Annotated in this window: 48 protein-coding genes (1 of these 48 running past the window's edge); 34 read left to right on the forward strand and 14 right to left on the reverse strand. The window is 73.6% G+C overall.

What is annotated here, in order from left to right:
* The 7 genes from IEZ19_RS36075 to IEZ19_RS36105 form a co-directional block, all read left to right on the forward strand.
* Positions 1-883 (forward strand): acyl-CoA carboxylase subunit beta (locus IEZ19_RS36075; RefSeq protein WP_308429045.1); only part of this gene is annotated, 883 nt, incomplete at its 5' end.
* 246 nt (positions 884-1,129) lie between these two features.
* Positions 1,130-1,957 carry an AfsR/SARP family transcriptional regulator gene (locus tag IEZ19_RS36080; protein ID WP_189315610.1) on the forward strand — a complete coding sequence of 276 codons (828 nt, stop codon included), beginning with the start codon at positions 1,130-1,132 and terminating at the stop codon, positions 1,955-1,957.
* Between the two features lie 287 nt (positions 1,958-2,244).
* Complete coding sequence (locus tag IEZ19_RS36085) at positions 2,245-2,979, forward strand: acyl carrier protein (RefSeq protein ID WP_189315611.1); 735 nt, start codon at positions 2,245-2,247, stop codon at positions 2,977-2,979.
* A gap of 21 nt (positions 2,980-3,000) precedes the next feature.
* Entirely contained in the window at positions 3,001-4,710 is a 1,710-nt protein-coding gene (locus IEZ19_RS36090; protein WP_189315612.1) for a beta-ketoacyl synthase N-terminal-like domain-containing protein, read from the forward strand.
* Positions 4,707-5,534, forward strand: coding sequence for a 4'-phosphopantetheinyl transferase family protein (locus tag IEZ19_RS36095; RefSeq protein ID WP_189315613.1), 828 nt, complete (start codon positions 4,707-4,709; stop codon positions 5,532-5,534). Before IEZ19_RS36090 ends, IEZ19_RS36095 begins: the two co-directional genes overlap by 4 nt.
* A 435-nt stretch (positions 5,535-5,969) precedes the next feature.
* Positions 5,970-6,791 carry an AfsR/SARP family transcriptional regulator gene (locus tag IEZ19_RS36100; RefSeq protein ID WP_189315614.1) on the forward strand — a complete coding sequence of 274 codons (822 nt, stop codon included), beginning with the start codon at positions 5,970-5,972 and terminating at the stop codon, positions 6,789-6,791.
* Between the two features lie 118 nt (positions 6,792-6,909).
* The gene (locus IEZ19_RS36105; protein ID WP_189315615.1) at positions 6,910-8,448 is read left to right on the forward strand and encodes a class I adenylate-forming enzyme family protein; all 1,539 of its coding nucleotides are present in this window, start codon (positions 6,910-6,912) and stop codon (positions 8,446-8,448) included.
* Positions 8,449-9,325: 877 nt separating this feature from the next.
* On the opposite strand, the gene IEZ19_RS36110 is transcribed toward IEZ19_RS36105, so the two are convergent.
* Entirely contained in the window at positions 9,326-9,799 is a 474-nt protein-coding gene (locus tag IEZ19_RS36110; protein WP_189315616.1) for a DUF1772 domain-containing protein, read from the reverse strand.
* A gap of 157 nt (positions 9,800-9,956) precedes the next feature.
* On the opposite strand from IEZ19_RS36110, the gene IEZ19_RS36115 reads away from it, so the two are divergent.
* Positions 9,957-11,168: an FAD-dependent monooxygenase gene (locus IEZ19_RS36115; RefSeq protein ID WP_189315617.1), complete on the forward strand. Its 1,212-nt coding sequence runs from the start codon at positions 9,957-9,959 to the stop codon at positions 11,166-11,168.
* 42 nt (positions 11,169-11,210) lie between these two features.
* On the opposite strand, the gene IEZ19_RS36120 is transcribed toward IEZ19_RS36115, so the two are convergent.
* Positions 11,211-11,789 (reverse strand): TetR/AcrR family transcriptional regulator, encoded by a 579-nt coding sequence (locus IEZ19_RS36120; protein WP_189315618.1) that lies wholly within the window; start codon positions 11,787-11,789, stop codon positions 11,211-11,213.
* 189 nt (positions 11,790-11,978) lie between these two features.
* Between IEZ19_RS36120 and fabD the strand changes: the two genes are divergently transcribed.
* The 20 genes from fabD to IEZ19_RS36220 all read left to right on the forward strand — a co-directional run bounded on the left by fabD (position 11,979) and on the right by IEZ19_RS36220 (position 33,377).
* Positions 11,979-12,950, forward strand: a complete 972-nt coding sequence (gene fabD / locus IEZ19_RS36125; protein WP_189315619.1) for an ACP S-malonyltransferase — start codon at positions 11,979-11,981, stop codon at positions 12,948-12,950.
* A 164-nt stretch (positions 12,951-13,114) separates the two neighbouring features.
* Positions 13,115-13,537 (forward strand): acyl carrier protein, encoded by a 423-nt coding sequence (locus tag IEZ19_RS36130; RefSeq protein ID WP_229841224.1) that lies wholly within the window; start codon positions 13,115-13,117, stop codon positions 13,535-13,537.
* Between the two features lie 148 nt (positions 13,538-13,685).
* On the forward strand, positions 13,686-14,453 hold the full coding sequence (locus tag IEZ19_RS36135; protein WP_189315620.1) for an SDR family NAD(P)-dependent oxidoreductase: 768 nt from the start codon (positions 13,686-13,688) through the stop codon (positions 14,451-14,453).
* A gap of 26 nt (positions 14,454-14,479) precedes the next feature.
* The gene (locus tag IEZ19_RS36140) at positions 14,480-14,932 is read left to right on the forward strand and encodes a 3-hydroxyacyl-ACP dehydratase FabZ family protein (protein ID WP_189315621.1); all 453 of its coding nucleotides are present in this window, start codon (positions 14,480-14,482) and stop codon (positions 14,930-14,932) included.
* Positions 14,929-16,206, forward strand: a complete 1,278-nt coding sequence (locus IEZ19_RS36145) for a beta-ketoacyl-[acyl-carrier-protein] synthase family protein (RefSeq protein ID WP_189315622.1) — start codon at positions 14,929-14,931, stop codon at positions 16,204-16,206. Before IEZ19_RS36140 ends, IEZ19_RS36145 begins: the two co-directional genes overlap by 4 nt.
* Positions 16,203-16,622, forward strand: a complete 420-nt coding sequence (locus IEZ19_RS36150; RefSeq protein WP_189315623.1) for a 3-hydroxyacyl-ACP dehydratase FabZ family protein — start codon at positions 16,203-16,205, stop codon at positions 16,620-16,622. Before IEZ19_RS36145 ends, IEZ19_RS36150 begins: the two co-directional genes overlap by 4 nt.
* Positions 16,619-17,908 carry a beta-ketoacyl-[acyl-carrier-protein] synthase family protein gene (locus tag IEZ19_RS36155; RefSeq protein ID WP_189315624.1) on the forward strand — a complete coding sequence of 430 codons (1,290 nt, stop codon included), beginning with the start codon at positions 16,619-16,621 and terminating at the stop codon, positions 17,906-17,908. Before IEZ19_RS36150 ends, IEZ19_RS36155 begins: the two co-directional genes overlap by 4 nt.
* Before the next feature lie 38 nt (positions 17,909-17,946).
* Positions 17,947-20,292: a beta-ketoacyl-[acyl-carrier-protein] synthase family protein gene (locus IEZ19_RS36160; protein WP_189315625.1), complete on the forward strand. Its 2,346-nt coding sequence runs from the start codon at positions 17,947-17,949 to the stop codon at positions 20,290-20,292.
* Between the two features lies 1 nt (position 20,293).
* Positions 20,294-21,403, forward strand: coding sequence for a 3-oxoacyl-ACP synthase III family protein (locus IEZ19_RS36165; protein WP_189315626.1), 1,110 nt, complete (start codon positions 20,294-20,296; stop codon positions 21,401-21,403).
* A 46-nt stretch (positions 21,404-21,449) separates the two neighbouring features.
* A complete protein-coding gene (locus IEZ19_RS36170) occupies positions 21,450-22,316 on the forward strand; it encodes an ester cyclase (protein ID WP_189315627.1) in 867 nt (288 codons plus the stop codon).
* Between the two features lie 163 nt (positions 22,317-22,479).
* Complete coding sequence (locus IEZ19_RS36175) at positions 22,480-23,472, forward strand: aldo/keto reductase (RefSeq protein ID WP_189315628.1); 993 nt, start codon at positions 22,480-22,482, stop codon at positions 23,470-23,472.
* 37 nt (positions 23,473-23,509) lie between these two features.
* Positions 23,510-24,697, forward strand: coding sequence for an FAD-dependent oxidoreductase (locus tag IEZ19_RS36180; RefSeq protein ID WP_189315629.1), 1,188 nt, complete (start codon positions 23,510-23,512; stop codon positions 24,695-24,697).
* A gap of 64 nt (positions 24,698-24,761) precedes the next feature.
* A complete protein-coding gene (locus IEZ19_RS36185; RefSeq protein ID WP_189315630.1) occupies positions 24,762-25,415 on the forward strand; it encodes a thermostable hemolysin in 654 nt (217 codons plus the stop codon).
* On the forward strand, positions 25,405-27,033 hold the full coding sequence (locus IEZ19_RS36190) for an AMP-binding protein (protein ID WP_189315631.1): 1,629 nt from the start codon (positions 25,405-25,407) through the stop codon (positions 27,031-27,033). The genes IEZ19_RS36185 and IEZ19_RS36190 overlap by 11 nt, the downstream gene beginning before the upstream one ends.
* A complete protein-coding gene (locus IEZ19_RS36195; protein ID WP_189315632.1) occupies positions 27,030-27,944 on the forward strand; it encodes a TauD/TfdA family dioxygenase in 915 nt (304 codons plus the stop codon). The genes IEZ19_RS36190 and IEZ19_RS36195 overlap by 4 nt, the downstream gene beginning before the upstream one ends.
* A 79-nt stretch (positions 27,945-28,023) precedes the next feature.
* Positions 28,024-29,541 (forward strand): MFS transporter, encoded by a 1,518-nt coding sequence (locus IEZ19_RS36200; RefSeq protein ID WP_189315633.1) that lies wholly within the window; start codon positions 28,024-28,026, stop codon positions 29,539-29,541.
* 31 nt (positions 29,542-29,572) lie between these two features.
* A complete protein-coding gene (locus IEZ19_RS36205) occupies positions 29,573-30,139 on the forward strand; it encodes a cupin domain-containing protein (RefSeq protein ID WP_189315634.1) in 567 nt (188 codons plus the stop codon).
* 258 nt (positions 30,140-30,397) lie between these two features.
* On the forward strand, positions 30,398-30,865 hold the full coding sequence (locus tag IEZ19_RS36210; RefSeq protein ID WP_189315635.1) for an ester cyclase: 468 nt from the start codon (positions 30,398-30,400) through the stop codon (positions 30,863-30,865).
* 222 nt (positions 30,866-31,087) lie between these two features.
* A complete protein-coding gene (locus IEZ19_RS36215) occupies positions 31,088-32,551 on the forward strand; it encodes a DHA2 family efflux MFS transporter permease subunit (RefSeq protein ID WP_189315636.1) in 1,464 nt (487 codons plus the stop codon).
* Positions 32,552-32,774: 223 nt separating this feature from the next.
* On the forward strand, positions 32,775-33,377 hold the full coding sequence (locus IEZ19_RS36220; RefSeq protein WP_189315637.1) for a dTDP-4-dehydrorhamnose 3,5-epimerase family protein: 603 nt from the start codon (positions 32,775-32,777) through the stop codon (positions 33,375-33,377).
* 192 nt (positions 33,378-33,569) lie between these two features.
* On the opposite strand, the gene IEZ19_RS36225 is transcribed toward IEZ19_RS36220, so the two are convergent.
* Positions 33,570-34,781 carry an acyltransferase family protein gene (locus IEZ19_RS36225; RefSeq protein ID WP_189315638.1) on the reverse strand — a complete coding sequence of 404 codons (1,212 nt, stop codon included), beginning with the start codon at positions 34,779-34,781 and terminating at the stop codon, positions 33,570-33,572.
* A 199-nt stretch (positions 34,782-34,980) separates the two neighbouring features.
* Positions 34,981-35,973 (reverse strand): dTDP-glucose 4,6-dehydratase, encoded by a 993-nt coding sequence (gene rfbB, locus IEZ19_RS36230; protein ID WP_189315639.1) that lies wholly within the window; start codon positions 35,971-35,973, stop codon positions 34,981-34,983.
* 155 nt (positions 35,974-36,128) lie between these two features.
* On the opposite strand from rfbB, the gene IEZ19_RS36235 reads away from it, so the two are divergent.
* Complete coding sequence (locus tag IEZ19_RS36235; protein WP_189315640.1) at positions 36,129-37,325, forward strand: RNA-guided endonuclease InsQ/TnpB family protein; 1,197 nt, start codon at positions 36,129-36,131, stop codon at positions 37,323-37,325.
* Positions 37,326-37,357: 32 nt separating this feature from the next.
* On the opposite strand, the gene IEZ19_RS36240 is transcribed toward IEZ19_RS36235, so the two are convergent.
* Positions 37,358-38,425 carry a glucose-1-phosphate thymidylyltransferase gene (locus IEZ19_RS36240; protein ID WP_189315641.1) on the reverse strand — a complete coding sequence of 356 codons (1,068 nt, stop codon included), beginning with the start codon at positions 38,423-38,425 and terminating at the stop codon, positions 37,358-37,360.
* A 183-nt stretch (positions 38,426-38,608) separates the two neighbouring features.
* On the opposite strand from IEZ19_RS36240, the gene IEZ19_RS36245 reads away from it, so the two are divergent.
* Positions 38,609-39,034 (forward strand): ester cyclase, encoded by a 426-nt coding sequence (locus IEZ19_RS36245; protein WP_189315642.1) that lies wholly within the window; start codon positions 38,609-38,611, stop codon positions 39,032-39,034.
* A 153-nt stretch (positions 39,035-39,187) separates the two neighbouring features.
* Here IEZ19_RS36245 and IEZ19_RS36250 read toward each other — a convergent pair whose 3' ends face one another.
* Positions 39,188-40,162: a Gfo/Idh/MocA family protein gene (locus IEZ19_RS36250; RefSeq protein ID WP_229841229.1), complete on the reverse strand. Its 975-nt coding sequence runs from the start codon at positions 40,160-40,162 to the stop codon at positions 39,188-39,190.
* Complete coding sequence (locus tag IEZ19_RS36255; RefSeq protein ID WP_189315643.1) at positions 40,159-41,562, reverse strand: NDP-hexose 2,3-dehydratase family protein; 1,404 nt, start codon at positions 41,560-41,562, stop codon at positions 40,159-40,161. Before IEZ19_RS36255 ends, IEZ19_RS36250 begins: the two co-directional genes overlap by 4 nt.
* A 233-nt stretch (positions 41,563-41,795) precedes the next feature.
* On the opposite strand from IEZ19_RS36255, the gene IEZ19_RS36260 reads away from it, so the two are divergent.
* Complete coding sequence (locus tag IEZ19_RS36260; protein ID WP_189315644.1) at positions 41,796-42,971, forward strand: glycosyltransferase; 1,176 nt, start codon at positions 41,796-41,798, stop codon at positions 42,969-42,971.
* Between the two features lie 830 nt (positions 42,972-43,801).
* On the opposite strand, the gene IEZ19_RS36265 is transcribed toward IEZ19_RS36260, so the two are convergent.
* The gene (locus tag IEZ19_RS36265) at positions 43,802-45,388 is read right to left on the reverse strand and encodes a condensation domain-containing protein (protein ID WP_189315645.1); all 1,587 of its coding nucleotides are present in this window, start codon (positions 45,386-45,388) and stop codon (positions 43,802-43,804) included.
* Between the two features lie 162 nt (positions 45,389-45,550).
* Here IEZ19_RS36265 and IEZ19_RS36270 point away from each other — a divergent pair, with 162 nt between their 5' ends.
* Positions 45,551-46,174 (forward strand): TetR/AcrR family transcriptional regulator, encoded by a 624-nt coding sequence (locus IEZ19_RS36270; protein WP_189315646.1) that lies wholly within the window; start codon positions 45,551-45,553, stop codon positions 46,172-46,174.
* Positions 46,175-46,216: 42 nt separating this feature from the next.
* On the opposite strand, the gene IEZ19_RS36275 is transcribed toward IEZ19_RS36270, so the two are convergent.
* A complete protein-coding gene (locus IEZ19_RS36275; protein WP_229841233.1) occupies positions 46,217-46,717 on the reverse strand; it encodes a DUF2871 domain-containing protein in 501 nt (166 codons plus the stop codon).
* A gap of 210 nt (positions 46,718-46,927) precedes the next feature.
* Here IEZ19_RS36275 and IEZ19_RS36280 point away from each other — a divergent pair, with 210 nt between their 5' ends.
* Together IEZ19_RS36280 and IEZ19_RS36285 are read left to right on the forward strand one after the other, a co-directional pair.
* Entirely contained in the window at positions 46,928-47,740 is an 813-nt protein-coding gene (locus IEZ19_RS36280; protein WP_189315647.1) for a response regulator transcription factor, read from the forward strand.
* A 328-nt stretch (positions 47,741-48,068) separates the two neighbouring features.
* Positions 48,069-49,346: a helix-turn-helix domain-containing protein gene (locus tag IEZ19_RS36285; protein WP_189315648.1), complete on the forward strand. Its 1,278-nt coding sequence runs from the start codon at positions 48,069-48,071 to the stop codon at positions 49,344-49,346.
* Positions 49,347-49,484: 138 nt separating this feature from the next.
* On the opposite strand, the gene IEZ19_RS36290 is transcribed toward IEZ19_RS36285, so the two are convergent.
* The 5 genes in view from IEZ19_RS36290 to IEZ19_RS36310 are tightly spaced (at most 53 nt apart) and all read right to left on the reverse strand, a layout consistent with a single transcriptional unit that may run on beyond the window.
* Positions 49,485-50,792: an MFS transporter gene (locus tag IEZ19_RS36290; RefSeq protein WP_189315649.1), complete on the reverse strand. Its 1,308-nt coding sequence runs from the start codon at positions 50,790-50,792 to the stop codon at positions 49,485-49,487.
* Positions 50,789-52,606, reverse strand: a complete 1,818-nt coding sequence (locus tag IEZ19_RS36295; RefSeq protein WP_189315650.1) for a hypothetical protein — start codon at positions 52,604-52,606, stop codon at positions 50,789-50,791. Before IEZ19_RS36295 ends, IEZ19_RS36290 begins: the two co-directional genes overlap by 4 nt.
* Positions 52,603-53,832 carry an ATP-grasp domain-containing protein gene (locus IEZ19_RS36300; protein WP_189315651.1) on the reverse strand — a complete coding sequence of 410 codons (1,230 nt, stop codon included), beginning with the start codon at positions 53,830-53,832 and terminating at the stop codon, positions 52,603-52,605. Before IEZ19_RS36300 ends, IEZ19_RS36295 begins: the two co-directional genes overlap by 4 nt.
* A 35-nt stretch (positions 53,833-53,867) precedes the next feature.
* A complete protein-coding gene (locus tag IEZ19_RS36305) occupies positions 53,868-54,833 on the reverse strand; it encodes a TauD/TfdA family dioxygenase (RefSeq protein WP_189315652.1) in 966 nt (321 codons plus the stop codon).
* A gap of 53 nt (positions 54,834-54,886) precedes the next feature.
* Positions 54,887-57,671 carry the 3' portion of a non-ribosomal peptide synthetase gene (locus tag IEZ19_RS36310; RefSeq protein ID WP_189315653.1) on the reverse strand. Its footprint extends 2,531 nt past the window's final position, so the window shows 2,785 of its 5,316 coding nt (coding positions 2,532-5,316); its start codon lies beyond the right edge, outside the window; its stop codon occupies positions 54,887-54,889.

The following is a 57,671-nucleotide window of genomic DNA, read 5'->3' on the forward strand; positions in this document are numbered from 1 at the left end:
CGGTGTCTGCCACTTCGCCTACGACGACGAGGAGACCTGCATCCACGAGGTGCGCTACCTGCTGTCGCTGCTGCCGCAGAACAACCGGGAGAACCCGCCGCACGGCGCGAGCGCCGACCCGGCGGACCGGCGCTGCGAGGCGCTGCTCGACCTGGTCCCGGCGGACGGCAACCGGCCCTACGACATGGCGAAGGTCATCGAGGAGATCGTCGACGACGGCGAGTACCTCGAGGTCCACGAGCGCTGGGCACGCAATGTGATCTGCGCGCTGGCCCGGCTCGACGGCCAGGCCGTGGGCGTCGTGGCCAACCAGCCGCAGAGCCTGGCCGGGGTGCTGGACATCGAGGCGTCGGAGAAGGCGGCCCGGTTCGTGACGATGTGCGACGCCTTCAACATCCCGATCGTGACCCTGGTGGACGTGCCCGGCTTCCTGCCCGGCGTCGGCCAGGAGCACGGCGGGATCATCCGCCGCGGCGCGAAGCTGCTGTACGCCTACTGCAACGCGAGCGTGCCGAGGATCTCGCTGATCCTGCGCAAGGCGTACGGCGGCGCCTACATCGTGATGGACTCCCAGTCCATCGGCGCCGACCTCACGTTCGCCTGGCCCACCAACGAGATCGCCGTGATGGGCGCCGAAGGCGCGGCGGGCGTCATCTTCCGGCGGCAGATCGCCGCCGCCGAGGACCCCGAGGCCACGCGCCGGCAGATGGTCGAGGAGTACAAGGCCGAGCTGATGCACCCCTACTACGCGGCCGAGCGCGGCCTGGTCGACGACGTCATCGACCCCGCCGAGACCCGCGAGGTCCTCGTCAGGTCCCTCGCGATGCTGCACACCAAGCACGCCGACCTGCCCTCCCGCAAGCACGGCAACCCCCCGCAGTGACCCGCCCGCACAGACTCACCGCCCGGTTCCCCGTCAAAAAAGGAACCGGGCGGTACTTTTTTGGGCACACGATGTGGCGGGGTGGGGGGTCTCTTCGGGGGCGATGCGGGGGCCGCGACGAGATTGCGCGTCCCGCTCCCGGCCTTGCGCTGATGTAAAGCAGCACGGCCGGTATGATATTGGCCGACTGCTTGTGCTGTTCTTGGGGTGGCCGGGGCGAGCCCGGGGGATCGTAGGGAGACGGCGTTGGACATCAACGTACTGGGGGCCCTGGCGGTGCGTGTGGGCACAGTGCCTCTCGCACCCACCGCCCCGAAGCAGCGTCAGATGCTGGCCCTGCTGGCGTTCAACGCCGACCGTGCCGTGTCCGTCGCGGAGCTGGTCGAGGAGCTGTGGGACGAGCAGCCGCCGCGCAGTGCGCGCACCACCCTGCAGACGTACGTGCTCCATCTGCGCGAGCACATCGCGCGCGCCCTCCTGAACGGCCCCACCGCGCCGCCGGACCGGGACGCGGCCGGGCGCGCCGCCAAGGACGTCCTGGTGACCCTGCCCGGCGGCTATCTGCTCGCCTCCGCCGGCGGCGACAGCGACGTGCGCCGGTTCGAGGCCCTCGCGGGGGAGGGCTACCGGGCCATGGACGCCGGCTCCTACACCGAGGCCTCCGACCGGCTGACCGAGGCGCTCGGCCTGTGGACGGGCCCGGTGCTCGCGGACGTCCAGCAGGGAGCGCTGCTGGCGCGGGAGGCCAAGCGGCTCGAGGAGAGCCGGCTGTGCGCGCTCGACCAGCGCATCGAAGCCCATCTCAACCTGGGCCGGCACCGCGAACTGCTCGCCGAACTCACCGTTCTGACCAGCCGTTACCCCACCCACGAGAACCTGCACGCCCAGTTCATGGTGGCCCTGGCCCGCTCCGGGCGGCGCAGCGAGTCCCTGCACGTCTACCGGCAGCTGCGCGCCACCCTCGTGAGGGAGCTGGGACTGGAGCCCTCGCCCCGGCTGCAGCGGCTGCAGCACTCCGTCCAGTCCTGGGCCGCCGACTCGCCCGGGGAGGAACCCGTGCTGGCCGTCGGCTGACCCGCCGCCCGCCGCCCGCCGCCCGCCGTCCGCCGCCCGCCGTCCGCCGTCCGCCGTCCGCCGTCCGCCGTCCGCCGTCCGCCGTCCGCCGTCCGCCGCCGTCCGCCGTCCGCCGGCGTTCGGTGCGGTGCCGTCTTCTCGTCCTGTCCGGTGACCTGACCGGCCCGGGCTCCCTCGCGGGAGCGAGGCCGGTGCTGCGTGGATCACCCCGGACGGCGATGTGGCCGTGGGACAGCCGCCTGCACAATGCGCAGACGCCCCCGGGAACGACCCTTGGAGACGCCACCATGACTGCTGCCGCGCCCTCACCGGGGCACCCCTTCCCGCAGGTGCCGGCCGCCGAGGTGCTCACCGGACTCACCGCGCTGCTGGCGGGCTTCGTGGCCGCCGGGGCCCCGGCCGCCGACGCCGGGCAGAGCTTCGCGCGGCTCGGTCTGGACGCCGTGCGCAGCGCCGGGTTCGTCGACGCGCTCAACACCCGCTTCGGTACGTCCGTTTCACCGGACGCCCTGGACCGGTACCCGACGCCGAAGGCGCTGGCCGGGCATCTGGCCGCCGAACTCGCCGCGGCAGCACCCGAGCCGGCGCCCGGCGCCGCGCCGGGCGACGAGCGGGCCGTCCTCGAGCGGCTGCGCGGTCAGCTGGCGCGGATCGTGGGATGCGCACCGCACGAGATCGACACCGAGGCGCCCTTCGTGCTGCTCGGCCTCGACTCCATCCTTTCCGCGCAGTTCGTGGAGGGCGTCAACCGCACATGGAAACTGCGCGAACCCGCCGGACTGCTCTACGACCACCCCGATCTCGCCTCCCTCGCCGCGTTCATCGCCGCCGGCATCGGTGCGGCCGGGGCCGCACCGGCCGGACCCGTCACACGGCCCGCACCGGCTGCCGGGGCCGGGCCCGTGACGCGGTCCGCGCCGGCCGGCGACGTCGATCTGGAGGCGCTGCTGGACGCCGTCCGCGACGACCTGCTCAGCGTCGACGAAGCGGCCGCCCTGCTCGGCACCCCCCGGCCGGCCTGAGACACGGAGCGCTCCGGGCCCATGGACAACCGGGAGATCCTCACACGGTTCAAGGACGGCACCCTGGAACGCCGCCACGCGCTGGCCCTTCTCGCCGGCACGCGCGGCATCCTGGCACCGCCCGCGACGCCATCGACGCTATCGGCACCAGCGACGCCAGCGGCACCAGCGGCACCAGCGACGCCAGCGGCACTGTCGGCGCCGGCGGGGCCCGCTCGGGCCGTCGGGCGCGGGGTGGACGCGGGGGAGCACGCCTCCGGCCCTGTGCCGCAGGCCGGGGAGTGTGCCGTCATCGGGCTGCAGGTGAGCCGGCCCGGTGCCGACGGCCCCGATGCCTTCTGGGAGGCCTGCCTGCGCGGGCACGGCAGGTACGCCGTCGCGTCCGCGCCCGCCGTGCCGGGTCCCGGCACGGCGGGCGCGGACGGCCCGGGCGAGGTGCTGTCGGCCGGCGCCCGGCAGGTCCTGGAGAGCGCCGGGTACGCCGGGGCCCGCCTCGACGCGCTGAGCGGGCCGGACGGCGCAGGCCGCAGCGTCGGCGTGTTCGCGGCCGCCGGTGCCGCCCGGCTGTCGTACCTGCTGGATCTGCGCGGGCCCAGCCAGGACGCCGGCACCGGGCCCTCCTCGTTCCTGAGCGCCGTGCATCTGGCGGTCGGTGCGCTGCGGGCCGGCGAGTGCGCGGCGGCCCTCGTCGCGGGCACCGGGCCCGGTGGCGGGCAGGGCGCGGGCGGCACGACCGCCGTCCTGCTGAGGCCGTTGGCCGCCGCGCGCGCCGCCGGTGACGTCGTGCACGCCGTCGTGGCGGGCAGCGCGGCGGGGCATCCCGGGCGCGGCACGCACCCCGGGCTGCCCGGGCGGCTGCGGCACCGGGTCCTGCACACCGCCGCGATCCCCGGGGCGCGGGCGGCCGAGGCGGAGGCGTCGTACGGCGCGGCGGGCTGGGCGGGGGCGACCGCGCTGGCCCGTGCCGTACTGGAACTGCGCCGCGGCACCCTCCTGCCCGGGCCGGACCGGCCGCGGCCCGCCGTCGGGGAGACCGCGCGCGGCTTCGCGAGCGGGCTATCGCCGCGCGCGGTCGTCGTGGGGGTGCACGAGGAGGACGCCCAGCACGTCGTCGTGGCGCTGCGGGAGGCGGAACCGGGCCCGGCGCCGCAGCCCCCCGGGCCCGGACCGGACGGCGGACGGCACCTGGTGCTGCTGTCGGCAGACACCCCGCAGCACCTGGCCGCCACCGCCGGACGGCTCGCGGCCTGGCTCGCCGCCCGCGAACGCAGCACCCCGCCCGCTGGCCCCGCCCTGGCCGCCGTCTCCCGTGAACTGAGACTGGGCCGCGCCCCGGCCGACTGCCGGCTGGCCCTGGTGGCGGACGACACCGCCCAACTCGCGCTCACACTCGAGGCGTTCGCGACCCGCACCCCGCCACCGGGCCCGCCGGACGCACTGGGCCCGCCGGATGCACTGGGCCTGGCGGGCCCCTTCGTCCCGGCGGGGCTCCCGCCGGTTCACACCGCGGATCTGCGGGGCTCGGCCGGTGAGCCGTTGCTGGCCGGGGCGCTGCCCGAGACCCGGGCCTATGTCGACGCCCTGTGGGAGGGGCGCCGCTTCGCGCAGCTGGTCCGGCTGTGGCTGGCCGGTGTCGACGTGCTGGTGGCGGGGCGGGCGCACCTCGGGCCGGTGACGGAGCTGCCCGCGGGCGCGCACGGGCCCGCGGCCGAGCGGGGAGCCGGGACGTGACGGCCGCCGGGCAGGAGCTGGACGCCCTGCGGGTCACCCTGTGGCTGTGTCCCAACGACGGGCTCAGTCCCGACAACGCCCGGCTGCTGGCCGAGCACTGGCTGGACGAGCGGGAGCGGCGCACGGCGAGGCGGTTCCTGTTCGAACGCGACCGTCTGCAGTACCTGATCGCCCACACACTGGTACGGCGCGCCCTGGCGCTGGAGGCGGGCCTGGCCGAGGCGGAGCTGGTCATCTGGCGCTCCGCACGCGGCCGGCCCTTCCTGCGGCCCACGGCCGACCTCGCCGCGCGCGGCGGGCGGGTGCTGGACTTCAACCTCTCGCACGCGGGCGGCTACAACCTCCTCGGCATCGTGCGCCAGGCCCGTATCGGCGTGGACGTCGAGCGGATCGGGGAGCGCGACGAGAACGCGATCGCCACCATCGTGCACGCGATCTCGCCCGCGGAACGGGCCTGGGTGACGCGGGCCGAGCCGGGCCCCGCGCGCGACCGGCGCGCCCTGCGGGTGTGGGTGCTGAAGGAGGCGTACTCCAAGGCGCGCGGGCTGGGCCTGGGCATCCCCTTCGACAGTTTCGTCTTCACCCTGGACGACGCGTGCGGAGTGCGGGCCTTCACGCCCCCGGCCGACGATACGGGCCGGCGCTGGCGGTTTCTGGAGCTGGAGCCGGTGGCGGGGGTGCTGGTCGCCGTGGCGGTGCCCGCCGGCGACGCCGCGGGCGCGCTCGTCCACCTCAACCACGGCTTCCCCTGGAGCCGGTCGGCGCCCGAGCGGCTCGCGCTGCCCGGGCCCGTGGGAGGAGAGGCGTACGCCGCCGTCGCGTAACGGGAATGTTTCCGCCGCGGAAAAGACGGGTGCTGTTTTCCCCCCGCTTCCGCCGGCCTTCACCGTGCCGTCTTCCGTGCGGCCCGCCACCCGGCTGCCCGTTGAATTCCGGCCGGTTGTCCAATGAGCTTGTGCGGAATTTCTCAAGGGGTCGCACGGGTATTGATCGTCATCCGGAATCTCTTCGCGAACAGTGTGCGGAGCGGTGAATTCCGCCTGGTGCGGCCGGTCTGACGAGCGGGTTCACGGTCGTCGCACGGGTGCTCTTGAACGGCTTGGATCGATGGCGCAACACCGTTCATGGGACTGTGCTCGAGAACCGCTGGAGAAATTGACTGGAGGGGGGAGAACACCGCTAGCTTGCCTTCCAGTGGAGGCACAATTTTGGCCACGTGAAGGAAAGAGACGAGGAACTCGACGAGTACGGAGGAGACCGTGAGGATTCAGGTTCTGGGTCCGTTGAGTGCCGAGGTCGACGGGGGATCCATCGTTCCGTCCGCGAGCAAGCCGAGGCAGATCCTGGCCCTGCTCGCCCTTTATCCGGGCCGTGTGATGCCCGTGCCCACCCTCATGGAGGAGATCTGGTCGACCCGGCCGCCGCAGAGCGCGCTGACCACCCTGCAGACCTACATTCTTCAGCTGCGCCGGCGCCTGGGCACCGCGATGGGGCCCGGCACGCCCGGCCGGGCGAAGGACGTCCTGGCCACCCGGCACGGCGGCTATCTGCTGCAGATCCCCGAGGACTCGGTGGACGTGCACGACTACGAGCGTCTGATCCGCGAGGGGCAGGCGGCCTTCGACGTGGGCGACAGCGAGGTCTCCGCCGCCCGTTTCAGGGCCGCGCTGGACCTGTGGCGGGGGCCGGCACTCGTGGACGTGCGGGTCGGACCGATTCTCGACATCGAGGTGCGGCGGCTGCAGGAGAGCCGGCTGGTGACCGTGGAGCGGCGCATCGATGCCGAGCTGCGGCTGGGCCGGCACGCCGAACTGATCGCCGAGCTGACCGAACTGACCGCCCGTCATCCGCAGCACGAGGGCCTGCACTCGCAGGTCATGGTCGCGCTGTACCGCTCGGGACGGCAGGCGTCGGCCCTGGAGGCCTACCGCAGACTGCGGATGCGGCTGATCGACGAACTCGGGGTCGAGCCCTCGCCGCAGCTGCAGCGGCTGCACCAGGCGATGCTGGCCGTCGACCCGCAGCTGGACGTCCTGGCGGGACCCCGGCACACCTCCACCTTCGACCTGTTCGCGGCGTGAGAGGCGACCTGCCGGGCCCGGGGCGGGACGTCGATCGCGTTTCGACGCCCTCTCGAGCCCGGCCGCCGACGGTGGGGGGAGAGACCGCGCCGCCCCGTGCCGGAGCCTGGAGTTCGCCGTGCCCCTCGTAAGACGCCTGGACAGCCCCGTGGACACCCTGCTGCGGCGCGCGGCCGCCCGCGCGCCGGGCCGGCCGGCCCTCACCACCGAGCAGGGGAGCTGGACCTTCGGGGAACTCGACCGGGAGGCCGACCGCGTCGCCCGCTGGGTGCACGGCGCCCTGCGGCGCGCGGACGCCTGCGTGGCCCTCGCCTGCACCCTGGACGCGGTCTTCCCCGCGCTGTACTTCGGCGTGCTGCGCGGCGGGCGCCCGCTGGCCCTGCTCGACCCCCAGGCGGGCTCCGCGGCCGCCCGCCGGCTGTGCGAGGCGGCGGGAGCCGAGATCGCGCTGGTGCCCCGCGCGCTGGCCGAGCGGCTCCGTGCGGAGCGGGCGCGGCTGCCGCGCCTGCACACGGTCGTCGTCACCGACGCCGGCCCCGGCGGCGAGCCGGGCGGGCGGGGCCCGGGCGCGGGGGTGTTGCCGGCCGCCGTCCTGGCCGCCGCAGGCCCCGCGCCGTTCGAGACGCCGGTGCGTGACACCGCCGCCGTGGCCTGCATCCAGCACCTCCCGCATCCCACCGGCGGGCTGCGGGAGGTGCGTGTGAGCCACCGCAACCTGCTCGCCAACGCCGCGCAGACCGCCCTCGCCCACCGCCTGGACGGCGACAGCGTCGTCGTCAACCAGCTGCGGGTCTTCCGCCCGGCCCTGCTCGGCGCGGCCGTCCACGCCCAGGCCCAGCAGGTGCTGGTGAGCGATCCGGACCCGTACACGGGGATGACCGTCAGCCGCGGCAGGCGGGCCACGCACTACTACGGCCTGTCCTCCCGCCTCGCCCGCCTGGCCGCCGGCGAACAGCCCGCCGGCCGCCTCACGGACCTGCGGGCCGTGCACTGCGGCGGCGGCGGCGTCCTGGAACCCTTTGCCGCCCGCCGGCTGGAAAGGGCCCTGCGGGTTCCCGTGCTGCAGGACCACGGCATCGGCGAACTGGGCGCGCTCTCCCACGTCCAGGAGCGCGGGGCGCGTCCCGAACGGGGCGCGGTGGGCGTGCCGCTGCCCGGGACCGAGTGCCGTGTGGTCGACTTCGGCACGCGCGCGCCCGCGCCCGTGTTCGGCGAGGGAGAGGTGGAGCTGCGCGGGCCGCAGATACCGGCGGGCCGCGCCGACGGCTGGCTGGCGACGGGCGACGCGGGCTATCTCGACCTGGACGGCCGGCTGCACGTGGTGCGCCGGGCGGGCTTTCCGTTCGCCAGCGGCGACGCCCTCGTTGCGCCCGGCGTCGTGGAGTGGGTGCTGCTCCAGGATCCCCGGGTGGCGGACTGCACCGTCGCCGACGTCCCCGATCCCCTCCACGGCTCAGCGGTGTGGGCGGGCGTCGTCCTGCGCGGGAGGGCCCGCCGCGTCCCCGGCGTCCTCGCCGCCGTCACGGCCCACGCCAACGCCCGCCTGGGCCCCGGCGAACAGATACGGCGCCTGGACGAACTCGGCACCATTCCCCGCGACCTTGCGGGCCGGACGGAGCGCCGCCTGCTGATACGCCAGTACCTGACGGCTGCGTGAACGGGGCCGCGGCGGCCCGCCGCGGCCCCGTTCCGCTCCCGGTCCTTGACGCCGCTTCCCCGGACACCACTCGGGCGTGCGCGCCGGTGACGGCGGGCTTCGGCGAAGGGCACCGTGCCGGCCGCCGCGCGGGCACGGACGAGTCCCACCGGCGGCCGGTCCTTCCCGGCCTGCCGGCCGGGCGCCCGCTCGTGCCGGCCCGTCACGCCGTAACAGCCGGATCCTCGCTGCGCGGGGGCCGCGTGTCGTCCTGCTGTCTGGGCCAGCCGATGTCGTCGTCGCAGCGGGGGTCTTGGGCCGTCCCGGCCGGATGGGGGGCGGTGCGGTGCGGGCGCTTCCTTTCGCCGGGGGACGGCGTGGGCGTCCCCGATGCCAAGGGCGCGCTCACTCGCGGCCTCATCATCGACTCCCTGGAAGCGGACGGGCAGGAACCGGCCCCGGACAGGAGCCGGTCAGTTCGAGATCCTGCCGGGGTCCGCTGGAGAATCGCTGGAAGAAGGCACGAGAACCGCACGAAGTGCCTTTGCGGGGGCGGAAATCTGGAATGCGTCTCGAATTCTGCCGGACCGTCACGAAGCCGGGTTGACCCCGCAGGGCGCGGCTCGCGAACCTCGATTCCGGGAATTTCCGAGAAGGAGGAACTGCCGTGGCCAGCAACAAGAAGAACGTGCCGGGCGGCGAGTGGGACGCCGTCGCCGACGACGTCCCCGCGGACCTGGACGCGGAGGAGGTCCTCGGCAACATCGCCCTGCAGTAGGGCGCACGCCCGCACCGCGGACGGGCACAGAAGGAGCGGACCTGCAAGGAAGGAGGGGTCCACCCCACCGGGTGGACCCCTCCTTCCGGGCTCGCCGCGCCGCCCCGGCCGCCGCCGTGCTCAACCGGTCGCGAGCGCCACGCACATCCCGCCCAGCGCCAGGGCCTGCAGGGCCACCCGGGCGTTGATGACGCTGTCCCAGGTCCGCTGCAGGGCGCGGGCCTCGGGCGCGGTGCGGCACTCCAGCGCCGCACCGGTCAGCTCCTTGTTCACCGGGGCACTGACCTTGTTGTAGAGGGCCAGCCACACGACCAGGGACACGGCCGCGATGCCCGCGGCCACGGCCGGCACCGCCTTGCCGTCGACGGCGGCGACGGCGACGGTGGCGACGGTGGCGACCAGGCCGAACACCCCCGGGATTGGCATCCGCCGGTCCCCGAAGCGGTGGGTCTGGCCCATGGCGCTGGTGAGCACCACGTCGTCGACGTGGGCCATGGCGGGGCGCTGCACCAGGGCCGAGAAGACATCGGTTCCGTAGACCACCGCGTTGGCCATGGTGGCCACCACGGCCAGCGTTTGCAGGAGCGCTTCCATCACAACCACCTTCGTGGATCCCCGACATATCAATGCTAGATACTGTGCCGATGCTATATTAGCTGATGCTAGAAATGCTAGCTTTGACAACAGCGTGGTTCTGTCGGGGACTTCGCACCGGATCTGCGTCCGGACCCAGCCACGAGGAGACCTGGAGATGGCCATAGGACGTGCCCGTCGCATACTCATCGCCGGCGGAGGGATCGGCGGTCTGTCCGCCGCTCTCGCGCTGCAGCGCAGGGGGTTCGAGACCGTCGTGTTCGAACGGGCCGACTCGCTGCGCGACGGCGGTGCCGGCCTGCACATCTGGACCAACGGCGTGCTCGCGCTGGACTGTCTGGGGGTGGCCGGGCGGGTCCTTGAGGTCGCGCCCGTCCAGCACGTCGCGCACTTCACCACCTGGCGCGGCGAGGTGCTGGGCGCCTGGCCGGTCGGTGACTTCATCGAGCGCTACGGCGCCCCCACCATCGCCGTCGAGCGTTCCGTCCTGCACGGCGTGCTGCGCGAGGCCCTGGACGGCTCGCCCCTGCGCACCGGCGCCGAGGTGGTGTCCTTCGACCAGGACGCGGACGGTGTGACGGTCCGTTTCGCCGACGGCTCCAGCGAGCGCGGCGACCTGCTGATCGGGGCGGACGGCATCCACGGCGCCGTGCGCGACCACCTGTTCGGTCCGGCCCGCAACCGTTTCAGCGGCTACATCGCCTGGCGCGGGCGGGCGCCGATGGAGCACGCCGACATCCCGCCGGGCACCTTCAACGCGGTCTTCGGGCCGGGCACCCGGTTCACGTACTACGACGTCGCGCCCGGCCTCGTGCACTGGATGAGCGTCGCCAACGGGGCGCCCGGCGGCCGTGACGGGGCCGGGGCGCGGGCGATGCTGCTGCGCCGGCACGAGGGGTGGGCCGGGCCGGTGGCCGACATCCTGCGGGCCACCCCCGAGGAGTGGATCCTGCGCGGTGACGTCGAGGGCCGCAAGCCCGAGCGGGCGTGGGGACGCGGGCGGGTCACGCTGCTCGGGGACGCCGCGCACCCCATCACCTTCAACATCGGGCAGGGCGCCTGCCAGGCGCTGGAGGACGCCCTGGTGCTCGCCGAGTACCTCGACCAGCCGGGCGATGCCGTCGCCGCGCTGCGCCGCTACGAGGCCGAGCGGCGGGCGCGCACCGCGCCGCTGCAGAAGATCGCCTGGCGGATCGGGAAGATGGGCGCGCTGCAGAACCCGCTGCTGATCAGGGTGCGGGAGTCCTTCATGCGCAAGAACTGGAACACCAAGGCGTTCCGGGCGGCGGAGCAGGGCCAGGTCGCCTACGGCGCCCGCTGGGCCCGGCCCGCCCACCGCCCCGCGGCGGCCCCCGCCACGGCGGACTGAGCGCACCGCCCGGGGACGGCCGCAGATGCGCGGGCCGTGGCGTCAGTCGTGCCGCGGCCGGTGCGTCGCCGCCGCGCCGATCGACGGGTCCAGGCCGGCCCAGACGCGGTGGCCGGGCGGAAAGCCCAGCGCGAGAAGGACGTTGACCAGGATGCCGCGCGACATGAACCAGGCGGTGTCACCGGCGCCGGTGCCCAGGGCGAGGCGGACCTCCTGCCACAGCTGCTGCCACTGGGCGCGGACCGTCTCGCCGAACTCGTGGTCGCCGGCCGCCTCCGCGCCCGCCACCGCGGCATACACCTGCATCTGCATCAGCAGCCGCTGGGGCTCGCTGAGGATGACCCGCGTGTAGGCGATGGCCATCGCGCGCCGGGCCTGTTCGCCCTCGAGCCCCTCGGCCGCCGCCACCAGCGTGTGTGCGATCTCGGCCACGCAGCGCGTGGCCGCCGCGAGGAACAGCGCCCGCTTGCCGGGAAACAGCCGGAACAGATACGGCTGCGAGACTCCCGCGCGGCGCGCGATGTCCTGCGTCGAGGTGCCCACGTACCCCCGGGACGCGAACTCGATGATCGCCGCGCCCACCACGGCCGTGCGCCGGTCGTCCGCGCTCATCCTCGGCATGGCACCACGCTCGCCGCACGGTGCCCCGCCCGTCAAGGAACTGCCTGCGGCCGGCCGGCCGGCCCCCTTTCTTTTCGAGACACATTCGAGGAATGCGCCAGAGCGGGGTGCGAGATTCGCGGGGTCGAGAACCGCTCGGCGACGGCTCGATGATCCACGCCCCGACAATTCAGTGAGGTAGGCACGGGGATGAGCGACAACCAATTCACGATGTTTCCCGGACAGGGATCGCAACGCGCGGGCATGGCCTCGCATCTGCTGCGCGAGCATCCCCGGACGGCGGGACGTGTGCTGGAGCAGGCCCAGGAGGCGAGCGGCCTTCCGCTGAGCGACCTGTGCACCACGGCCGCGGACGGTGAGCTGGCGCCCACCGAGATCGCCCAGCCCGCCATCGTCGCGACCAGCCTCGCCACGTACCAGGTGCTGCACCGGGAAGCGGGCTTCGTCCCGGCCGCGGTGGCCGGTCACAGCCTCGGCGAGTACACGGCCCTGGTCGTCGCCGGTGTCCTCGACGCCGACGACGCGCTGCGCCTGGTGCGCCGCCGCGGTGAGCTGATGGCCGGCGTCTCGCGCCGCGTCGCGGGGGCGATGGCCGCCGTCATCGGCCTGCCGCCCGCGCAGATCGAGGAGATCTGCGCGGCCACCGCCGGCGCGGGCGTGGTGGAGGTCGCCAACTACAACGAGGCGGGCCAGACGGTGATCTCCGGTCAGCGCGCCGCCGTCGAGGAGGCGGTACGGCTGGCCGGCGCGGCCGGCGCGGAACGCACCGTGCCGCTGAAGGTCTCCGCGCCCTTCCACTGCTCCCTCATGCACGTCATCGAGGACGAGTTCGCCGCCGAACTGGAGCAGGTCGCCTTCGGCGAGCCGGCGCTGCCGGTGTTCAGTTCCGTGACCGGTGCCCGGGTGCGCGACGGCGCGCACGCCCGCGATCTGCTGCGGCGTCAGCTCGCCGGCCCGGTGCGCTGGGTGGACGTGCTGGACGCCGCCGCCGCGTTCGGCGCCGACGGCTATCTCGAGGTCGGCCCGGGCCGGGTGCTCAGCGGCTTCGCCAAACGGACCGTGCCCGATGCCCGGGTGCGCTCCACCAACGACGCGCGCCGCATCACCACGCTCCTGCGCGACCTGCGCCAGGACGCAGCCGCTCCCGCGGCCGCCGCATAGGCCGCCCCCCGGGGGCCGCCGGCGCCCCGGCCGCGCCGTCCCCGTCCCCGTCCCTGTCCCCGTCCGTCCCTGTCCGCTTCCGACTCCGACCTCCCGACCCTCCGCGTGCGAGGGGCGCACCGAGCCCTTTGGCACGTATCTCACCACCCGAAAGGCAGCCCACGGTGTCCGAAACCCTGATTCCCACGACGACCGACCACCTGTCCGCGGTGCAGGCGGCCGTCGCCGACGCCCTCGGCATCGACGCGTCCGAGGCCGTGCCCGAGGCGACCTTGCTGGGCGAGCTCGGCGCGGAGTCGATCGACCTGCTCGACATCCTCTTCCGCCTGGAGCGCGCCACCAAGGTGAAGATCACCATCTCCGACATCGCCGACCTGCTCCAGGGCGGCATCCCGGACGAGGAGTTCGGCGACGAGAACGAGGTCGTCAACGACCGCGGCCTGACCCACCTGGAGAGCGTCCTGCCGCAGTTCGACCGCAGCCGGCTCGACGAGCCGCTGACCGCCGAGGGCGTGCTGGGCCTGTTCACCGTCCAGAACCTCACCGACCTGCTGACCGAGCGGGCCCAGGCCGCCGCCTCCGCCTGAGCGGTTTTTGTGTCGTCCGCGGCCGGTGTCCGGGTCAATGGCGCCCCGGGCACCGGCCGCGGAGCCCCGGCACCCCGCCCGCCCTGCCCCGGGCCCGTCCCGGCGGCAGCCAGGCCGCCCACCTCGCAAGCGAAACGGGAAGAGAGAGATGAAGCTGAAGGACCGTACCGCCTTGGTCACCGGCGCCTCCCGCGGCATAGGCCGGGCCATCGCCCTGGCCCTGGCCGAACAGGGGGCGGCCGTCGCAGTGAACTACCGCTCGCGCCGGGAGGAGGCGCTGGCGGTGGTCAAGGAGATCGAAGCGGCGGGCGGCCGGGCCGTCGCGGTCGGCGCCGACGTCTCCGACCCCCAGCAGGCCAAGCGCCTGGCCGAGGAGGCCACCGCCGGACTGGGCTCGCTGAACATCCTGGTCAACAACGCCGGCATCAGCGACGACGGGCTGATCTACGACGCGGCGCCCAACGCCTGGTGGAACGTCATGAAGGTCAACTTCGGCGGCGCCTACCACACCACGCACGCCGTCATGGACCAGTTCATGGCGCAGGGCGAGGCGTCCATCGTCAACATCTCCTCCGCCATGGGCGAGCGCGGCTGGATCGGCCAGTCCAACTACTCGGCCTCCAAGGGCGCGCTGAACTCCTTCACCCGCTGCGCGGCGATCGAACTCGCCCGCTTCGGGGTGCGGGTCAACGCGGTGCTGGCCGGCTTCACGCCGACCGAGCTGGTCGAGGAGGTCTTCCAGCGCGACGGCGGCAAGAGCATCAAGCGGCAGATCCCGCTGCGCCGGTTCGCCACGGTCGAACAGGTGGCCGCCGCCGCGGTGTTCCTGGCCGGCCCCGACTCCGGCTACACCACCGGCGAACTGCTCACCGTCGACGGCGGCTTCTCCGCCCAGCTCGGCATCGGCCGCCCGTAGGGCCGGGGACGGGAGACGACACGACGATGCGATTCCATCTGATCGACCGGATCGAGACGCTCACCCCGCGCGAGACCATCACCGCGCGCAAGGTCACCTCGGTCGACGAAACCTACTGGCAGGCCACCCCGAACGGCCCGGTCCTGCCCTTCGGCCTCGCGCTGGAGGCCCTCTGTCAGGCGGCGACCTGGCTGATCATGATCAGCACCGATCACCGGCTGCGTGCGGCGCTGCTCGCGGTCGGCGAGGCCACCGCCCACCGGGACGTGGCCCCCGGAGAGGTGCTCAGCATGCACGCCACGATCGAGTCGATGACCGGCGAGGCCGCCATCCTGGACGGCACCGTCACGGCCGGCGGCGAGCGCGTCCTGGAGGCCACCGGCATCCTGTGCGCGCTCATCGACGCCGAACGGCTCGACGACCCCGACCACACCAGGCGCATGGCGCACCAGCTGCAGGGCGGAGGGCCGGTGGGATGAAACGCGCAGTGATCACCGCGGTGGGGGCGGTCACCCCGCTCGGCAACGACGCCGAGACGACCTGGCAGGGCCTGGCCACCGGACGAGGCGGAGTGGGCCGGCTGACCACCTTCGACGCCGAAGGCTTCCCGGTGCGCATCGCCGCGCAGGTCAAGGACTTCGACGCGGCCAGGGCCATCCCGAAGCACATCGGGCGCAAACACCTCTCGCGCGTCGGCCAGTTCGGCGTCGCGGCCGCCTGGGAGGCGGTACGCAAGGCCGGCCTCGACACCCTTGCCGAGGACGTGTACGGCGCCGGCGAGCGCGGGGTCGCCATGGGCGCCAGCGTCGGGCGGCCCGAACTGCAGGTGCTGCTGGACATCGGCCACCTGCGCGCCGGCACCGGCAATCCGGACGCGTTCATCTGCCGCCCGCCGGCCGTGACCCTGACGGACGACCAGAACGTGCCGCTCGCCGCCATGGCGCGGATGCTCGGCGCCACCGGCCCGATGATGGGCATCTCCACCGCCTGCTCGGGCTCCGGGCACGCCATCGGCGAGGCCTTCCGCGCCATCCAGGAGGGCGACGCCAAGGTCATGCTGGCCGGCGGCTACGACTCCCTGACCACCTGGCTCGACCTGCTCGGCTTCAGCCTCCTGGGCGCCCTGACCGACCGGCACAACGACGACCCCGCCCACGCCTCGCGGCCCTTCGACGCCGACCGCACCGGGTTCGTGGTCGGCGAGGGCGCCGTCGCCGTCGTACTCGAGGAGCGGGAGGCCGCCCTCGAGCGCGGCGCCACCGTCCTCGCCGAGGTCCTCGGCTACGGCTCCACGCTCAACGCCTGGCGCATCACCGACTCGCCGCCGGACGGCTCCGGCGCGATCCAGGCGATGGAGGGCGCCCTGCTGGATGCGGGCCTGGGCACCGACGCCATCCAGCTCGTGGTCGCGCACGGCACCAGCACCCACGGCAACGACCAGTCGGAGACGGTCGCCATCAAGAAGGTGTTCGGCACGGACGCGCACAAGCTGGTGGTCACCGCCCCCAAGTCCATGGCCGGGCACCTGACGTCGGCCAGCCTCGGCCTCGGCGTGCTGGCCGCGATCGGCGCCATGCGCCACTCGCTGGTGCCGCCCACCGTCAACCTGGAGCGCACCGCGCCCGGCCTCGACCTCGACTACGTGCCGCACACCGCCCGCCAGATGCCGGTGGGCGCGGCCCTGATCAACGCGTTCGCCTTCGGCGGCAGCAACACCAGCATCGTCATCGGTGCGCCGCGGGAGGACGCATGAGTACGACCCGGACGGCCACGGGCGCCGTGGCCGGCGCCTTCGACCGGATCGTGGAACTCGAGCCGGGCCGCCGGGCCGTGGCCGTGCGCAACATCCCCCACACCCTCCCGTGCTTCGACCACCACTTCCCGCGCTTCCCCGTCCTTCCCGGGGTGCTGCTCCTGGAGAGCATGGCGGCCCTGGCGAAGGCCGCCGCCGGAGGCGAGCGGGCCTGGCGCCTGGCATCCGTGCGGGGCGTGCGCTTCAAGCACTTCGTCGGCCCCGGGGACCAGGTGCACCTCACCGCCGAGGTGACAGGAGGCAACCGGCACACGACCGAGGTACGGGCCACCGCCCGGGTCGGGGACCGGGTGGTCGCCACCGCTCGCGCCCTGGCACTGGCCCTCGCCGACGAGCCCTGGGAGGGCACAGCATGAGCGACGACAGGCGACGCGTGATGGTGACCGGCATCGGCCTGATGACCGCGATCGGCCAGGGCGCCGCACCGACGTGGGAGAACCTGCTCGAGGGCCGCATCGGCATCGGCCCGCTGCGCGCCTACGACCCGGCACCCCTGAACACGCGCATCGGCGCCGAGATCCACGACTTCGACCCGACCCGGTGGGCGAAGCGGCGCACCCTGCGCATGCTGTGCCGCGGCGACCAACTGGCCCTGGCCGGGGCCGTCCTGGCGCTGCGCGACGCCGGCCTGGAGGACGCGGGCGACCTCGGTCACCGCACGGGCCTGTTCCTCGGCAGCAACAAGGAAATGCCCCGCATGGACGAGCTGATCTCCCAGCTGCAGTCCGTGCGCTGCCCGGACGGCACCCCGGACCTGCACAAGCTGGGCCGGACCGCCTCCTCGGTGATCGCCCCGCTGTTCTTCGTCGAGGGCCTGCAGCCCGCGGCCGGCTTCCACATCTCCGAGAAGTTCGGCATCCGCGGCGCCAACGCCTACTTCGCCGGCACCGCCGACTCCGGCGCGATGGCGATCGGCCGGGCGATGCGCACCGTGCGCCGCGGCGAGGCCGACGTGGTCGTGGCCGGCGGCTACGACGACGCCACCGGCTGGTGGGCGATGTCCAAGATGGACGGCATCGGCGTGCTCAGCGACCGTACCGACCTGGGCAAGGAGGCCTTCCGGCCGTTCGACCGCGACCGCAGCGGCTCCGTCTTCGGCGAGGGCGCCGCCTTCCTCATCCTCGAGGAGCGGGAGCACGCCCTGGCCCGCGGCGCCCGCTGCTACGCGGAGGTCACCGGCTTCGGCTCCGGCAACGACTGCGTCCGCCCGCCCAGCCCGCAGCCCCGCGCCCGCGGCCTGTCCCGGGCCATCAGCCGCGCCCTGACCGACGCGGGCGCCACCTTCCCCGACGGCAGCTACATCGCCGCCCACGGCTGCGCCACCCGCCAGGGTGACGCCAGCGAGACCGTCGCCCTGCACGACGCGCTCGGTACGGCCGCCAAGGCCGCGCAGATCAGCAGCGTCAAGCCGCAGACCGGGCACCTGGTCGGCGGCGCCGGGGCGCTGAACGCCGCCGTGGCCGCGCTGAGCCTCGACTCCGGTGTCGTACCCGCCACCCAGAACCTCCACCACCCCGCCGAGGAGTGCGACCTGGACTACGTCCCGCTCACTGCGCGCGAGACCCGGCCCGGCCATGCGCTGGCCCTCGCCCGCGGCCTGGAGGGCCAGGCGGTGGCCATCGCCCTGGAGCGGACCTCATGACGGACATACCCGAGGACACATCCGAAAGGAGCGCGGACATGAGCCACGGCGAGCACGGCAGCACCTCGCCGGATCGCGGCGCTCGCTCCCGGCGGGTCGTGGTCTGCGGTGTGGGCGCGGTGACCGCCCACGGCGACGGCGCCACGGCACTGTGGGAGGGCATACGGTCGGGCGAGGCGGCCATCACCCCGGTACGCGGACTGCCCATGGAGGGCTACGCCACCGGGATCGGCGGCGAGGTCCGCACCCGACGCCGTCCCGGCTACGACTATCTGGCCGCCTTCGGCGGCCGCGAACGCGAACCGGCCGTCGACTTCGCCCTGCTGGCGGCCGAGGAGGCACTGAACCAGGCGGGCCTGACCCAGGTGCCCGCCGAACGCTGGGGCGTGGCCCTCGGCTCCTGCATGGGCGGTCTGCGCAGCGCCGAGAAACTGGCCCGGCGCGCCGGCGAGGACACCACGTACGACGACGACGGCCGGCACAACCTGCTCGTGCTGCCGCAGGCCATCGCCGAGGCGGTCAGCAGCGCCTTCGGGCTCAGGGGACCGTCGCTGTCGGTCAACACGGCCTGCGCCTCCGGCGCCCACGCCATCGCGCACGCCAGCGAGTCGATCAGCGCCGGGCGGGTCGACGCGATGCTGGTCGGCGGCACCGACGCCTTCACGGAGACGGCGTTCGCCGGGTTCACCAGCCTCCAGTCGCTGTCCACCAGGCCCGCCGCGCCCTACTCCAAGGACCGCGACGGCCTCTCGCTCGGCGAGGGCGCGGGGATGCTGGTCCTGGCGGAGGAGTCGGCGGCCCGCGCGGCCGGCGCCCCGATCCTCGCCGAGGTGCTGGGCTACGGGCTGTCCGCCGACGGCTACCACGCCACCGCCCCGCACCCCAAGGGCGAGGGCGCGGCCCGCGCCATCCGCTCCGCGCTCGAGGCGGCCGGCATCGGCCCGCAGGACATCGCCTACATCAACGGCCACGGCACCGGCACGCCCAAGAACGACTCGGCCGAGAGCAACGCGGTGCGCGCCGCGCTCGGCGAGGCCGCCGGCAGGACCGCGCTGAGCAGCTCCAAGTCCATGATCGGGCACCTGCTCGGGGCGGCCGGCGCGGTGGAGGCCATCATCACCGTGCAGGCGCTGGTCGAGCAGACCGCCCCGCCCACCGCCAACTTCACCGAACGGGACCCCAAGTGCGGCCTGGACGCGGTGCCCGTCGCCCGCGCGATGGACATCGGCACGGCGCTGTCGAACAACTTCGCGTTCGCCGGCGCCAACGCGTGCGTCGCCTTCGGACGGCCCGGCCAGGAGCGCCCCGCCCCCGCCCCGCAGCCCGCCGACAAGGTCGTGATCACCGGGTACGCCGCCGTCACCGCGGCCGGCGAGGGCGCCGAGCCGCTGTGGCAGGCCTGGCGCGACGGGCGGGTCCTGGGCGCCGAGGAGGACGGACTGCGCATCGCCCGCGCCGAGTTCGACCCGAAGTCGATCCCGCCGCGTGAGCGGCGCCGGATGGACCGGCTCGGCCGGCTCGCCGTGGCCACCTGCGCCGGCGCGCTGGAGCACGCCGCTCTCACCGCCGACGAGGGCGTCGGCGTGGTCCTCGGCACCGGGCTGGGCCCGATGCGCAGCATCGAGGAGTTCCTGCTGCCGGTACTGGCCGGCTGCCCCGACCACGGCAGCCCGGCGATCTTCCCGAACACCGTCTACAACGCCGCCGCCGGCCAGGTCGCCATGAACGTCGGCGCCAAGGGCCCCACCTCGACGGTCACCACCGGCCACGCGGCCGGCGCCTCGGCCCTGACCGTCGCCCACGACCTGCTGCTGCGCCGCCGTGCGCAGGCGGTGCTGGTGCCCGCGGTCGAGGACCTCTCACCGGGGGCACTCGAGGCCTACCGCAAGCTGCCGCTGTTCGACGACGCCGACTACACCCTCGCCGAGGGCGGGATCACCCTGGTCCTGGAGCGCGAGTCGACGGCCCGGGCCCGCGGGGCGCGCATCCTGGCCGAGTTCGCCGGGCACGGCACGGCCTGCGACGCGCAGGGCGTCGGCCGCTGGGACCCGCAGGGCTCGGGGGTGGAGCGGGCCATGCGCCAGGCCCTCGAGCAGGCCGGCCTCCAGGCCGGGGACCTGGCCGGGATCTGGGCCAACGCGGCCGGCCTGAAGCGGGCCGACGCCCCCGAGGCGCTGGCCTGCGACCGGCTGGCCGCCCGGACGGCCGTGCACACGCCCAAGCGGATCGTCGGCGAACCGGTCGGCGCGGGCGCCCAGCTCGCCGCCCTGCTCGCGGTCACCGGCTGGCAGCACGGCCTCGACGCCGGGCCCGTGCTCATCAACAGCTCCTCGCTCGGGGGCACCCACATCAGCCTCGTCCTGCGTCCCGCTACGGAGAAGTGACATGTCCTGCCATCCCGACCGCCACGTGTCGATCCTCGCCACCGGCGCCCATCTGCCGGGCGACCCGCTCGACAACGACGACCTGGCCCGGGTGACCGGGCCGCTGCCCGACGACGTCCTGGAGGGCATCCAGGTCAAGCGCCGGCACTGGATGGTGGACCCGGCAACCGGTGAACACCGCACCTCCACCTCGCAGATGGCCACCGCCGCGGCCCGCCAGGCCCTTGAGCGGGCCGGTGTCGAGGCCGACGAGATCGACCTGATCGTGGTGTCCACGGCCAGCCCCGACCACCTGCTGCCGGTCGCCGGCACCTACGTCCAGGAGCAGCTGGGCCTCGAGAGCGTCGCGGTGATCGAGGTCCGGGCCGGCTGCGTGGGCGCCGTCCAGGCCCTGGACATCGCGCGCCGCCAGCTCGCCGACGGCACGTACCGGACCGCACTGGTGATCGGCGTGGAGGCGGTCTCCCCGCTGCTCGCCCCCATCTTCCTGGGCCTCGACCCGCACCGCGTGCGGATGCGCGACCGGCTCACCGTCTACACCTTCGGCGACGGCGCCGGCGCCGTGGTGCTGCGCGCCGGCGAGGAGGGCTCGGCGCACGAGGCGAGCCGGCAGGTGTTCGCCACCGCCTCCATGGGCGGCAGGCGCAAGCCCGGCATGCTCATCGTCGGCGGCGGCACCGATGCCCCGCTGGCCGAGCAGCAGCGCCGCAAGCGGCTGATGGACATCAAGCTGGACATCCCCGGCACCGCGTCGTTCGGCCCCCGGGTCTTCGTGCGGGGCATCCACGACATGCTGGAGCGCTCCGGGCTCAGCCTCGCGGACATCGACGCGTGCGTGCTGCCCGAGGGCAACGCCGAGTACTTCGCCGGCGAGTACGGCACGGCCGGGCTGTCGCAGCAGGACCAGGCGATCCTCAGCAAGAACATCGTGGAGAACCTGACCGACGTGGGCGCCACCGGCTCCGCCGCGGTGCCGCTGGCGCTGGACGCCGGCTGGAGCGAGGGCCGTGTCCGGCCCGGCCACACCGTGCTGCTGCTGGCCATCGAGGCCAGCCGCTACCTGTACGCGGGGCTCACCTTCACCTGGGAAGCGCCCTGCCCCGGAAAGTAACAGACCGTCATATCCCGTACCCCCTGCGACCCATGAAGGACACAACGTGCCGACACAACAGACGGTGCTCACGGGCGAGAGCGTGGAGGAGCGCAACAAGAAGACCATCCGCTCGGTCTTCGACGTCTTCGTCAACAAGGGCGACTTCTCCATCGTCGACAAGATCTACAGCCCCGGCATGATCGACCACCAGCCGCTGCCGGGCGCCACCGAGGACCTGGACGGCGTCAGGTACACCATCGCCGGTCTGCGCGCGGGCTTCCCCGATCTGCACGTGACCATCGAGGACATGAGCGCCCACGCCGACTACGTGGTCATCCACAACACCTGGCGCGGCACCCACCTGGGCGAGTTCCTGGGGATGGCGCCCACGGGGCAGTACATCGAGTTCAAGGGCGTCGTGGTGTGGCGCCTGCTGGACAACGGGCTGATCGCCGAGCGCTGGGGCATCGGCGTGGAGTCCAACATGCTCGAGGTGCTGGGCATGCGCCGGCTCGCCCCCTCGGCGCGCGGCGCCGCGCGGTCCCAGGCCCGCAGGAACGACAGGCCCGGCTCGGTGCTCGTGCCGCTGCTGCCCGGCAAGGCCGAACGGTGGGCCGCCGTCCAGGCCGAGCTCGGCGCCGCGCGCCGGCCGGCCTACGAGGCCTCCAGGCGGCGGGCGGGCATCGTCCGGGAGTCCTTCGCCCGGCAGCGGGTGGGCGGCCAGGACGTGGTGGTGCTCCAGGTGGAGTCCCGTGACCCGGCGCTGTCGGGGCGCAAGCTGCGCGACTCCGCCCACGAGTTCGACGTCTGGCTGCGGGATGCCGCCGCCGAGGTGTTCGGCAGCGACCCGTGGGCCGCGCTCGCCGAGGGCGGCGCCGCCGAGCAGGGCCACCTGTGGTCCTCCGTCACCAGCGAGCTCGTCGCCCGCTGAGCAGCCGTCAGCCGGCCCGGCCCCTGCCCGCATGGGGCGCCGGCGCTGCCGGCCCCACCATTCTGTCAATGCTAGTATTCCTATCAACGATAAGTGCCCGGGGGAGTACGACCCGAACCTCCAGCCCCTCCGAGGCCCGCACGGCTCAGGAAGGAACCGATTCATGCGGCAACGTAAGCTCGGCAGCCAGGGGCTCGAGGTCTTCGAGCAGGGGCTCGGATGCATGGGCATGACCTTCGCCTACGGCCCGGCCGACGACGCCGAGGCCCTGCGCACCGCCCACCGGGCGCTCGAACTCGGCGTGACCCTGCTGGACACCGCCGACTTCTACGGCCCGCACACCAACGAGGAGTTCGTCGGCCGGGTCATCGCCGGCCGCCGCGACGACGTCGTCGTCTCCTCCAAGGTCGGCAACGAGGTCTCCCCCGAGGGCACCATCACCGGGAAGATCAACGGCCGCCCGGAGTACATCCGGGCCACCGTCGAGGGCACCCTGCGCCGCCTGGGCACCGACCGGCTCGACCTGTACTACCTGCACCGCATCGACCCCGACGTGCCCATCGAGGACAGCATCGGCGCCCTCGCCGAACTGGTGGCCGCCGGCACGGTGCGCCACATCGGCATCTGCGAGGCCTCCGCGGCCACCATCCGCCGTGCCCACGCCGTCCACCCGCTCAGCGCCGTACAGACCGAGTACTCGCTGTCCACGCGCGACGTGGAGGTCAACGGCGTCCTGGAGACGGTCCGCGAGCTGGGCATCGGCTTCGTCGCCTACAGCCCGCTGGGCCGCGGCCTGCTGACCGGCCGCATCCGCAGCCTCGACACGCTGGCCGAACACGACTTCCGCCGCATCGTCCCCCGCTTCCAGGAGGAGAACCTCGCGGCCAACCTCACCGTGGTCGAGCGCCTGGACGCCGTCGCCGCGGACAAGGGCGTCACCACCGGACAGCTCGCCCTCGCCTGGGTGCTCGCCCAGGGCGAGGACGTCATCGCCATTCCGGGCACCAAGCGCGTCGCCTACCTGGAGGAGAACGTCGCCGCCTCGGACGTCCGCCTGAGCGCGGACGACCTCGCGGCGCTGGACCAGATCGCCCCCTACGGCTCCACCGTCGGGGACCGCTACCCCGCAGGCTCCATGGCCACGCTCAACCGCTGACGCGGGCCGCGGAAGCGAAGGTGAGTGAGGAGCAACCATGGTGAACATCACGATCATCGGCGGCGGGATGGCCGGACTGACGGCGGCGATCGCCGCCGCCGAGCAGGGCGCCCGGGTCACCGTCCACGAGGCGCACTCCCATCTGGGCGGCCGCGCCCGCTCGGCCGAGGGGCCGTACATCACCAACGACGGCCCGCACACCATCATGAACAACGGCGAGGCCTGGCAGTGGCTCATCTCGCGCGGTGTGGCAGGCCACTACGTACGCCTGTCCTTCCACGAGTGGACCCGGATGCGCTTTCGCCACCAGGGCCGGCTGCGGATGACGCTGCCGCCCGGCTACATGCGCATGACCCTGCTGGGCCGCGACCGGCCGGTCCCCGTCGATGAGTCCTTCCAGGACTGGGCATCGAAGATCTTCCCGCAGCAGACGGTCGACGAGGCCCTCGGCTTCCTCGGCCCCATCGTCTTCCACGGCGACCCCGGCACCCTGTCCGCGGCCTTCATCTGGGAGCGGCTGCTGCGCGTGGGCACCCCCAAGTTCCCGCTGCCCAGCCGGTACTTCATCGGCGGCTGGGGCACGGTCGTCGACCGCATGGCGCGGGTCGCCCGCCGGCACGGAGTCGTCATCGAGACAGGCTCCCGCATCACCGAACTGCCCGTGGGCGACGGCCCGGTGATCGTGGCGACCTCCCTCGCCGCCGCCCGCGGCCTGCTCGGCGACAGCACCCTGGAGTGGCCCAGCGGCACCGCCGCCCTGCTGGACATGGCCGTCACCCACTCCAAGAAGGACGGCAACGTCACCTTCGACATGGACGAGGGCGGCTTCACCTCCCAGTACTCCGACCACGACCCCTCCCTCGCCCCCGAGGGCGAGGCCCTCTTCCAGGGCGCGATGCCGCTGCGGCCCGGCGAGCACAAGGCCCAGGCCATCGAGCGGCTGGAGGGACTGTTCGACCTGACCACCCCGGGCTGGCGCGCGCGCATGCTGTGGCGCCGCGAGGGCGTCTCCCGCGGCCGCACCGGAGCCGTCGACTACCCCGGACACACCTGGCGTCAGCGGCCCGCCATCGACCGCGGCGACGGCGTGTACCTGATCGGCGACAGCGTCGCCGCCCCGGGCATCCTCGCCGAAACCTCCATCAACAGCGCTCTGAAGGCCGCCCGACTCGCCGTACGGGCACGGCCGGTGACCGCACCACGCCCCGCCGTACCCGTCCGGTGAACGCCCCGACCGGCCCTGCCCACCACGACGTGTCCCACCCGACCCCGTAAGAGGGGGTGCACCCATGCGCATCACGCTGTCCCAGCGCGACACCCCGGACTTCCAGATCGCCGCCGACCTCGTCCAGGACGTGTTCGCCACCCAGTACCAGGCCAGCATCCGGCCCAACCCGGACGCCTTCCTCGCCTACTTCGAGAGCGCCGAGGACGGCACGGAATCCGCCCTCGCCTGCGCGGGCCTGTCCTTCCCCGAGCAGGACAACATCCTGCTCGAGCGCTACCTCGACGCACCCGTCGAGAAGGTCATCGCCGACGAGCTCGACGCCCCCGTCGCCCGCGAACAGATCCTCCAGATCGGCAACATCGCCTCCGTCCGCGCCAGCGCCGGCGGCGAGATCATCAAGGCCCTGCCGCTGGTCATGGCCTGCCTCGGCCGCCCGTACGCGGTCATGACGATGACCGGCCGGCTGGCCATGCTGATGCAGCGCCTCGGCGTGGTCTTCCACCCGCTCGTCGACGCCTCCCGCGACGCCCTCTCCCCCCAGGAGGCGGCCCAGTGGGGCTCCTACTACGACACCCGTCCGGTGGTCGGATGGGCCGAGGCGGCCGCGCAGAGCACCCTGCTGCTCGCCGCGATCGGCCGCTACTGCTTCGAATCGGTCGACATGCGGTTCGTCAGCAACCGCCCCGAGCAAAGGGTGCTGACCCGTGCAGCCTGACACCGAGACCGTGAGCCTGACCGCCGGCCTGCTCGCACGCGCGGACAGCGACGACGTCATGGTGCGCGTGCTGTCCGCCGACACCGCGCCCGCCACCGACTGGCGCTACCGCGACATCATCGGCGCCGCCCTCGTCCTCGCCGCCCGGCTGCGGCAGTGGGAGCAGGAACACGGCCGCCCCGCCCGCGTGGGGCTGCTCGCCGAGAACTCGCCCGAGTGGGTCACAGCCGACCTCGCCACGCTGTTCGCCGGCGCCGTGGAGATCCCGGTCCCCACCGCCTTCGCCGCCGAACAGGCCGCCTCCCTCTTCGAGACGGCCGACCTGTGCCTGGTGGACGCCGGCGGCAGCCGCGCCCTCGAGCGCTGGAGCCAGGACCGCCCGGCCGGCGTGCTGCCCGAAGACTGCCCCGTGACCGAGGTCGACCTGCCGGCCCTGCACAACGCCGCGCCCGCCACCGCACCCGCCTGGCCGGCGCCCGCCGAGGACGCGGTCGTCAAGGTCATCCACACCTCCGGCACCACCTCGGCCCCCAAGGGCGTCCGCATCCGCCGCCACGGCCTCAACGCCCTGCTGACCTCGCTGCGCGCCCGCACCGGCACCGCCCTGTTCGGCCGCTACCTCTCCATCGTCCCCCTCAGCCTGCTCATCGAGCAGGTCGCCGGCCTCTACATGCCCTTCCTCGCGGGCGGTTCGGTGACCTTCCTGCCGCCGGGCACCGCGCTGGTGGGCACCGCCGCCGACGCCGCGCCCCGCATGCTCGACCTGCTGCGCCGGGCCCGGCCCACCGCACTGGTCATCCCGCCCACCGTGGCCGGCCTGTTCCTCGCCCTGTGCGACCAGCAGCCCGACGAGAGCGTGACGGAACGGCACATGAGGATCTTCGGCCACGAAGGCCCCGTCTTCGTCGCCTGCGGCGGCGCCCCCGTGCCCGCCGAGATCCTCCAGCGCCTGCACGCCTACGGCCTGACCGTGCACGAGGGCTACGGACTGAGCGAGAACTCCTCCGTGGTCTCCTGGAACTTCCCCGGCGAGGTCCGCTTCGGCACCGTCGGCCGCCCCCTGGACCACGTCGAGGTCGAACTCGCCGAGGACGGCGAACTGCTCATCCGCAGCACCTCGCTGTTCGCCGGCTACACCCGCGAGGACCCCTCCAGCGTCGTCGTCGACGAGCAGGGCCGGCTGCACACCGGTGACCTCGCCGAGATCGACGAGGACGGCTATCTGCGCATCACCGGCCGCAAGAAGAGCCTGGTGATCACCGCCGGCGGCCGCAACGTCTCACCGGAGTGGGTCGAGGCCCGCTACCGCGAACTGGGCTTCGTCCGCGAGGCCGCCATCGTCGCCGACGGGCTCGAGGCCGTGCACGGCCTGTTCGTCGTCCAGGCGGGACTCGACCACGACACCGCACGCGCACGGATCGAGACGTTCGGCCGGCAGCGGCTGTCGGACATCGAACGGGCGGCCGTGATCCGCGTGATGGCCGAGGACGACCCCGACTACGCACGCTGTTTCACCGTCACCGGCCGCCCGCGCCGGGACGTCATCCGCACCCACCTGCTGGACGGCCGCCCCTCCGGCGCGGCGGCCGCGCACACCCCCGTCAAGGAGATTGCATGAGCACCGTCGTGAAGACCACCTCCTACGGCACCGGCAGCGGCCTGCTGGTGCAACCCGCCGCGGGCGCCGCCGCCCTGGCCGGCATCGACTCCGCGCAGCTGCTCGAACTGCTCGGCCAGGCGGGCTTCTTGCTGCTGCGCGGCTTCGACACCGACATGACGGCGTTCACCGCGCTGGTGCAGCACACCTCCACCTCCACCACCCTCGACCCCGCCCGCGACTTCTACTCCGAGGTCGCCCAGAAGGTCGACGCGGGCTTCGACGAGGTCGGCCTGCACACCGAGAACGGAAACAGCCCCTTCCGCTCCCACCTCGCCTGGTTCTTCTGCGAGAAGGCCGCCTCCTCCGGCTCCCAGACCACCGTGTGCGACGGCTACCGCGTCTGGGACGCCCTGTCCCCGGCCGCGCGCGAGGCATTCACCGCCCAGGACATCGTCTACAGCCGGTATGTCGCCGAGCCGCAGTGGCGCGGCATGGCCCACCACCTGCTGGGCCGCTCCAAGCCCGCCGACCAGATCGAGGTCTCCGAACTCCTCGCCCTGACCAGCACCCTCGAGGGCACCGAGATCGTGCCCGAAGCCGACGGCGGCATCCGCTACGCCTACACCACCCCCGCCGCCGGCACGACCGTCTTCGGCGACCGCCCCTCCTTCGCCAACAGCATCCTCGGGCCCTCCTTCAACTACGAGAAGCCGAAGATCACCTTCGCGGACGGCACCGAGTTCCCCCCCGGCCTGCTCGCCGAGGTCGAGGCGGTCACCGCCGCCCTCACCGAGAACCTCGACTGGCAGGACGGGGACGTCGCCGTCATCGACAACACCCGGGTCATGCACGGCCGGCGCGCCATCACCGACCCCGACCGGACCATCTACAACGCCCTCAGCTACATCGCGGTGCCCGCCACCGTCTGACGCCCTGCCACCAGGCCCGCCGGACGCGCCCTGTGGCGGGATGTGCGTCCGGCACCCCGTACCCGGACAAGAGGGAGCCATGAACACCGAACACCCCGCGTCACCGGTCGACGAGCCCGCCCACACGGCCGTGGCCCTGGACGAGGAGGACACCACGCCGCCCGATCCGCGGCGCTGGACCCTGCTCGTGTTCGTCGCGCTCGCCCAGTTCATGGTGCTCCTGGACACCACCGTGGTGAACCTCGCCCTGCCCGCCATCCAGTCGGACCTGGGCGCCTCCGCCACCGGCACCGAATGGGTCCTCACCGGCTACATCCTGTGCTTCGGCGGCCTCATGCTGCTGGGCGGGCGCACCGCAGACCGCTGGGGCCGCCGGCGCACCTTCCTGGCCGGCGCCGCCGTGTTCACCGCGGCCTCCCTGCTGTGCGGCCTGGCCGGCGGCACGGCGGTGCTGATCGCCGCCCGCGCCCTGCAGGGCTGCGGCGCCGCGTTCCTGTCGCCCGCGGCGATGTCCCTGGTCACCACGTCCTTCCCGAAGGGCCGCGAGCGCACCACCGCGCTCGCCGTGTGGGCGGCGCTCGCCGGACTCGGCGGCACCCTCGGCGTCGTCCTCGGCGGGGTGATCACCGACAGCCTCGACTGGCGCTGGATCTTCTACGTCAACATCCCCTTCGGCGCCGTCGCCGTCGCCGGCGTGCTGCTGCTCGGCCACCGCCGCGAGCACCTCACCGGCGGCTCACGGCCCGACCTGCTCGGCGCGGTCACCGTCACCGGCGGCCTGGCCGCCCTCGTCTACGCCATCGTCAACATCCAGGACCACGGCTGGCGTTCGGTCCTCTTCGTGGTGGGGCCGTTCGCCGCCGCCGTGGCCCTGCTGGCCGCGTTCGTCCTTGTCGAGCTGCGCGTCGCCGACCCGCTGATGCCGATGCGGCTGTTCGCCACCCGCTCACTCGTCACGTCCTCCGTCGGCCGGATCCTGACCAGCGGCGTCCAGGCCGCCGTCCTGTTCCTGTGCAGCTACTACCTGCAGCGCACCCTGGGCTGGTCCACCCTCAAGTCCGGGTTCGCGTTCCTGCCGCTGGGCATCGTCGCCATCGCGGTCACCGCCCCGGCCACCCGGCTGATGCACCGTCACGGCCCGCGCCCCGTCTACATCGCCGGTGCCGCCGGCTCGGTCGCGGGCCTCGTCCTGCTCGCCGGGGCACCGCGCGACGGCGCCTACCCGACCCAGGTGCTGCCCGCGCTGCTGATCCTCGGCGCCGCCATGCAGTGCTGCACCATCCCGGTCAACGTGCACGGCGTGTCCGACGTCCCGCACCAACAGCAGGGCATCGCCTCCGGCGTCCTCGTGGCGGCCTTCCAGGTCGGCGCCTCGCTCGGAGTGGCCGTCGTCGCCACCAGCGCCCTGACCCGCACCACCCGCGAACTCACCCGGGGCACCGCGCCGGCCGCCGCCTGGCTCGACGGGCTGCACCTCGGCTTCTGGATCGCCGTTGCCATCGCGGTGCTCAACCTGATCAACGCCGTCGTCGGCCTGCCCGGCCGGCGCCCGGCCCCCGGCACGGCCCCGGCGGCACACACCGCCCGACACCCCTGACACCCCCCACCCCGACGGGAGAAGAAACCCCATGGCACGTCCCGGAGATGTCCTGCGCCTCGGCGAGGACCGGCTCACCTTCCTGACCACGGCGGCCGAGACCGACGGCGCCTACGTCGAGGTGGCCGTGGAGTACTCCCCGGCCGGCGTCAAGCCGCCCCAGCACTACCACCCCCGGCAGACCGAGCGGATGCAGGTGAGCGACGGACAGCTGAACCTGCTCCTCGAGGGAACCCTGCACCAGTACGGTCCCGGCGACGAGTTCTACATCCCACCGGGCGCCGTGCACTCCGTCTGGAACCCCGGCCCCGAGCGGACCCGGATCACCTGGCGCACCACGCCCGCCTACCGGACGGAGAGGGTCTTCGAGACCCTGTGGGGGCTGACGAACGAAGGACGGCTCAAGGCCGACGGCACGCCCCGGCTGCAGATGCCGCTGCTCGCACTGGCCTTCCGCGACGAGTACCGGGTCGTCACCGGCCGCCCGTTCCTGCTGGACATGGCCCTGTGCACCGCCCTGGCCCCCCTGTCCATGGCCCTGGGCTACCGCCCCACCTACCGCCCGCCCCAGCCGGCCGGCCGCCCCCAGCCGGCCTGACCACGACCCCGGGGGGATTCCCCTCCCGACCCCCGCTCAGCCCCCGGACTCTGCTGCACCGTCAGGTGCCGCCGCCGGGCGCACACCCGGCACCCGCGGCCGGCCGGTCCCGGCCGCCCGCGGGCGCACACCCGGCACCCGCGGCCGGCCGGTCCCGGCCGCCCGGCCGGCTGTCGAGCCGCACGCGAGGGACGGGCGAGGTACGCCGCCTAGCGTCGGGCCCGACGGATTCACCGCGATGCGTGGAGGAACGGGAACATGGCCAGCGAGCAAGGATTCACTCTTCCCGGCGCGGATCTGCCCGCGCCCGACGCCGACCTGCGCGCCCGGCGCGAGGCGGTGGTCATCGAGCACACGATCGCCGAGACGCAGTGGGACATCGACGGCGTCTTCGCCACGTTCCCGCGCGGCCCCGTCTACCGCGTCCAGGCCTTCGAGGAGGGCGAGCTGGTCGGCCCCGACGCCATCCGCAAGGGCTACTTCGACGACATGCAGAAGGCCTTCCCCAACCTCGAGCACGACGTGCTCCACCTGCACCACACCCCCACCGCGGTCATCCTGGAGGCCTGGGCCCGCGGCAAGCAGGAGGCGGACTGGCGCGGCATCCCCAACCGCGGCAAGTCCATCGACGCCCCGGTCCTGGTCATCTTCCACTTCGACGGCGACGTCCTGATCGACGAGACGCTCTACTTCGACATCGCCACTTTCCAGCGGCAGCTCGCCTGACCCGCATCCAGGCACCGCGGGGCCCCGGCCGGCGACGGCACGGGGCCCCTAGCCGCATCCGGGCGCCGAGCGGTCGCCGACCGGGGTTCGAGGGGGAGTCGAGTGCCCGTCCGTAGCGTCGTCCGCGCCGGCCGGCCATGTGCCGGTCTGCGTCGGCGTACCTCACACACGCTCCACGCGACGGGCATCTCGCACCGGCCGCCTCCAGAAAGGATCGCTCGCATGAGCACCGTCACCCCCCCATCTTCGGGCGGAGGATCGAAGGGGCTGGTCTTCTGGGCCATCCTCACCACCGGCCTCGCCTCCTTCATGGCGGGCCTGGACAACCTCGTCATCATCACGGCGCTGCCCACCATCAAGGACAAGCTCGGCGGCAGCCTCGCGGACCTGGAATGGACCGTCAACGCCTACACCCTGTCCTTCGCGGTGCTGATGATGTTCGGTGCCGCGCTGGGCGACCGCTTCGGCCGGCGCAAGCTGTTCACCCTCGGACTGCTGCTGTTCACCGCGGCCTCGGCGGCGGCCGCGCTGGCCCCGGGCATCGGCATGCTCATCGCGGCCCGGGCCGTGCAGGGCGCCGGCGCGGCGATCGTGATGCCGCTGTCGGTCACCCTGCTGACCGTCGCCGTCCCGGCCGACAAGCGCGGCGCGGCCCTGGGCATCTGGGGCGCGATCAACGGCCTGTCCATCGCGGCCGGCCCGCTCGTCGGCGGCACGATCGTCGAGCACCTGTCCTGGCAGTGGATCTTCTGGCTCAACGTGCCCATCGGCCTGCTTTTGGCCCCCTTCGCGTTCACCAAGCTCGCCGAGAGCAGGATCGCCCAGTCCCGGCTGGACGCGGTCGGCACCGTGCTCTCCGGCCTCGGCCTGTTCGGCATCGTCCTCGGCCTGGTCAAGGGCCACGGCGACGGCTGGACCTCGGCGCCGGTGCTGTCCGGGCTGATCGGCGGCGCGGCGGTCCTGGTCCTGTTCGTGCTGTGGGAGAACCGCACACCCCACCCGATGGTGCCGATGCGGATGTTCCGCAACCGCGCCTTCTCCGGGATCAACCTGGCCGGCGTGCTGATGTCGGTCGGCATGTTCGGCGCGATCTTCCTGCTCACCCAGTTCCTGCAGAACATCCAGGGCTACAGCGCGATGAGCGCCGGCGTACGGCTGCTCGCCTGGACCGCGATGCCGATGGTGGTGGCGCCGCTCGCCGGCATGATCTCCGACCGCATCGGCGGCAAGCCGGTGGTCGCCCTCGGACTCGCCCTGATGACGTTCGGCATGGCCTACTGGGCGTTCGTCCTGGAGCCGGACGTCTCCTACGCCGCCCAGCTGCCGTCGCTGATGATCTGCGGCGCCGGCATGGCGATGTTCTACGCACCGCTGATGAACCTCACCATGGGCTCGGTCGCCGAGCACGAGCAGGGCATCGCCTCCGGTGTCACGGCCGCCACCCGCGAGGTCGGCGCCGCACTGGGTGTCGCCCTCCTCGCGTCCATCTTCAGCGCCAACGGCGGCTACGCCTCGCCGCAGAACTTCGTCGACGGCATCACCCCGGCCATGTGGGTGGGCGCCGCCGCGGTCGGCCTGGGCACCCTGTCCATGCTGCTCGTGCCGGGCCGCCGCAAGGACTCCTCCCGGCCCGTGCCGGCGGTTACGTCCCCGGCCGAGCAGAACGCACCGGCCGCGGCCCGCTGACATCCGCGGCGCGGCACCGGACCCCACGACAGGGCACCCCCGGCAACCCGGGCAGCCCCGGCGGGGTCCGGCGCCGCGCCCGGCACCCCCGCACCGCCCCCGCCCGAGTCACGCCGTCCAACGCACGCCGTACCCACCGTCATCCGGCTCACGCCGTACGAACCGCCGTACACCCAGGCCGTCCGCCGAACCGGCAGACGGCCCCGACACGAACCGAGGAAGCATGGCCATCGAGGAAATGAAGGTCAAGGACGCCTTCAGGATCACGCCGTCGCACATCCCGGACAACCGCGGTCACTTCTTCGAGGCGTGGCGGCTGAGCGAGCTCAGCGCGGTGAGCGGGCAGACGTTCGCCGTCCGACAGGTCAACTACTCGGTGTCCCGGCGCAACACGCTGCGCGGCATCCACGGCACGACGCTGCCGCCCGGCCAGGCGAAACTGGTGACCTGTGTGCGCGGCGCCGCCCTGGACGTGGTGGTCGACCTGAGGGTCGGCTCGCCCACGTTCGGCCTGTACGACACCACGCTGCAGGAGGCCGGCTCGGGTATCGGCGTCTACCTGGCCGACGGCCTCGGCCACGCCTTTCTCGCGCTGAGTGACGACACCTGCATGAACTACCTGTGCTCCGAGGAGTACGTGCACGGCACGATGGTGGACATCCAGGCCCTGGACCCCGCGATCGGCATCCCGTGGGACACCTCCGAGCCGTTCATCCGCTCGGCGAAGGACGCGGCCGCCCCCACCCTCGCCGAGGCCGTGGCCCGGGGCCTGCTGCCGACGTACGCGCAGGCGAGGGCGTCCTACCGCACACCGGTACCGGCCTGATGGCCCACCCCGCGATCCTGCCGGTGCCGGCCGTCCGCTGAACAGCCCCTGCCGGCCGCGCCCGCCCGCTGTGCCCCCGGCCCCGCGCCGGGGGCACAGCCGTGTCTGCCGCCGGTGCCTGAACGTCCGCGCCGCCGCCCGCCCTTGAGGGGCGGGCGGCGGCGCGGACGCGTACCGGCCGTGGCGGCCGGCTCAGCCGGCGGGGGTGCGCCGGGCCCGGCCGAACCGGCGCACGAGCGGGGCCTCGACGAGGCGGTAGAGGACCCAGGACACCAGCACCGTGCCGGCGGCGGTGGCGGCCAGCATCGACAGGGTGGCCGCGGTGGAGTACATCTCCTGGCCGAGTTCCTTGCGCAGCGTGGACAGGGCGATGTAGTGCAGCAGGTAGAAGGCGAAGGAGATCTCGCCCAGCCAGACCATCGTGCGGTTGCGGAACAGGGTGAAGCGGCCCTCGATGTCCGCGGTCGCCGTCGCCGCGATCAGCAGCACGATCGGCACGATCAGCACGGCGCGCTGGCCGTAGAGGTAGGGCACGTGGAAGGTCAGCCAGTACCCGCCGGCCAGCAGCAGACCGGACCAGACCATGCCGATGTCGCGCCAGCGTCCGTGCCGGACCGCGAGCGCCACCAGGATGCCGAGCGCGAAGTCGGCCATCCGCACGGGCGGCAGCACATAGGCGAACCAGTACTGCGAGACCGACAGGACCTGGCCGCTGGGCACCCGCGGGGTCGTGGGGAACAGGGCGTAGGCCAGGGCGGGGGTGGCCACGACCGCGCCGATCACAGCGGTGATCCAGTACTTCAGCCGGGCGGGGCCGATGCGCCGCGCGGCGTGCAGCAGCAGCGGGAAGCACAGATAGAAGACGGCCTCCACGCCCAGCGACCAACTGGGGGAGTCCACACTGAAGTTGGTGAAGTAGCTGGGCACCCACACCTGGACCATGAACAGGTTGGCGACGGCGACGTGGGTGGAGGTGGTGGAGCCGGCGAACAGCACCATGGCCAGCACCCAGGCGACGACGTAGACGGGGTAGATCTTGACGAGTCTGCGCCGCCAGAACGAGGTGGTGGTGTCGTCCTCGCGTGCCGACCAGGTCAGGACGAATCCGCTGAGCACGAAGAAGAACGACACGCCGAGGCCGCCGGCCTGTGTGAACCAGTCGGCCAGGCGGTAGGCGGTGCGGTCGTCGGCCATCAGCCGCAGCGGGGGGATGGGCAGGAAGGCGTGGTGGGCGAAGACGGCCAGCGCGGCCAGGAACCGCAGGCCGGTGAGGGAGGGCAGCCGCGCGGGCCGGGGACGGGCCGGCACGGCGGCCGGGCCGTGCCCGTGTGCTGCGGCCGCCGGCGCGGAGTCGTGTGCTGCGGCCGCCGGTGCGGAACCGGTCAGCACATGGTCAGTGGTCATGAGGTGTCCGTTCTCGTGGGGATGGGGATGGGGAGCGGCTTTTCGGACGGGTGCGGCCCCGCCGCCGGTCCTCGCCGGCCGCCGCGCCCGTCCGCGGCGGGTGCGCCGTCGCGCGAGAGGGGCCCGGCCGGCCGGACGCGTCGTGCACCGCCGGGTTCAAAACGCCCGCGCCGGTGCGGTGTTGCTGCCCAAAGAGCCGTCAGAGGGCGGCGCGTTCCTTCAGCGGCTGCCACCAGGCGCGGTTGTCGCGGTACCAGGCGAACGTCTCGGCCAGGCCCACGGTGAAGTCCTTGCGCGGGCGGTAGCCGAGTTCCGTCGAGATCTTGGTGCAGTCCACCGAGTAGCGCAGGTCGTGGCCGAGGCGGTCGGGGACGTACTCGACGCTGTCCCAGCTCGCGCCGGCCAGGTCGAGGAGCAGCTGGGTCAGTTCCTTGTTGCTCAGTTCGGTGCCGCCGCCGATGTTGTACACCTCGCCGGCGCGGCCGCCGGTGCGCACCAGTTCCAGGCCCTGGACATGGTCGTCGATGTGCAGCCAGTCCCGCACGTTCAGGCCGTCGCCGTACAGCGGTACGCGGCGGCCGTCCAGGAGGTTGGTGACGAACAGCGGGATGACCTTCTCGGGGAAGTGGTGGTGGCCGTAGTTGTTGGAGCAGCGCGTCACCCGCACGTCCAGGCCGAACGTGCGGTGGTACGACAGCGCGAGCAGGTCGGAGGAGGCCTTGGAGGCGGCGTAGGGGGAGTTGGGGCGCAGCGGGTCCGTCTCCGGCCAGGAGCCCTCCGTCAGCGACCCGTACACCTCGTCCGTCGACACGTGCAGGAAGCGGACGCTGCCTTCGGGGCGGCGCAGGGCCGCATCCAGCAGGGTCTGGGTGCCCAGGACGTTGGTGAGGACGAACTCGGCCGCCCCCCGGATGGAGCGGTCCACGTGGGACTCGGCGGCGAAGTGCACGATCTGGTCGTGCTCCGCGACCAGATCGGTGACGAGCCCGCTGTCGCGGATGTCGCCCTTCATGAAGCGGAACGCGGCGTGGCCGCGGACCGTCTCGAGGTTGGCCGGGTTGCCGGCGTAGGTGAGTTTGTCGAGCACCGTGACGGACACGTCGCCCGGGCCGCCGGGGCCGAGCAGGGTGCGGACGTAGTGCGAGCCGATGAATCCCGCGCCGCCGGTGACGAGAATGCGTGTGGTGGTCATCGGGATCCTTTCGAGGAAATTCCCGCCCCCGGTCGGGGGAGGAACCGAACCCCTGCAGAACAGGGCTGAGAAAGCCGGTTTGCCGTCGGAGCGGACCGGCGTCCACCACCGACAACCCCCGGACGGTCACCAGGTGGCCTGATAGTTTGCGAGCTGTGCCCACTCACGTGAAGCGGACGTTCAAGTACCGCTTCTATCCGACCGATGCGCAGGCAGCTGAGCTGTCGCACACGTTCGGTTGCGTGCGGAAGGCCTACAACCTTGCTCTGGCGGCGCGTACTAAAGCGTGGATATTGCGGCAGCAGCGGGTGAACTGCAACGCGACGTCTGCGATGTTGACGGAGTGGAAGAAAACCGAGGAACTGGCGTATCTGAATGACGTCTCTTCGGTGCCGCTTCAGCAGGCGCTCCGACATCTGCAGACGGCGTTTGCGGACTTCTTCGGCAAGCGGGCGAAGTGCCCGCGGTTCAAGTTGCGGAAGAAGTCCCGCACGTCGGCGGAGTACACGACCAGCGCGTTCCGTTTCCGCGACGGGCGCTTGGCTCTCGCGAAGATGGCGGAGCCGCTCGACATCGTGCGGTCCCGTCCTCTTCCCGAGCATGCCGTGCTCTCCACGGTGACCGTGTCGCAGGACGCGGCGGGGCGCTGGTTCGTGTCCCTGCTCGTCGAAGACCAGTCCGTGCAACCGCCGGCCGCCAACGACCGTGCGGTCGGTGTGGACGTCGGCCTCGACCACTTGCTGACCCTGTCGACCGGGGAGAAGATCTCCAGCCCCCGGCACGGGCGCCGCGACCGCGCCCGCCTCGCGAAGGCCCAGCGGGAGCTTGCCCGCAAGGCCAAGGGGGACGGCGCCAACCGGGCCAGGGCCCGTGGGAGGGTCGCCAAGGTCTACGCCCGGATCGCCGACCGGCGTCGCGACAACCTGCACAAGATTACTACTCGGCTCGTTCGTGAGAACCAAGCGATCGTGATCGAGGACCTCACCGTTCGGAACTTGCTGAAGAACGGCGAACTTGCTCGCGCTGTCTCCGATGCGGCGTGGTCCGAGTTCCGGAGCATGCCGGCGTACAAGGCGCAGTGGTACGGCCGCGAAGTGATCGCGGTCGACCGCTGGTTCCCCTCCTCCGAATTGTGCTCGACCTGCGGCAGCGTGCGGAACAAGATGCCGCTCAACGTCCGCACCTGGACGTGCGACTGCGGAACGACCCACGACAGGGACGTGAACGCAGCACGCAATATTCTGGCCGCCGGGCTGGCGGTGTCGGCCTGTGGAGCCGGTGTAAGACCTCAACGGAATTCTCCGGGCGGGCAGTCGGCGACGAAGCAGGAGTTCCTGCGGCGTGAGCCGTAGGAATCCCCCTCCTTCGGGAGGGGAAAAAAGGGTCAAGACGATATCTGCACCTTGCTGTGGTCGCCGAGGACGAACCGGTGCGCGGCGGGCACCCGCGGTGCGGGCGTCACCTCCACGTTGCGCCCGATGATCGACGCCTCCACACGGCGGGCGCCGTGCACCGAGGAGTGGTCGAGGACGATGGAGAACTCGATCTCGCTGTCGGTGATGTGGCAGTCGCCGGAGATCGACGTGAACGGGCCGATGTAGGAGGAGGCGATCACCGTGCCCGGCCCGATCACCGCCGGGCCGACGATCCGCGACGCGGTGACGGTGGCCGTCTCGTCGATCCGTACCCGCCCGATGATCTCGCTGCTGCCGTCGACGCCGCCGCGCACACTCGGCTCGACCCGCTCCAGCACCGTGCGGTTGACCTCCAGCATGTCGGCGACGTTCCCGGTGTCCTTCCAGTACCCGGAGATCGTCGTCGAGCGGACGTCGCGGCCGGCGTCGATCAGCCACTGCAGGGCGTGGGTGATCTCCAGCTCGCCGCGCCAGGACGGCTGGATGGCGCGGACGGCCTCGTGCACGGCCGGCGTGAACAGATAGACGCCGACCAGTGCCAGGTCGCTCCTGGGCGACTCCGGTTTCTCCTCCAGGCCGACGACGCGCCCGTCCGGCCCGAGTTCGGCCACCCCGAACTGCCGCGGGTCGGAGACCTGGGTGAGCAGGATCTGCGCGTCGGGCCGCTCGGCCCGGAAGGCGTCGACGAGGGAGGTGATACCGCCCACGATGAAGTTGTCACCGAGGTACATCACGAAGTCGTCCTCGCCGAGGAACTCCCGGGCGATGAGCACGGCATGGGCCAGACCCCGCGGGGCGTCCTGCGGGATGTAGGTGACGGACAGGCCGAACTTGGAGCCGTCCCCGACGGCCTGGCCGATCTCGTCGGCCGTGTCCCCGACGACGATCCCGACCTCCGTGACACCGGCGTCCGCGATCGCCTCCAGACCGTAGAAGAGCACGGGTTTGTTGGCCACGGGCACCAGTTGCTTGGCCGATGTGTGGGTGAGGGGGCGCAGGCGGGTTCCGGCCCCGCCGGAGAGTACGAGAGCCTTCATGGCCTCGACGCTAGGAGCGGGCGCTTGAGCGGGAGTGGGGGATCGGCTGCGCCACAGGATGCCTCCAGGGCGGCTCGAGAGACGGTGCGGATCCTCGGAGGCGGGCGGACCCCACCCGTACCGGGCGCAGCGCGAAAAGGGCCCGCCCGCTCTGTCCGGCGAGCCCCCAGAGAGGCACACACCATGGCAGCCACCCACCGCGAACTCGTCCAGCGCTTCGTCGACATGATCAACAGTCGTGACGTGAGCACCATCGGCGAGCACACCGCGCCCGGTCACATCGACCACAACCCGGTCGTCGCCGACGGCATCGAGGCCAACGCGGCCTTCTTCCAGCAGATCTTCGACGCGTTCCCGGACGTCGAGATCGTCGCCCACGACGTGGTCGTAGAGGGCGACCGCATCGCGGGCCGCTTCGAGTACTCGGGCACGCACCGGGGCACGTTCTTCGGCGTCCCGGCCACCGGGAACCGGCTGGCCTTCCAGTCGATCGACATCTGGCGGGTGGAGGACGGGCTGCTGGCGGAGCACTGGGACCAGCTGGATCTGGCGGGGATGTTCCGCCAGCTCGGCGTCGACGACTTCTACGCCCTGCAGAAGGCGGCCTGAACACACGTCACCCGCGCCGGAGCGGCCCGGTGCCCGGACGGAATCCCCCGCCGGGCACCGGGCCGCTCCGGCGCGCACCCTGCCCTGTGCCGTGCCGTGTGCCGTGTGCCGTGTGCCGTCCGGTGTCTGGTGTCCGGTGTCCGGTGTTCGCCGTCAGTGCAGTGCCGCCCGGTCCACCTCGTCCACCAGCCGGGCGTGCTCCAGGATCGCCTCGGTGTGCGGGGCGAAGTCCTCGCCGTGCAGGGCGGCCCGGGCGAAGACGCCGGCCATGTTGGTGAAGTGCCGGTCGCGGTCGAGGGCGATCTCGCTCACCTCGCCGCCGCGCTCCACCCGCAGGACGGGCGTGAGGTCGTCCGGCGTGCTGAACGCCCGCTCCAGCCGCAGCCGCCCCTCGCTGCCCCACAGGCCGTAACCGCTCAGGTAGGCGTGCTCGACGCCGTAGGCCAGCTGGGCGGCCCTGCCGTCCGGCGCCACCAGCAGCGCGCTGCCCGCCGGGCTGGGCCCGTGGGCGCCGGCCGGACGCTCCTGGGCCCCGGCCACCCGCAGCCCCGGGCCGAGGAAGAGCTGCGCGGCACGCAGCGGATACGCGGCCACCTCCGGCAGCGTGCTGGCCCGAGCGGGCGCGCCGCCGGGCTGCGGCGCGGGCCGCAGCGGGATGCCGAACTCCGCGAAGAACAGCTGCACTTCACCGATCAGCCCGTCGGCCACGAGCCGCCGTACCCGGGCGTGCTGCGAGTGGTGGAGGAACATGAAGCCCTCCATCAGCAGCAGCCCGCGCTCGCGGGCGAGGGCCACCGCCTTCTGCGCGTCCGCCAGGCTGGTGGCGAAGGGCTTCTCGCACAGTACGTGCTTGCCCGCCGCCAGCGCCCGCAGGGTCCACTCCACGTGCAGCTCGGGCGGCAGCGGCACGTACACCGCGTCCACGTCGTCGCGCGCGAGCAGCTCCTCGTAGCCCTCGACGGGCGCGCCGCCGAAGCGGTCGGTGAAGCGCCGGGCCCGCTCCAGGGTGCGGCTGGCCACGGCGCTCACCTCGACCAGCGGCTGGTGCCGCCAGGAGGGCAGCGTGCGCCGCCAGGCGATGTCGGCGCAGCCCAGCACGCCGATACGCAGCCTCGCCCCGGCGCTCACCGGGCGAACACCCCGGCCGGCGACCACACCGCGCGCAGCCCCGTCAGCAGCGTCCGGGCCTCGATGTTCAGGTAGTTGCTGTGCCGCATCAGCTCGCTCAGCTGCTCGGCCGTCACCCACACGAACTCCTCCGGTACGTCGACGGGGAAGTCGTCCCCGACCTCCATGAGGACGTAGCGGTTGCCCGCGTGGTGGAAGCGCCCGCCCTCCTCGGACTGCACGGTGTCGTACAGGAGCTGGTCGGGCGTCGCGCGCAGCACGGTGTCCAGGTAGCGCGGCCGCTGTTCGGGCGGCAGGCTCAGCGCACGGCCCGGCTGGCACTGCACGGTCGGGCCGAACTCGGCGACGTCCAGCACGCCGGCCTCGGACCTGGCCTGCGCCAGCAGGTGCGGCACCCCGCAGATCCGGCGGATCACGAACGCGGACAGGCCCTGCTCGGCGGGGGCGAGCAGGGGCTGGGTCCAGCTGCGCACCTCGCGGTTGGCGGCCGCCACCGACGCGGCGATGACGGTGAAGTGGTGTCCCGTCTCGTGCGCGATCCCCTCGGCGTCGCGCCGCCAGCGTTCCACCCGGTTCAGCGGCAGGGTGCGCTGCACCAGCTCCCGGCGCGCCTTGACCTCGGTCAGCCGGCTGAGCACCTGCTCGGTGGGGTGCAGCGGCGTGCCGCCCGGCGCGAAGGCCGGGATCAGCGACAGCACCGTGCGGGCGTCCATGTTGACCACGTTCGAGTCGTGCAGCAGCTGGTGGATCTGGCCCAGCGTCAGCCACACGAAGTCCTCGTGCTCGGGGACGTCGCCGAGGGCCTCCACGACGATGTTCCGGTTGCGCTTGCGCAGGAACCAGGAGCCCTGCTCGGACTGCAGCGAGTCGTACAGCACCCGGGACCTGGTCCGGGGCGGCCTGAAGTAGTCGATGTAGCGGACCGCGGCGCCCTGGTGCACCCCGGTGTAGTTGCTGCGGGTGGCCTGCACGGTGGGGGAGAGCTGCACCGTCTCGAGGTTGCCGGGCTCCATCTTGGCCTGCATCAGGCAGTGCAGGACGCCGTCGAACTCCTTGACGACGATGCCCAGGATGCCGATCTCGGGCTGGTTGATGATCGGCTGCGACCAGGACTGCTCGTGCCCGTCCCAGGCGGTGCGCACGCTCAGGCCCTCGACCGAGAAGAACCGGCCGCTGTCGTGCACCAGGTTCCCGGTCGCCTCCTCGAAGTGCCAGCCGACGAGGTCGGAGAACGGGATGCGCCGCACGTCGTAGCGGTTGGTGCGGCGCTGCGCCGAGAACCAGTCGTGGAACACCTCGTTGGGCGTCACCGCGCTGTCGAGGGCCTGCGCGGACAGCGAGAACCGCTGCACCTGACTCCTGGCGACACCCGCAGGCGCCACCGCCTGGGTGATGGTCATGGGGCTCCTTCGGATCGTCACGCGCGCCCCTGCGGGAGGGCGGCCGCAGGACCACGGTGAAGCGCCCCGATCGGCCGGCCCTGGAGACAGCCTCGAGCACCGCCGGAGCACTGTGCGACCGCCGGGCCTTCTCTCCCATGTCGCCAAGTCGCTTGGCTACCAAGCGAGTTATCGCTGATAATTTTTCTGTCAGCACTAGACACCGAGTGTGGGCGTCCCTACGCTGGCTCGGTATGAGAATCCTCTTTGCCGGCGCCGGAAACTTCGGCCACGTCTATCCCCTTCTGCCGTTGGCGAAGGCCGCCCGGGCTGCGGGCCACGAGGTCTTTTTCGCCACCGGTGAACAGCTGCACCCCGCCGTGGTGACGGCCGGCCTCGAGCCGGTGGCCGCCGGCCGGTCGGTGCCCGAGGCCTTCATGGAAGCAGTGAGTTCTCGAGCCGACCTCGCGGGAGCGGGCGAACTCGGCGCCCAGGACGTGCCGCCGGAGGTGCTGACGGACCTGCATGTGCAGGTGTTCGGCTCCGTGCTGCCGCGGTGGGTGGCCGCCGACCTGGCCTCGGCCCTTCAGCGGCTGCGGCCCGGCCTCGTCGTCTACGAGGCGCTCAACCCCGGTGCCGCCTTCGCCGCCGCCCTCGCGGGCGTGCCCGCCGTCGCGCACGGGGTGGGCGTGATGGCGCTGGGACCGGAGGAGGAGCGCATCCAGCAGGAGCTGCTCACCACCGCCGGCGACCTCGGCGTCGACGTGCCCTTCGGCCAGCTGCTGGCCCTGGCCCGCACCTACATCGACATCGTCCCGCCATCCATCCAGGACCCCGGCTTCCTCGCCGCGCCGCTCCCGCGCATCGAGCAGCGCGCGGTGGCCTACTCCGAGCCGGGTGAACTGCCCGAGCGCATCCGGCGTTCGGGCGGGCCGTTCGTCTACCTCACCCTGGGCACCGCGCTCGGCTCGCCCGAGGTGCTGCGTACGGCGATCGAGGGGCTGCTGCCGCTCGAGGTGCCGGTGCTGGTCGCGGCCGGTCCCGTCGTGCCCGTCGAGGAGCTGGGCGAACTGCCCGAGCGCGTGGTGGCCGTGCCGTGGGTGGCACAGCCGGAGGCGCTCAGGCACGCCTCGGTGGTCGTGCAGCACGGCGGTGCCGGCACCACGCTGGCCACGCTCGCGGCCGGACTGCCGCAACTGGTCCTGCCGCAGGGCGCGGACGGACCGGCCAACGGCAGGGCCGTCGCGGCGGCGGGCGCGGGCGAGGTCGTCCTCGGCCCGGACCAGTCCGCCGACGCGGTCACGCAAGCGACCCGCCGCCTGCTCTCGGAGGAGTCCTACCGGGTGGCGGCCCGCAAGGTCGCCACGGAGATCGCGGCGATGCCCGACCCCGCGCAGAACGTGACCAAGCTGGTGGAACTGGCCGGCTGACCCGCCGGCTCCGGGCCGCGATCGCACCGGCGCCCGCGGCCCGGGACACCGCTCCGCTTCCCCCGACGACCCCAGCACACGGCCCTCACCCGGGCAGACCGAGACTCCGGCGCCCGGGGAGAGCCGGCACCGGTCACCGGCCCGGTTCCCCCGGCCGCCGGAACGCCCCCGTCCCTCAACGGGCCACCGGGCACCACCTGTTGACGGCCCGCACCACCAGACCGGAGCGCCGCCGTCCCTCACCGGGGCCGGCGGACACCGGTCGGATCACGGCCCCTCGGCCGCCGGAGCGCCATCGGTCTCCCAACGGGCCACCAAGCTCCGCCCGTTGACGGCCCGCACCATCAGACCGGAGCGCCGCCGTCCCTCACCGGGGCCGGCGGACACCGGTCGGATCACGGCCCCCGGCCGCCGGAACGCCCCCATCCCTCAACGGGCCACCGGACACCACCTGTTGACGGCCCGCACCACCAGACCGGAGCGCCGCCGTCCCTCACCGGGGCCGGCGGGCACCGGTCGGATCACGGCCCCCCGGCCGCCGGAGCGCCATCCGTCTCCCAACGGGCCACCAGGCTCCGCCCGTTGACGGACCGCACCGGCCGGGAAGCGTCCCCGTCTCCCAACGGACCACCGGATACCGCCCGTTGACGACCCGCACCGGCCAGGGAGCGCGGCCCGGCCGGTGCGGATCTCGGCCACCCTCCGGTCCCCCCGGCCGCCGGGGACCACAGCCGCCGGTGCGCGCGCGGATTCCCCCGCCGCGTGCGCACCGGCGCCCTCTTCAGGCCGGGGCGGTGCAGTGTGCCCAGGCCGGACGCGCGGCGACGCGGTCAGCGGCCGTGCAGCGGCAGGGCCGTGCCCGTCGTCCGTGCCGGGGCCGGTGGCGGCAGCAGGTCGTCCACCGGGGTCCACGGGCGCGAGAGCGCCAGGGCGCGCAGGGCGGTGCGCGTCCCCACCGCCAGGCCCACGGCGTCGGAGCGCTCCAGCGACGAGGTGGCGAAGTCCAGGGCCAGCAGCGGGCGTTCCCGCCAGCGCAGCAGCGTCAGCGCCGCGTGCGCCGTGACGCCGCCCAGGTGCCCGTGGTGGAACCGGGCGGTGATGCCGCCGGCCCGTATCCGCGTGGGCAGCAACTCGTCGTGCGCCGCGAACGTCACCTGCGCCGGCCCGGCCGGGCCGGCGTCGGCGTACGCCAGCGCCTCGCTGTAGGCGCAGGCCAGGCCGCGCAGGAAGTAGTCGGTGGTGGGCTCCAGTTCGCAGCGCACCGGCAGGACGGCCGCGTACGGCGCCACGGTGCGCAGCAGCGCCGCGGTGGGGCGGCGCGGCAGCTCCGTGCCGATCAGCAGCCGCTCGTGACCCGTGCGCCGGCTCAGCGCCAGGACCCACGCGGCCAGCACCACGGTGCTGTGCGGCACTCCCGCCCGCCGGGCCGTCGCGTCCACACCGTCGCGCAGGCCGGCGCCGAGCCCGAACGGCAGCCGCTCCCCACGGAAGTCCACGGCCGCCGGCCCTGCGCCGCCCGCGAGGGGCGGCACGCCCGGTACGTCCCGCGGCCGCGCCGCGCGTTCGGCCGCCGGCTCCGGCCGCGCGGCCGGAGGGGATGCCGGGTCCGCGCGCTGTGCCGCGGCGTCCGGGCCGGGTGCCGGCGTGCGCACCGGCGCGTGGCCGTCCACCGCGCGGCCATAGTCGGCGAGCAGTTCCTGCCAGACCAGCGCCGCCGACCAGACGTCGGCCACGGCCTCGTGGTACAGGAACGACAGCAGCACGCGATCGGCCGCCAGCGGGGTCAGGACGAAGGCCAGCGGCGGGCGGCCCGCACGGTCCGCCGGGCCCGGCCCCGCCGGCCCCGCCACGTCCTGCGCCAGGCGCGCGTGCGCCGCCGCCACCGGATCCCCGCCCGGCGCGGGATGCGGCTGCGTCAGCAGCGGCACCGGGCACGCCGCCAGGACGTGCCGCACCGGCCCGGTGGGGGACGGCGCGAACACGGTCCGCAGCCCCTCGTGCCGCTCACCGAGGGCGGCGAGCGCCGTGCGCAGCGCGGACAGGTCGAGCCGCCCGGTCAGTTCGGCGCTGAGCACCCGGTAGCCGGCAAGGCCCGGCCGCGCGGCGAGCGCCGCACGCTGCTGGGGCAGTGCCGGACGCCGCCGCGGTGCGGGCCGTTGCCCGGGAGCCGCCGCGGGCGCGGGCACCGCCCGGGCCAGGGCGTCGGCGAGCGGGACGGGGCCCAGCAGGAGGGAGAGGTCGAGACCGAGCCGCAGCCGTTCCTCGGCGCGGGCCTGCAGCCGCATGGCCTGCTCGAGCGTGCCGCCCAGGGTGATGAAGGGGGAGCCGGCGGCGTCGGCGGGCAGCGTGCGCCGGTCGTGTCCCATCACGTCGGCGGCCAGGTCGAGCAGTGCCTCCAGGGGAGTCCGGGTCGGCATCGGAGGGCCCTCTCTGTGGCGGACTTGCCGCGATCGTGACGACCGCGTCTGGAGGACCGCTCGAGCATCCGTGCACAAGGCCCGCCCCCGGCCCGCCCCTTGCCAAAGGCAGGAACCCTATCATCGCTAGCTCAAGTTTCGCTGAACTGATAACGTGAGGTCATGACCCCACGGGAGCGCCGCCTTCGCGAGCAGGCCCAGCGCCATCGGCTCATCGTTGCCACGGCACGCGAGATGGCCGAGGCGGAGGGCTGGGACAACGTCACCACACGGCGCCTCGCGGACCGCATCGAGTACAGCCAGCCGGTGCTCTACCAGCACTTCAAGAACAAGGACGCCATCGTCCACGCGGTGGCGCAGGAGGGTCTCGCCGAGCTTGCCGGCACACTGCGCGCCGCCCGCCTCGGCGCCGGCGACGCCCCCGAGGCGCTGCGCGCGGTCGCCCGCGCCTACGCCGACTTCGCGGCCCGCGGCCCGGTCCTCTACCAGACCATGCTGGTCCTCGACCCCGGCGCCGAAGCGGACGCGGAAGCGGACGAGAGCGGGCCGGCCGGCGAACCCGGGCCGGCCCCCCATCCGCTGGCGGCGGTCCTCGACGAGATCGAGGAGGCCGTCCGGCCGCTCGCCGCGGGCCGCGACTCCCGGCTCCTGGCCGAGGTGGTGTGGAGCGCCTGGCACGGCCTGGCCGGCCTCACCCACGGCGGCCGCCTCGCCCCGCAGACGACGCCCGAGCGCCTGGCCGTCCTCGCCGAGGTACTGACCGACCCCGCCGCGCAACTCACGTGAACCGGCGCGGCCAGGCGGCCTCCGCCGGCCCCGGCCCCGGTCTCAGAGGGACGTCCTGGCGGGCTCGGGCTCCTCGGTCGGCGGCTTCGCCAGCGACTCGTTCAGCCGCTTGCCCAGCAGCACGAACAGCAGGATCAGTCCGACGGTGAGCAGGATGTGGCCGAGCCCGGCCACCAGCGGCACCGCCTCCGGCACGTGGTCGCCGAGCACGGTCAGGCACCCGTGGACGCCCATCATGACCACCGTGACGGCGATGCCCGCGTTGTAGAACCAGAAGAACGACGTGAACAGCCGCGTCCCGGACAGCTGGAACTGCTTGTCGAGGGCCAGCACGATCAAAAAGCCCAGCATGCCCAGCGCCAGCAGATGGGTGTGCATGAGGGCCAGCTGGGTGTCGCCGGTGAAGTCGTTGGCCTTCGTGAATTCCCGGTAGAACAGCCCGGAGACAACTCCCACGATCATGTAGACGTGTGCTGCGTAGTACGACTTCCGCATCGCGGCGCTCGCTCCCCTGAGTAGATAAGGCGTGCCGACTGCCCTCATTCAAACACCCTGTGACTGCCCGTTGGCTGATCCCGCGAACCTCCTCCAGCACCCCTCGACCGATCCTCCAGCGGCCCCGCACACGGGCCGTTTTGTTCGGCCGGCCGGGCGCGAGACGCGGTCGGGACGGGATCGGGAGTTGCTGGAGCGGCCGGGCCCGCGGCGGTGGCGGGGTCTAGCGTGACGCGTGCCCGGGGGGAGGTGGCGGACATGGACGAGCGGCGGCACGCCGTCGTACGCGTCCTGCCCGCGGCCCTGGACCCGTCCCCCGCCACGGACCGGGCCCCCGCCACGGACCCGTCCTCGGCCACCGACCGGGCCTCGGCCGCGGACCATCCGCCCCCGGCCCCCCTCCCGTCGCCGCTCGCCCGGCCCGCCGAGCACCCGGCGCCCGCCCCGGTCCCCGCCGCGGAGACGGCGCGCTCCGTACGGGTCCACGTCGTGGGCGCCGACCCGCTGGTCCGCGTCGGCATCCGGACGCTGCTGGAGGGACATCCCGGCATCAGTGTCATCGGCGAGAGCGCGCCCGGCCCCCAACTCGGCGTCGCACTGCGCTCGGTGCGCCCGCACGTCGTCGTCGCCCACGGCACGCTGAGCACCGCCCAGCACACCCGGCTGACGCAGGACGCGCCCGACGGGCTTCCGGTCCTGGTCGTCGGCGGCGGGGACGACGTACCCGGCCCGGTGCACGGACACCTGCCCGGCACGACGACGCCGCGTGAACTCGCCGCCGCCGTCGTCCTGGCCGCGGCCGGATACACCCTGGTGCCCGCCGAGGGCCGGCGGGCACAGCCGCGCGCCCGGGTCTCCAGCATCGGCCCGGAGGAGCTGACCCGGCGCGAGTGCGAGGTGCTCGAACTGCTGGCCCGCGGACTGTCCAACTCCGAGATCGCCCGGTGTCTGACCCTCTCCGAGCACACGGTCAAGACCCATGTGCAGAACATGCTGCACAAGCTGCGGCTGCCCAATCGTGTGCACGCGGCCATCTACGCCTTCGAGACCGGGGTGCGGCGACCGCTCTGACGCTCTGCCCCGGCGCGCCGCCGCACCGGCCGCACGACCCGTGCGCGCCGCCCCCTCGCACCCTGCCCGGAGCCGTCCGCGCACCGCTGGAGATCCGCAAGGCAGACGCACGAGGTCCGTACGAGAGGGGCATGAGAGCGGCGCGAGAAGGGCGTGAGGACGGCATGAGATCCGGCTGAGCCCCAGGGCAGAGGCCGTGGCAACGGTTTGCCCGGCTGTTGCCAGGCGCCCTACGCTCGACGCGGCCCCACCTTGCCCCGCCCGTCCGTGCGCTCCGTCCGTCCGCGGCCGCCGCCGAGTCCGCGCGTCCACCCGAGGGAATGGTCACATGCTCCGACAGCCCGCGTTCGGCCGTCGTCTGAGGAAGCTGCGCAGCGCCCAGGGGCTGTCCCAGACCGCGCTGGCCGGCGACGGCATGTCCACGGGCTACCTGTCCCGTCTGGAGTCCGGCGCCCGCCAGCCCACCGAGCGCGCCGTCGCCTACCTCGCCGCCCGACTCGGCCTGGAACCGGCCGACTTCGAGGAACCCGCGGGCGGTTCCCTGGCGCACGCTCTCACCCTCGCCGCCTCCACCGGCCACGACGACGCCCTCGACACGCTGCGCGAGGCCCTCGCGGCCGAGGGACACGAGTCGCCGGTGCTGCGCTGGCAGGCGCTGTGGCAACTGGCCCGGCAACGGCGGGTGCAGGGCGACCACGTCGGCGAGCGCGGGTATCTGGAGGAGCTGGTCCGGCTCGGCGACGAGGTGGGGCCGGCCGAGCTGCGGGTGCGCGGGCTGACCCGGCTCGCCCGCTGTCTGCGCTCGCTGGGCGAGATCCCGGCCGCGCTCGACGCCTGCGTCACCGCACACGAGATCGCCCGCGAGTTCGGCGTGGACGTGGAGGACCGCTCCGCCGTGCTGCTCGCGCTGGTGTCGGTGGAGGCCGAGGCCGGCCGGGTGCCGGACGCCCGGGCACACGCCGACGAGCTGGCCGACCTGGTCGAGGGCCGCTCCGACGCGCTGTGGGCGGAGGCGATGTGGACGGTGGCCGCCGTGCGCGTCCGCCAGGGCGACCACGCGGCCGCGCAGGCCTACCTCGAGCAGGCCCTGGAGAAGTTCGGCAGCAACGAGGACCTGGTGCTGTGGCTGCGGCTGCGGCTGGCCGCGGGCCGGCTGCACCTGCAGAAGCTGCCCCCGGACCCCGAGGCGGCCCAACGGTGCGTCACGGCCGCCGAGCCGGCCCTGGCCTTCGTCGGCACACCCGGCCTGCGCCAGGAGCTGACCGCACTCAAGGCGGACCTGGCGTTCCTGACCGCACGCTACGACGACGCCCGCGCCCTGCTGGGCGAACTCGCCCTGGAAGAGCCGAGGATGACCTACCGCGACCGCGTCCGCCTGGACATCCTGCGCCACCGGCTCCGTATCCTCTCCGGCGACCCCACCGGCGTGACGGGCCTGCGCGCACTGGCCGAACAGGCCCAGGCGGACGCGAACATCGACCTGGCGGCAGACATCTGGCGCATCCTGGCGGAGGCACTGGCCCAGTCCCAGTCCCAGTCCCAGACCCGGCGCGACGCGGGCCCGTCCGCGACGGCGGGAGCAGGGAAGACGCAGGAGCACGCGTGAAGCACTCCCGTACGACCGCGGAGTCATGTCAGCGACGGGCCCCCGGGCATCACCCGGCCGCACCTCAGCCGAACCAGCTCACCTGGACGACCACCTCTTCGGCGTGACGGCGCATGGCCGCGGCCGCCGAGCCGGCGCCTACCCCGGCGCCGGCTCGGCGGCCGCGGGGGTCTGCGGCGGTGCGGAATTCTGACCCGTCGTCAACGTGCGGACCTGGGCGCTGCACAGCGCCGCCGCCGTGGCCACGGTCACCAGTGCGGCGCCTGCCAGGAGCGTGGCGTGCACGCCCAGCCGGCCCGCCAGGGGGCCCGCGGCCATCTCGCCGAGCGGGAGCGCGACGAAGGAGCCCAGCGCGTCGTAGGCGTAGACGCGGGCCAGGCGGCCGGCCGGGATGTTCTCCTGCAGGCAGACGTCCCAGGCCACGCCGAACTGCTCCAGCGCGATGCCGTTGGCGAACATCGCGGCGCCCAGCAGAAGGGCGCCCGGCGCCTCGGCGAGGACCACCAGTGGTACGGCCTCCACGGCGGTCAGTGCCACGCCCAGCAGCAGCGCGTGGCGCACCTGGGAGCGGGCCGCGAGGATGCCGCCGGCCAGCGCGCCCGCCATCTGCGCCGCCAGCACCGTGCCCCATGCGCCGCGGCCGAACGTGTCGTCGGCGACGGCCGGACCGAGTACCTGCACCCCGCCTGCGACGACCGCGTTGACGACCATGAACTGCAGTACCACGATCCACACCCAGCGGCGCGCGGTGAACTCCCGCCAGCCTTCGCGCAGTTCGTGCAGCGGCCGGACCCGCTCCGGGTCCGGTGTCCGGCCGGCCGGGGCGGTCGTCACGCCCAGGAAGGACACCGCCGCCCCGCAGAACGCCACCGCGTTCGCGGCCAGGCCCCAGCCGGGTCCGAACACCGCGGCCACCACTCCCGCCAGCGACGAGCCGGCGATGGCGCCGAGGTTGGTCCCCATCCGCATCACGGCGTTCGCCGGGCGGATCAGGCCGCCGGGCACCGTCTGCGGGGTCAGTGCCGCCGACGCCGGCAACGACAGGGCGGCGAGGGCGCCGTTGAGGACGCTCAGCAGCACGAGCAGGGGGATCGACGTCGCGTCCAGCAGCACGCTCGCGGCGATGGCCGCCTGCACCCCGGCCGCGGCCAGCGCCGAGCCCTGCAGCACCAGCGTGCGCCGGACCCGGTCGGCGACCACCCCGCCGACCAGCAGCAGCGCCACGTTGGCGAGCGAGCGGGCGCCGACCACGAGCCCCAGGTCGGTCGTCGAGCCGGTCGCGTCCAGCACGGCGAAGGCCAGGGCGACGGGCGCCATCGCGTTGGCGAAGTACACCAGCAGCCGTCCGGCCGCCAGCCGGCGGAAGGACCGGTGCGCGAGCGGCGCCCAGGTGCCGGTGCCCCCTTTCGGTGTGCCGGTCGCGTCCTGTTCCCCCGTGCCGGTCATGCTGCCGCCTGTTCCCTTCCGTTCGCACGGCCTGTGCCGAGCGTGAAGTGCACCCGGGACACCGAGATCCCCAGATCCTGCACCGCGTACGGGCAGAAGTAGTACGCCTGCGGACTCGCCCCAGTGGACAGGGTGATCGTGAACGCGGCGTGGACGCGTTCACCGGCCCGGACCGCCTCCACGCGGCGCAGTACCGGGCCCACCTTCGCGTCCAGATAGACCGGCAGCACGATGCCCAGGTTCACCGTCCCGGCCCGGCGCGCCGTGGCCTCGACCACCACGTGGAGGGTATCGCCGGCCACTGCCCGGCTTGGTGCCTCGATCCTCAGCTCGGGCGCATCCGCGAGGGTGTTGGCGATGTCGCCGCAGCGCGCGCAGACCACCTGCACGGTGTCGGTGACGGCTGGCACGCGGCCGCGCCGGCGGTAGGAGAGGAGCGGCCGGCCGCAGGCGCAGGGGACCTCCAGCGGGACGGGGGTGTCGGCGACGCTGCGTTCGCCGAAGTAGGTCGGGAAGGCGAGCACCGGGTCGTCGTGGTGCTTGGCGAAGCGGTGCGCGAGGGCCAGGTCCAGGGACGTGGTCTCCTGGGCGATCGCCGTCAGCGCCGGTGCCGTGTCGCGGGTGCGGACGGCCTCGTGCAGCAGGGTGTCCGAGAGCGCCCGCAGACGGGGGCGCAGCGGGTGGTCGGGGCCGAGCAGGCCGCTGTCCAGCAGCCCGGACAGGCGGGCGCCGAGGGTGTGGAGGGGGAACTCCGGCTGTGCCGCCGGGGCCGGCTCGGACACGCTCTCCTCGCCCAGGCCCGAGGACTGCAGCCCCACCTGCGCGAACGACGGGTACGGGTTGATGTCGCGCAGGCTGTCGTTGATGACCCCCGCCGCGCTGCCCGCGCGGACCGTGCCGGTGAGCCAGGCCAGGTTCTCGGGACGCTGTCCGTCGCAGGCGGTGAGGGTGGCCACCACCGTCTGGGCCGGGCCGTCCAGGGCGTTCAGCAGGATCAGGTACTTGGGGTCGTACAGGGCGTGGCCGGCCAGCGCGCCGCTGAAGCAGTTGGCCAGGACCAGCTCGGCCGCGCGCACGGCACGGGCCGGGATCAGTTTGTCCTGGGGCTTGGTGCAGCCCAGCCCGTAGGAGCACTTGGGGCCCGGCGTGCCGGGCTGCGCGGCGACGGGGCTCGCCCCGCACAGCGTGAAGCGACCCAGGTTCAGCTGGTCGTCCTTGCCGTTGCCGTGGAACAGCACGCGCCGCCACACCCGGCCCAGCGCCAGTTCGGCGACGTCCAGGCGCCGTACGTCCTGCGCACCGCACCACACGTCCGCGTCCTGTGCCGGCTCGGCCGCGTCCAGTTCGGAGACGACGCCCACCGGGGCGCCGGGCACCACCCGGGCGTACTGCTTGGCCACCACCCAGCTGAGGCTGTGCACGTCGCGGCCCGTCAGGAGGAACAGCGGCCGGCCGGTGGCGTACGCGGCGGCGGCGACCTCGCCGACCTCGTCGCCGTTGAGCCGGCCGTAGGTTCCGGCCAGGAGGACCGAACCGGTTTCGGGCAGGCGGGCCGGGTCGGTGATCCAGCGGCGGGCGAGCGGGGCGAGGAGGGCGCGCAGCGCCTCGGGCAGCGGTTCGTCGGCGAGCAGGACCCCGGTGTCGGCCGGGTCGGGGGTGCGCCGATGGCCGTAGACCTGCTCGGCGAGGGCGATGCCGTCGAGGAGGTCGACGCGGTCGCCGATCCACACCGGCAGCGGGCCGTGTCCGGTCTCGGCCTGCGTCACGGCGCGGGTGTAGGCGGTGAGGTCCCCAAACGGCGCGAAGAGCGTCACGGCTGGTCCACCTTCAGCTCGAAGTGGCGCAGGACGGCGTGCATCCGCTCCTCGACCTCGTCGGCGGTGGCGCCTTCCACGTGGACGTAGCCGGTGGAGGCGTGCGAGGCGCGCGGCGGGTCGAGGACGTCGCCGGGGGCCGCCGTCACGTGGGCGCCGATCACGCCGGGCAGGCGCAGCAGTTCCTCCGCGGAGCTGATGTGGACCACGCGGCCGGGCGCGGTCGGCAGCAGCAGGTCGCCCACCGCGCGGTCGCGGGTGTACTGGGGCACCGGCATCCGGTCGAGGTAGGTGTCGAGGACGACGTGCAGGAAGTCGAAGCCGAAGGCGAGGCCGTGGTTCATCGGCACCTCGCAGCCGCTGAGCCGGGCCGCGACCTCGCTCATCACGAACTGGCCGTCGTCGGTGAGGAAGAACTCGCCGTGCAGATAGCCGTGCGGGATCTGGAGTCCGTCGGCCAGCCGCTGGGCCAGCGCGCGGGCGTCGACGGGGATCTCCTCGCTGGGTGCGTAGGTGATGTTGGCGTTGATCCGGCCGTCCAGGACTTCGAGGACGGGCACCGGGTTCTTCGACAGGTAGGCGTCGATGACCAGCCCGCGCGAGATCACCGCGCACAGCTGGAACTCGCGGCCCTTGACGTACTCCTCGACCGTCCACTGAAGGGCCGGATCCAGCGGCGGCAGGTCCGCCAGGCCGGCGGGGGAGTCGATGCGGTAGGTGCCGATGCAGGAGTCGGAGTCGACGGGCTTGAGGATCACCGGCCAGCCGTGCTCCTCGCCGAAGGCGACGACGTCCGCGAGGTCGCCGGCCGGCCGGTATCGGGCGTGGGGGATGCCGAGTTGGGCGTAGCGGTCCTTCATCGTCATCTTGTTGCGCACCCAGCCGACCTGCTCCTCGCTCAGGTGCGGCAGGTCCACCAGGGCGGCGAAGCGCTGGGCGGCCGACTGCAGGGCCTCGTTGGGGTTGCAGAAGTGCCTGGGCCTGGGCAGGTTCCTGGTGCCCTTCATCCAGCGCAGATAGCGGGCGGCCTCGTCCTCGAGGGGCGCGGACGTGTCCAGGGTGAACGTCGGGACGTGGGCGGTGCGTTGGACGTACTCCTCGCTCAGCGGGACGGAGTCGAAGCGCAGCAGGACGACGTCGACGTCGTCGCGGGCGAGGACGTGGTCGGTGAAGGTGGTCCGGCGGCTCTCGACGAGCAGGACGGCGGGGCGGGCGGGTGCGCTCATGGTCGTAACTCCAGGTCGCAGCAGGGGAAGGGGGGTCAGCCGATGACGCGGGTCGAGCCGTCGATCCGGCCGGGGCGGGTGCGGCGCAGGTCGCGGACCAGGTTGACCCGTTTGAGCCAGCGGTCGCCGCCGTCGAAGCCGGCGCGGAAGGAGCGCCGGCCGTGCACGGCGTTGCGGTTGTCGACGAAGCAGACGGCGCCGGTGGGCAGGACCACGTCGGTGAGGTTGGCGTCGAGGTGGGCGGTGATCCACGCCAGCGCCTCGGCGGCCTCCGTGTCGCCGTCCTGGGCGCGGAAGAAGTCCCGGTCGATGCGCAGCACCGGCTGGTCCCGGTGGCCATCGAGGACCGGCACCGGCTCGGGCACGAACGCGCCGTCGGTGAACGTGTGCGCCGCGTCGGGCAGCGCCAGGAAGCGGGGCCGGCTCAGCACGTCGCGGACGCGGTCGGGCAGGCGGCGTACGTCGAGGTGGGCGACCGTGGTGGGGATCCGGTCCTCGTTGCGCAGGGCGAACAGGCCCACCCAGTCGGCCCGGTACGGCGAGAAGGCGTCCTCGGTGTGCCAGGCCAGCTCCAGTGCGCTGGAGGCGGAGATCAGGCTCGTCTCGTAGCCCTTGCTCGGCAGGATGTCGGTGACCAGGCGGCCGGCCTGCTGGGTGGCCCAGCCGGTGAGGTCGCCGAGCAGCGCGGCGTACAGGACGAGCAGGCAGCCGTGGACCTGGCTCGCCTCGGTGTCCGCCTGGCTCCAGTGGGCGGGGGTGGCGCCCAGCGCGGCCTGGTCGACGGTGTTGCCGCGGATCAGGGTGGCGTGGGTGGTCTCGTCGCGGCGGGCGGAGTTGAGGTGGCGCCGTACGGTCAGCGGGAGGTCGTGGGCGAGGACGGGCGCCTCGTCGAGGAAGCGGGGGTCGTCCGCCGCCTTGTACACCTCGAGGCAGGACGCGGCCAGGGCGTGCGCCGCGCGGGCGTCGCGGAGGGGCAGGTCGAGGGTGTGGACGGTGTTCATGAGGTCCTCCGGGTGCGGGTCCGTCGGTCCGTGCCTGTGGGCGGGAGGGGTCTTTAGAACAGGTCGCCCAGGCGGTCGTTGATGTGGTCGAGGCACAGCTCGTACAGGTCCTCGGCATGGGTCTCCCGCCAGCCCTCGGGGGCGGGGGCCGCGGCGGGCCACAGGGCCTGGTGGCCGTCGGCGTCGGCGAGGACGACGAACGTGGCGAACTCGTCGGCGAACGGGTCGCCGTCGGCCGGCCCCTCCAGCACCTTGAGCATGCCGTCGGCGTCCAGGAGGGCCGCGCGGTCGGTGCGCCACATCCGGGCGGTGGCGCCGTCCGGGCCGCCGAAGGGGTCGGGCAGGAACCGCTCCCCGGTGGCCGCGGGCTGTCCGGCGTAGCCCTGGGCCACGCCCGCGCCCGCGATGTAGAGGGCGCCCGTCTCGCCGGGGGCCACCGGCCGCAGCCGGGCGTCGAGGACGTAGGCGCGGTAGCCGGGGGCGGGGCGGGGCGGCCGGCCGGGGTGCTGCTCCAGGACGAGGCGGCCCTCGGCCCAGCCGCCGCTCACGGTCAGCTCGGCGCTCTCGGACCAGGCGAGTGCGACCAGTGCGGCAAGGGCGTCGTCGGCGCCGCCCAGCACCACCCGGATGCCCTCCTGGCGCAGCCAGCGCAGAAGTTCGTGCGGCACGGCCTGGGCGAGACAACCGTCGGGCACGTGCACCCGGGCGCCGGCCGCCAGCGCGCCGAGCAGACCGAGAGCGGCGTCCGCGTCCGGGTAGCCGCGCACCAGCCAGGCGGCGCTCGCGGGTGCGGCCAGGGTTGCCGCGGCGACCGCCTGTGGGCCGATGGCCACCGTGCCGTCCTCGCCGGGCACCAGCAGCACCGGATCGCCGGCCGTCAGCGGCCGCGTGCGGTCGGTGTCGGTCAGCGGGCGCCGCCGGGTCGCGGGCAGCCGGTCGGCGCCGCCCGCCCGCACCAGCCGGGCGGCGCCCGGTACGGCGGGCAGCAGCAGGTCGGCCGTCTCGTCGAGCAGCAGCACCACCGGCCGCAGGGTGCCGTCCAGGTCCAGCGACGGGTCGACGGGCAGCAGCGCGGCACCCGTCTTGGCGACGGCGAGCGCGGCCACCGCGAATCCGGTGAGCGTGGACAGCGCGGTCAGCACCGTGCTGCCCGGGCCCGCGCCGTGCATGACGAGGGCGCGGGCCAGCAGGTCGGAGCGGGCGTCGAGTTCGAGGTAGTCCATGCCGGCCACGACGGGCGCCTCGGGACAGCGTGCCACCTGCGCCGCGAACAGTGCGGGCACGGTCGCGGCCGGCCACCGGACGCTCTCGCCCGCCCACACCCCGCCCTCCGCCGTGTCGCCGGGCAGCAGCCGCAGCCGGCTCAGTACGGTGGTCGGCTCGTCGAGGGCGGCTTCGAGTACGGCGGTGAGCTGCCCGGTGAGGGAGGCGGCGGCCGCCTCGCCGACCGTCTCGTGCCGGTAGGAGGCCGTCACCGCGATGCCCGCGGGGGCGCCCGCCGGCGTCTGCCGTTCGGTCAGCAGCAGGCTCAGGTCGGCCGCGGGGACCGGCAGTTCGGCCCGGTCGGGGTGCACGGTGAGCCCGGCCGCCGTGAACTGGCCGTCGGCCTGCGCCAGCACCGTCAGCGCGATGCCGCCCGGCAGGGCGAGGGCCGCCTCGGCGTCGCGGTAGGCGGCCAGGCCGGCCGCGCGGACCCGGGCGAGCAGGTCGGTGAACGCGGGGTCGCCCGAGGCATCCACCGACAGCGCCAGGACCCGCCCGTAGGGGCCGACCGCATCGCGCAGCTCGGCGCCCTCCCGGGCCGGGACCGGCGCGGCCACGGTGATCTCGCCCATCGCGCCGAGCCGGGCCAGTACGGCGGTGAGCGCGGTGTGCACCACCATGAACACGGTGGAGCCGTGCTCGGCCGCGAACCGGGCCAGCCGCGTGTGCAGGTCCTCGCCCAGCTCCACCTCGAAGCTGCCGTAGGAGACGTCACCGGCCTGCGGCACGCTGCCCGGCAGCGGGGTGGGCGCCGCGTCGCCGAAGACCGCGCGGGGCGCCGCCTCCAGCCCGGCCGCGGCGCGGTGCGGGGTGTCGCCGGTGGCGCGGGCGCCGTAGGCCTGGGCGAGTTCGGCGGCCAGCGGCAGATGCGACCACAGGTCGACCGAGGCGGCGGGCAGGGCGATCTCCAGCAGATGGTCGTCGGCGGCCAGGGTGCGCAGCCGGGTGCCGGCCGCGCCGAGACGGGAGTTGCGCAGCGCCTCGTGCCGCTGCCCCAGATCCTCCAGCGCCTCCTCCAGGGCGCGCTTGTCCAGCGCGCCGCGCAGCCTGAGCGGCAGCACCGCGCTGTCGGTGCCCGCACCGCAGGGACCGGTGGCGGCCGCGGGCACGTCGCCGAGCAGCGCGGCGAACGCGGCCGGGGTCCGCGCCTCGTACAGGGCGCGGCTGCCCGGGTCGGCGCCCAGCGTCTCGCGGGCCCGTGACAGCAGCCGGGCCGCGGCCAGCGAGTGTCCGCCGATCTGGAAGAAGTCGGAGTCGGCGTGCACCTGGCGCCGGGGCAGCCCCACCACCTCGGCGAACAGATCGCGGACGATCTCCTGCAGCGGCGTGCCGGGCTGGGTGCCGGGCCGGGCCGCGGCGGGGGCGGGGGCGGGCAGCGCCGTGCGGTCGACCTTGCCGTTGGCGTTCAGCGGCAGCGCGTCCAGGGTCATCAGCGCGGAAGGGATCATGTAGTCGGGCAGCCGTTCCTGGAGGTGGGCGCGCAGGACGACCTCCAGGTCGACGGTGCGGTCGAACGCGGTCGGCGTGTTCGCGCACGCCCGAACGGCGGCGGCCGGTGCGGTGCAGACGCCGGTC

This window comes from Streptomyces brasiliensis (genome assembly GCF_014647875.1).
GTDB classification, from domain to species: Bacteria; Actinomycetota; Actinomycetes; order Streptomycetales; family Streptomycetaceae; genus Streptomyces; species Streptomyces brasiliensis.

Coding starts and splice junctions, on each gene's coding strand:
- IEZ19_RS36085 (WP_189315611.1), top strand. CDS start 2,245: ATGACTGCTGCCGCGCCCTCACCGGGGCACCCCTTCCCGCAGGTGCCG.
- IEZ19_RS36090 (WP_189315612.1), top strand. CDS start 3,001: ATGGACAACCGGGAGATCCTCACACGGTTCAAGGACGGCACCCTGGAA.
- IEZ19_RS36110 (WP_189315616.1), bottom strand. CDS start 9,799: ATGGAAGCGCTCCTGCAAACGCTGGCCGTGGTGGCCACCATGGCCAAC.
- IEZ19_RS36115 (WP_189315617.1), top strand. CDS start 9,957: ATGGCCATAGGACGTGCCCGTCGCATACTCATCGCCGGCGGAGGGATC.
- IEZ19_RS36120 (WP_189315618.1), bottom strand. CDS start 11,789: ATGCCGAGGATGAGCGCGGACGACCGGCGCACGGCCGTGGTGGGCGCG.
- fabD (WP_189315619.1), top strand. CDS start 11,979: ATGAGCGACAACCAATTCACGATGTTTCCCGGACAGGGATCGCAACGC.
- IEZ19_RS36135 (WP_189315620.1), top strand. CDS start 13,686: ATGAAGCTGAAGGACCGTACCGCCTTGGTCACCGGCGCCTCCCGCGGC.
- IEZ19_RS36140 (WP_189315621.1), top strand. CDS start 14,480: ATGCGATTCCATCTGATCGACCGGATCGAGACGCTCACCCCGCGCGAG.
- IEZ19_RS36145 (WP_189315622.1), top strand. CDS start 14,929: ATGAAACGCGCAGTGATCACCGCGGTGGGGGCGGTCACCCCGCTCGGC.
- IEZ19_RS36150 (WP_189315623.1), top strand. CDS start 16,203: ATGAGTACGACCCGGACGGCCACGGGCGCCGTGGCCGGCGCCTTCGAC.
- IEZ19_RS36155 (WP_189315624.1), top strand. CDS start 16,619: ATGAGCGACGACAGGCGACGCGTGATGGTGACCGGCATCGGCCTGATG.
- IEZ19_RS36160 (WP_189315625.1), top strand. CDS start 17,947: ATGAGCCACGGCGAGCACGGCAGCACCTCGCCGGATCGCGGCGCTCGC.
- IEZ19_RS36165 (WP_189315626.1), top strand. CDS start 20,294: ATGTCCTGCCATCCCGACCGCCACGTGTCGATCCTCGCCACCGGCGCC.
- IEZ19_RS36175 (WP_189315628.1), top strand. CDS start 22,480: ATGCGGCAACGTAAGCTCGGCAGCCAGGGGCTCGAGGTCTTCGAGCAG.
- IEZ19_RS36180 (WP_189315629.1), top strand. CDS start 23,510: ATGGTGAACATCACGATCATCGGCGGCGGGATGGCCGGACTGACGGCG.
- IEZ19_RS36185 (WP_189315630.1), top strand. CDS start 24,762: ATGCGCATCACGCTGTCCCAGCGCGACACCCCGGACTTCCAGATCGCC.
- IEZ19_RS36195 (WP_189315632.1), top strand. CDS start 27,030: ATGAGCACCGTCGTGAAGACCACCTCCTACGGCACCGGCAGCGGCCTG.
- IEZ19_RS36200 (WP_189315633.1), top strand. CDS start 28,024: ATGAACACCGAACACCCCGCGTCACCGGTCGACGAGCCCGCCCACACG.
- IEZ19_RS36205 (WP_189315634.1), top strand. CDS start 29,573: ATGGCACGTCCCGGAGATGTCCTGCGCCTCGGCGAGGACCGGCTCACC.
- IEZ19_RS36210 (WP_189315635.1), top strand. CDS start 30,398: ATGGCCAGCGAGCAAGGATTCACTCTTCCCGGCGCGGATCTGCCCGCG.
- IEZ19_RS36215 (WP_189315636.1), top strand. CDS start 31,088: ATGAGCACCGTCACCCCCCCATCTTCGGGCGGAGGATCGAAGGGGCTG.
- IEZ19_RS36220 (WP_189315637.1), top strand. CDS start 32,775: ATGGCCATCGAGGAAATGAAGGTCAAGGACGCCTTCAGGATCACGCCG.
- IEZ19_RS36225 (WP_189315638.1), bottom strand. CDS start 34,781: ATGACCACTGACCATGTGCTGACCGGTTCCGCACCGGCGGCCGCAGCA.
- rfbB (WP_189315639.1), bottom strand. CDS start 35,973: ATGACCACCACACGCATTCTCGTCACCGGCGGCGCGGGATTCATCGGC.
- IEZ19_RS36240 (WP_189315641.1), bottom strand. CDS start 38,425: ATGAAGGCTCTCGTACTCTCCGGCGGGGCCGGAACCCGCCTGCGCCCC.
- IEZ19_RS36245 (WP_189315642.1), top strand. CDS start 38,609: ATGGCAGCCACCCACCGCGAACTCGTCCAGCGCTTCGTCGACATGATC.
- IEZ19_RS36255 (WP_189315643.1), bottom strand. CDS start 41,562: ATGACCATCACCCAGGCGGTGGCGCCTGCGGGTGTCGCCAGGAGTCAG.
- IEZ19_RS36260 (WP_189315644.1), top strand. CDS start 41,796: ATGAGAATCCTCTTTGCCGGCGCCGGAAACTTCGGCCACGTCTATCCC.
- IEZ19_RS36265 (WP_189315645.1), bottom strand. CDS start 45,388: ATGCCGACCCGGACTCCCCTGGAGGCACTGCTCGACCTGGCCGCCGAC.
- IEZ19_RS36270 (WP_189315646.1), top strand. CDS start 45,551: ATGACCCCACGGGAGCGCCGCCTTCGCGAGCAGGCCCAGCGCCATCGG.
- IEZ19_RS36275 (WP_229841233.1), bottom strand. CDS start 46,717: ATGAGGGCAGTCGGCACGCCTTATCTACTCAGGGGAGCGAGCGCCGCG.
- IEZ19_RS36280 (WP_189315647.1), top strand. CDS start 46,928: ATGGACGAGCGGCGGCACGCCGTCGTACGCGTCCTGCCCGCGGCCCTG.
- IEZ19_RS36285 (WP_189315648.1), top strand. CDS start 48,069: ATGCTCCGACAGCCCGCGTTCGGCCGTCGTCTGAGGAAGCTGCGCAGC.
- IEZ19_RS36290 (WP_189315649.1), bottom strand. CDS start 50,792: ATGACCGGCACGGGGGAACAGGACGCGACCGGCACACCGAAAGGGGGC.
- IEZ19_RS36300 (WP_189315651.1), bottom strand. CDS start 53,832: ATGAGCGCACCCGCCCGCCCCGCCGTCCTGCTCGTCGAGAGCCGCCGG.
- IEZ19_RS36305 (WP_189315652.1), bottom strand. CDS start 54,833: ATGAACACCGTCCACACCCTCGACCTGCCCCTCCGCGACGCCCGCGCG.